General features: G+C 61.2%; 46 protein-coding genes, 1 other RNA gene and 1 pseudogene. 22 read left to right on the top strand and 26 right to left on the bottom strand.

Features of this window, described 5'->3' with window-relative positions; translation table 11 throughout:
- Positions 1–390: 390 nt before the first annotated feature.
- From ccoG to hemN, 6 genes are all read left to right on the top strand, one after another.
- Entirely contained in the window at positions 391–1,806 is a 1,416-nt protein-coding gene (gene ccoG, locus K0H47_RS09480; protein WP_177026882.1) for a cytochrome c oxidase accessory protein CcoG, read from the top strand.
- 14 nt (positions 1,807–1,820) lie between these two features.
- Positions 1,821–2,360 (top strand): FixH family protein, encoded by a 540-nt coding sequence (locus K0H47_RS09475; RefSeq protein ID WP_017477180.1) that lies wholly within the window; start codon positions 1,821–1,823, stop codon positions 2,358–2,360.
- Between the two features lie 135 nt (positions 2,361–2,495).
- Positions 2,496–4,946, top strand: a complete 2,451-nt coding sequence (locus K0H47_RS09470; RefSeq protein ID WP_219272437.1) for a heavy metal translocating P-type ATPase — start codon at positions 2,496–2,498, stop codon at positions 4,944–4,946.
- 22 nt (positions 4,947–4,968) lie between these two features.
- Entirely contained in the window at positions 4,969–5,187 is a 219-nt protein-coding gene (gene ccoS / locus K0H47_RS09465) for a cbb3-type cytochrome oxidase assembly protein CcoS (RefSeq protein ID WP_003219033.1), read from the top strand.
- Positions 5,180–5,863 (top strand): sulfite exporter TauE/SafE family protein, encoded by a 684-nt coding sequence (locus tag K0H47_RS09460; protein ID WP_219272435.1) that lies wholly within the window; start codon positions 5,180–5,182, stop codon positions 5,861–5,863. The genes ccoS and K0H47_RS09460 overlap by 8 nt, the downstream gene beginning before the upstream one ends.
- Before the next feature lie 103 nt (positions 5,864–5,966).
- Positions 5,967–7,349 (top strand): oxygen-independent coproporphyrinogen III oxidase, encoded by a 1,383-nt coding sequence (gene hemN / locus K0H47_RS09455; RefSeq protein WP_093200370.1) that lies wholly within the window; start codon positions 5,967–5,969, stop codon positions 7,347–7,349.
- 3 nt (positions 7,350–7,352) lie between these two features.
- Here hemN and K0H47_RS09450 read toward each other — a convergent pair whose 3' ends face one another.
- A complete protein-coding gene (locus tag K0H47_RS09450; RefSeq protein ID WP_063032296.1) occupies positions 7,353–7,841 on the bottom strand; it encodes a hypothetical protein in 489 nt (162 codons plus the stop codon).
- A gap of 153 nt (positions 7,842–7,994) precedes the next feature.
- Here K0H47_RS09450 and fnr point away from each other — a divergent pair, with 153 nt between their 5' ends.
- Positions 7,995–8,729 (top strand): fumarate/nitrate reduction transcriptional regulator Fnr, encoded by a 735-nt coding sequence (gene fnr, locus K0H47_RS09445; protein ID WP_003219044.1) that lies wholly within the window; start codon positions 7,995–7,997, stop codon positions 8,727–8,729.
- A gap of 80 nt (positions 8,730–8,809) precedes the next feature.
- Positions 8,810–9,358: an adenine phosphoribosyltransferase gene (locus tag K0H47_RS09440; protein ID WP_017477175.1), complete on the top strand. Its 549-nt coding sequence runs from the start codon at positions 8,810–8,812 to the stop codon at positions 9,356–9,358.
- Positions 9,359–9,421: 63 nt separating this feature from the next.
- Here K0H47_RS09440 and K0H47_RS09435 read toward each other — a convergent pair whose 3' ends face one another.
- The 5 genes from K0H47_RS09435 to dnaX form a co-directional block, all read right to left on the bottom strand.
- Positions 9,422–10,570 (bottom strand): acyl-CoA dehydrogenase family protein, encoded by a 1,149-nt coding sequence (locus tag K0H47_RS09435; protein ID WP_219272433.1) that lies wholly within the window; start codon positions 10,568–10,570, stop codon positions 9,422–9,424.
- 229 nt (positions 10,571–10,799) lie between these two features.
- Positions 10,800–11,402, bottom strand: coding sequence for a recombination mediator RecR (gene recR / locus K0H47_RS09430; RefSeq protein ID WP_003219049.1), 603 nt, complete (start codon positions 11,400–11,402; stop codon positions 10,800–10,802).
- 65 nt (positions 11,403–11,467) lie between these two features.
- Positions 11,468–12,502, bottom strand: coding sequence for an NADP-dependent oxidoreductase (locus tag K0H47_RS09425; RefSeq protein WP_219272431.1), 1,035 nt, complete (start codon positions 12,500–12,502; stop codon positions 11,468–11,470).
- Positions 12,503–12,773: 271 nt separating this feature from the next.
- Entirely contained in the window at positions 12,774–13,112 is a 339-nt protein-coding gene (locus K0H47_RS09420) for a YbaB/EbfC family nucleoid-associated protein (RefSeq protein ID WP_003193199.1), read from the bottom strand.
- A 43-nt stretch (positions 13,113–13,155) separates the two neighbouring features.
- Positions 13,156–15,210, bottom strand: coding sequence for a DNA polymerase III subunit gamma/tau (dnaX, locus tag K0H47_RS09415; RefSeq protein WP_177026885.1), 2,055 nt, complete (start codon positions 15,208–15,210; stop codon positions 13,156–13,158).
- A 133-nt stretch (positions 15,211–15,343) separates the two neighbouring features.
- Between dnaX and K0H47_RS09410 the strand changes: the two genes are divergently transcribed.
- Positions 15,344–16,093, top strand: a complete 750-nt coding sequence (locus K0H47_RS09410) for an ABC transporter substrate-binding protein (protein ID WP_063032304.1) — start codon at positions 15,344–15,346, stop codon at positions 16,091–16,093.
- Positions 16,094–16,143: 50 nt separating this feature from the next.
- On the opposite strand, the gene K0H47_RS09405 is transcribed toward K0H47_RS09410, so the two are convergent.
- Both K0H47_RS09405 and K0H47_RS09400 read right to left on the bottom strand, forming a co-directional pair.
- Positions 16,144–17,835: a bifunctional diguanylate cyclase/phosphodiesterase gene (locus tag K0H47_RS09405; protein ID WP_063032306.1), complete on the bottom strand. Its 1,692-nt coding sequence runs from the start codon at positions 17,833–17,835 to the stop codon at positions 16,144–16,146.
- Between the two features lie 18 nt (positions 17,836–17,853).
- A complete protein-coding gene (locus K0H47_RS09400; RefSeq protein ID WP_063032307.1) occupies positions 17,854–19,419 on the bottom strand; it encodes a PAS domain-containing methyl-accepting chemotaxis protein in 1,566 nt (521 codons plus the stop codon).
- 460 nt (positions 19,420–19,879) lie between these two features.
- Here K0H47_RS09400 and K0H47_RS09395 point away from each other — a divergent pair, with 460 nt between their 5' ends.
- Entirely contained in the window at positions 19,880–20,194 is a 315-nt protein-coding gene (locus tag K0H47_RS09395; protein WP_003219061.1) for a helix-turn-helix domain-containing protein, read from the top strand.
- Positions 20,195–20,342: 148 nt separating this feature from the next.
- Positions 20,343–20,714: a VOC family protein gene (locus K0H47_RS09390; RefSeq protein ID WP_081253206.1), complete on the top strand. Its 372-nt coding sequence runs from the start codon at positions 20,343–20,345 to the stop codon at positions 20,712–20,714.
- Here K0H47_RS09390 and K0H47_RS09385 read toward each other — a convergent pair.
- Entirely contained in the window at positions 20,628–21,596 is a 969-nt protein-coding gene (locus tag K0H47_RS09385; RefSeq protein WP_177026888.1) for a DMT family transporter, read from the bottom strand. The genes K0H47_RS09390 and K0H47_RS09385 overlap by 87 nt on opposite strands.
- 97 nt (positions 21,597–21,693) lie before the next feature.
- Here K0H47_RS09385 and K0H47_RS09380 point away from each other — a divergent pair, with 97 nt between their 5' ends.
- Positions 21,694–22,557 (top strand): LysR family transcriptional regulator, encoded by an 864-nt coding sequence (locus K0H47_RS09380; protein ID WP_003219067.1) that lies wholly within the window; start codon positions 21,694–21,696, stop codon positions 22,555–22,557.
- Positions 22,558–22,618: 61 nt separating this feature from the next.
- Entirely contained in the window at positions 22,619–23,530 is a 912-nt protein-coding gene (locus K0H47_RS09375) for a DUF2167 domain-containing protein (protein WP_219272429.1), read from the top strand.
- Positions 23,531–23,587: 57 nt separating this feature from the next.
- On the opposite strand, the gene K0H47_RS09370 is transcribed toward K0H47_RS09375, so the two are convergent.
- The 8 genes from K0H47_RS09370 to K0H47_RS09335 form a co-directional block, all read right to left on the bottom strand.
- A complete protein-coding gene (locus K0H47_RS09370) occupies positions 23,588–24,199 on the bottom strand; it encodes a hypothetical protein (RefSeq protein WP_219272427.1) in 612 nt (203 codons plus the stop codon).
- Between the two features lies 1 nt (position 24,200).
- Positions 24,201–25,247, bottom strand: a complete 1,047-nt coding sequence (locus K0H47_RS09365; RefSeq protein WP_063032315.1) for an N-acetylmuramidase family protein — start codon at positions 25,245–25,247, stop codon at positions 24,201–24,203.
- 310 nt (positions 25,248–25,557) lie between these two features.
- Positions 25,558–25,654: signal recognition particle sRNA small type (ffs, locus tag K0H47_RS09360), an RNA gene on the bottom strand.
- A 111-nt stretch (positions 25,655–25,765) separates the two neighbouring features.
- Positions 25,766–26,932 carry a putative zinc-binding metallopeptidase gene (locus tag K0H47_RS09355; protein ID WP_201142801.1) on the bottom strand — a complete coding sequence of 389 codons (1,167 nt, stop codon included), beginning with the start codon at positions 26,930–26,932 and terminating at the stop codon, positions 25,766–25,768.
- A gap of 160 nt (positions 26,933–27,092) precedes the next feature.
- A complete protein-coding gene (gene ligA / locus K0H47_RS09350) occupies positions 27,093–29,450 on the bottom strand; it encodes an NAD-dependent DNA ligase LigA (protein ID WP_063032319.1) in 2,358 nt (785 codons plus the stop codon).
- Between the two features lie 87 nt (positions 29,451–29,537).
- The gene (zipA, locus tag K0H47_RS09345; RefSeq protein ID WP_017477161.1) at positions 29,538–30,389 is read right to left on the bottom strand and encodes a cell division protein ZipA; all 852 of its coding nucleotides are present in this window, start codon (positions 30,387–30,389) and stop codon (positions 29,538–29,540) included.
- A 259-nt stretch (positions 30,390–30,648) separates the two neighbouring features.
- Positions 30,649–34,137: a chromosome segregation protein SMC gene (gene smc / locus K0H47_RS09340; RefSeq protein ID WP_219272425.1), complete on the bottom strand. Its 3,489-nt coding sequence runs from the start codon at positions 34,135–34,137 to the stop codon at positions 30,649–30,651.
- Positions 34,138–34,139: 2 nt separating this feature from the next.
- Positions 34,140–34,799: a GntR family transcriptional regulator gene (locus K0H47_RS09335; protein WP_219272423.1), complete on the bottom strand. Its 660-nt coding sequence runs from the start codon at positions 34,797–34,799 to the stop codon at positions 34,140–34,142.
- A gap of 280 nt (positions 34,800–35,079) precedes the next feature.
- Here K0H47_RS09335 and xdhA point away from each other — a divergent pair, with 280 nt between their 5' ends.
- The 4 genes from xdhA (at position 35,080) to guaD (ending at position 41,198) form a co-directional block, all read left to right on the top strand.
- On the top strand, positions 35,080–36,528 hold the full coding sequence (xdhA, locus tag K0H47_RS09330; RefSeq protein ID WP_219272422.1) for a xanthine dehydrogenase small subunit: 1,449 nt from the start codon (positions 35,080–35,082) through the stop codon (positions 36,526–36,528).
- Positions 36,521–38,920, top strand: coding sequence for a xanthine dehydrogenase molybdopterin binding subunit (xdhB, locus tag K0H47_RS09325; RefSeq protein WP_003219089.1), 2,400 nt, complete (start codon positions 36,521–36,523; stop codon positions 38,918–38,920). Before xdhA ends, xdhB begins: the two co-directional genes overlap by 8 nt.
- Before the next feature lie 123 nt (positions 38,921–39,043).
- Positions 39,044–39,886 (top strand): xanthine dehydrogenase accessory protein XdhC, encoded by an 843-nt coding sequence (xdhC, locus tag K0H47_RS09320; RefSeq protein ID WP_093200418.1) that lies wholly within the window; start codon positions 39,044–39,046, stop codon positions 39,884–39,886.
- 7 nt (positions 39,887–39,893) lie between these two features.
- Positions 39,894–41,198, top strand: coding sequence for a guanine deaminase (gene guaD / locus K0H47_RS09315; protein WP_093200421.1), 1,305 nt, complete (start codon positions 39,894–39,896; stop codon positions 41,196–41,198).
- Positions 41,199–41,321: 123 nt separating this feature from the next.
- On the opposite strand, the gene K0H47_RS09310 is transcribed toward guaD, so the two are convergent.
- On the bottom strand, positions 41,322–42,086 hold the full coding sequence (locus tag K0H47_RS09310) for a GntR family transcriptional regulator (RefSeq protein ID WP_017477154.1): 765 nt from the start codon (positions 42,084–42,086) through the stop codon (positions 41,322–41,324).
- A 329-nt stretch (positions 42,087–42,415) separates the two neighbouring features.
- On the opposite strand from K0H47_RS09310, the gene K0H47_RS09305 reads away from it, so the two are divergent.
- Complete coding sequence (locus tag K0H47_RS09305; protein WP_177026892.1) at positions 42,416–43,606, top strand: benzoate/H(+) symporter BenE family transporter; 1,191 nt, start codon at positions 42,416–42,418, stop codon at positions 43,604–43,606.
- 54 nt (positions 43,607–43,660) lie between these two features.
- Here K0H47_RS09305 and K0H47_RS09300 read toward each other — a convergent pair whose 3' ends face one another.
- The gene (locus tag K0H47_RS09300) at positions 43,661–44,005 is read right to left on the bottom strand and encodes a YggL family protein (RefSeq protein WP_003219101.1); all 345 of its coding nucleotides are present in this window, start codon (positions 44,003–44,005) and stop codon (positions 43,661–43,663) included.
- A 235-nt stretch (positions 44,006–44,240) separates the two neighbouring features.
- Here K0H47_RS09300 and dacB point away from each other — a divergent pair, with 235 nt between their 5' ends.
- Positions 44,241–45,701: a D-alanyl-D-alanine carboxypeptidase/D-alanyl-D-alanine-endopeptidase gene (gene dacB / locus K0H47_RS09295; RefSeq protein WP_003219103.1), complete on the top strand. Its 1,461-nt coding sequence runs from the start codon at positions 44,241–44,243 to the stop codon at positions 45,699–45,701.
- Between the two features lie 177 nt (positions 45,702–45,878).
- Here the strand turns inward: dacB and K0H47_RS09290 are convergent.
- The 3 genes and pseudogenes from K0H47_RS09290 to rlmKL form a co-directional block, all read right to left on the bottom strand.
- A pseudogene (locus K0H47_RS09290) lies at positions 45,879–46,091 on the bottom strand (hypothetical protein); the annotation flags it as partial.
- Positions 46,092–46,300: 209 nt separating this feature from the next.
- Complete coding sequence (locus tag K0H47_RS09285; protein ID WP_219272419.1) at positions 46,301–48,700, bottom strand: diguanylate cyclase; 2,400 nt, start codon at positions 48,698–48,700, stop codon at positions 46,301–46,303.
- Between the two features lie 140 nt (positions 48,701–48,840).
- A complete protein-coding gene (rlmKL, locus tag K0H47_RS09280) occupies positions 48,841–51,105 on the bottom strand; it encodes a bifunctional 23S rRNA (guanine(2069)-N(7))-methyltransferase RlmK/23S rRNA (guanine(2445)-N(2))-methyltransferase RlmL (RefSeq protein ID WP_063032336.1) in 2,265 nt (754 codons plus the stop codon).
- Between the two features lie 532 nt (positions 51,106–51,637).
- Between rlmKL and rmf the strand changes: the two genes are divergently transcribed.
- Complete coding sequence (gene rmf / locus K0H47_RS09275; RefSeq protein WP_002553055.1) at positions 51,638–51,853, top strand: ribosome modulation factor; 216 nt, start codon at positions 51,638–51,640, stop codon at positions 51,851–51,853.
- 121 nt (positions 51,854–51,974) lie between these two features.
- Here rmf and K0H47_RS09270 read toward each other — a convergent pair whose 3' ends face one another.
- From K0H47_RS09270 to sctC, 4 genes are all read right to left on the bottom strand, one after another.
- Positions 51,975–53,000: a quinone-dependent dihydroorotate dehydrogenase gene (locus K0H47_RS09270; RefSeq protein ID WP_093200434.1), complete on the bottom strand. Its 1,026-nt coding sequence runs from the start codon at positions 52,998–53,000 to the stop codon at positions 51,975–51,977.
- 86 nt (positions 53,001–53,086) lie between these two features.
- Positions 53,087–53,548: a transglycosylase SLT domain-containing protein gene (locus K0H47_RS09265; protein ID WP_093200437.1), complete on the bottom strand. Its 462-nt coding sequence runs from the start codon at positions 53,546–53,548 to the stop codon at positions 53,087–53,089.
- Positions 53,545–53,910 carry a winged helix-turn-helix domain-containing protein gene (locus tag K0H47_RS09260; RefSeq protein WP_218263337.1) on the bottom strand — a complete coding sequence of 122 codons (366 nt, stop codon included), beginning with the start codon at positions 53,908–53,910 and terminating at the stop codon, positions 53,545–53,547. The genes K0H47_RS09265 and K0H47_RS09260 overlap by 4 nt, the downstream gene beginning before the upstream one ends.
- A 174-nt stretch (positions 53,911–54,084) precedes the next feature.
- The gene (gene sctC / locus K0H47_RS09255) at positions 54,085–55,548 is read right to left on the bottom strand and encodes a type III secretion system outer membrane ring subunit SctC (protein WP_219272418.1); all 1,464 of its coding nucleotides are present in this window, start codon (positions 55,546–55,548) and stop codon (positions 54,085–54,087) included.
- Positions 55,549–55,785: 237 nt separating this feature from the next.
- Between sctC and K0H47_RS09250 the strand changes: the two genes are divergently transcribed.
- Both K0H47_RS09250 and K0H47_RS09245 read left to right on the top strand, forming a co-directional pair.
- On the top strand, positions 55,786–56,985 hold the full coding sequence (locus tag K0H47_RS09250; RefSeq protein WP_063032346.1) for a CmpA/NrtA family ABC transporter substrate-binding protein: 1,200 nt from the start codon (positions 55,786–55,788) through the stop codon (positions 56,983–56,985).
- Between the two features lie 12 nt (positions 56,986–56,997).
- Positions 56,998–57,573, top strand: coding sequence for an ANTAR domain-containing response regulator (locus K0H47_RS09245; RefSeq protein ID WP_017477143.1), 576 nt, complete (start codon positions 56,998–57,000; stop codon positions 57,571–57,573).
- The last annotated feature ends 98 nt before the right edge of the window (positions 57,574–57,671 follow it).

Genomic DNA, 57,671 nt, shown 5'->3' with positions numbered 1-57,671 from the left:
CAGAGCCGTTTTTGAAACCACCAAAGATCCAATGTGGGAGCGGGCTTGCTCGCGAATGCGGTGTATCAGTAACCAATAAGTTGACTGACACTGCGCATTCGCGAGCAAGCCCGCTCCCACATCAGACCTGCCTTGTTTTGAAGATCCGGGTCTCTTGGCTGACTGCATTGAGGACCTGCCCGCCCACCGCAACAGCAAAAACCGTCCATACTTCACAAGTCAATTGATCCAGATCACGTACACCATCAATTGACTTCCCCCAACGCGACCAAAGGTCGCACCCGTCAAAGGGTATCCGGGGCGTATCATTAGGCCACTGCAACACCCCTATTTTGACCCCGGTTGGCACGTACTGGCCGAGGCAAATCTCCACTGCCGTGGGATGCAATGATGAGCAACCAGATTCCGGTACATGACGTTACCCCGCCTGCCAAAAAATCAAGCAACACTGTCGATCTCTACGCATCACGGGAGAAAATCTACACCCGCGCCTTCACCGGTTTGTTCCGCAATTTGCGGATGCTCGGTGGCGCCGGTTTGTTCCTGCTCTACTTCGGCACCGTGTGGCTGAACTGGGGTGGCCACCAGGCCGTGTGGTGGAACCTGCCGGAGCGTAAATTCTTCATTTTTGGCGCGACCTTCTGGCCCCAGGATTTCATCCTGCTGTCAGGCATCCTGATCGTGGCGGCGTTTGGCCTGTTCTTCATCACCGTGTATGCCGGCCGCGTCTGGTGCGGCTACACCTGCCCGCAAAGCGTGTGGACCTGGATCTTCATGTGGTGCGAAAAAGTCACCGAAGGCGACCGCAACCAGCGCATCAAACTGGACAAGGCGCCGATGAGCGCCAACAAGTTCCTGCGCAAATTCAGCAAGCACAGCCTGTGGCTGATCATCGGCTTCGTCACCGGCATGACCTTCGTCGGCTACTTCTCGCCGATCCGTGAACTGGTGTTCGACTTCTTCACCGGCCAGGCCGATGGCTGGTCGTATTTCTGGGTCGGTTTCTTCACCCTCGCCACCTACGGCAACGCCGGTTGGCTGCGCGAGCAAGTGTGCATCTACATGTGCCCGTATGCGCGCTTCCAGAGCGTGATGTTCGACAAGGACACCCTGATTGTTTCCTACGACCCACGCCGTGGCGAAACCCGGGGCCCGCGCAAAAAAGGCATCGACTACAAGGCCGAGGGCCTGGGGGATTGCATCGATTGCACGATGTGCGTGCAGGTGTGCCCCACCGGCATCGACATCCGTGACGGCCTGCAGATCGAATGCATCGGCTGCGCGGCCTGTATCGATGCCTGCGACAACATCATGGACAAGATGGAATACCCCCGCGGCCTGATCAGCTACACCACCGAGCACAACCTGTCGGGGCAGAAAACCCATAAGCTGCGCCCGCGCCTGATCGGTTATGCCCTGGTGCTGCTGGCGATGATGGGCCTGTTGGCAGGCGCATTCTTCATGCGTTCGCTGGTGGGTTTCGACGTCAGCAAGGACCGAGTGCTGTACCGCGAAAACGCCGAAGGCCGGATCGAAAACGTCTACAGCCTGAAGATCATGAACAAGGACCAGCGCGACCACACTTACGTGCTGGAAGCCGCAGGCCTGCCGGACCTCAAGCTGCAAGGCCGGCGCGAGATCAAGGTGGCTGCCGGGGAAATCTTCAGCATGCCGGTGGAGCTGTCGAGCGCGCCGGAACAGCTGCCGTCGAGCACCAACGAGGTGAAATTCATCCTCAAGGATGCCGATGACGACAGCGTTCACATTGAAGCCAAGAGCCGATTCATCGGCCCACAAGTCCGTTAATAGAGAGCCGAACAATGCCCGCAGCTACTGCCGCAAGCCCCTGGTACAAGCACCTCTGGCCCTGGATCATCATCGGGATCCTGACCTGTTCGGTGACATTGACCTTGTCCATGGTGACCATCGCGGTGAAGAACCCCGACAACCTGGTCAACGACAACTACTATGAGGCGGGCAAAGGCATCAACCGTTCCCTGGACCGCGAACTGCTGGCCCAGACCCTGCAACTGCGGGCCAAGGTGCACCTGGACGAGCTGACCGGCGAAGTCGAGGTGCACCTGACCGGCAACAGCGGGCCCGGCACCCTGGAACTGAACCTGATTTCGCCGACCCAGCCAGAGAAGGACCGCAAGATCATCCTGACCCGCAGCGACAGCGAACCTGGCCGCTACATCGGCCAAGTGACCGACAAGGTCGAAGGCCGCCGCTTCGTCGAACTGCTGGGGGTGGAAGGCGACAGGACCTGGCGCATGTTTGAAGAAGAACAGGTCAGCCATGACAAGGACTTGCTGCTGGGTGACGAGCCGCTGCAGGGTGCTGAAGACCTGAAAAAATAGAGCGGCACCTGTTTGATCGTTCCCACGTTCTGCGTGGGCATGCATTCCGTGACGCTCCGCGTCACAAGAGCGGACGCGGAGCGTCCAACGAAGCGTTCCCACGCAGAGCGTGGGAACGATCATCGGAACTGAGCCATGACCACCCCAACCCCCTGCTACCACTGCGCCCTGCCCGTGCCGCCCGGCAGCCGGTTCACTGCGGTGATCCTCGGCGAGCCCCGCGAGCTGTGTTGCCCGGGCTGCCAGGCGGTGGCCGAGGCGATTGTCGCCGGTGGCCTGGAAAGCTATTACCAGCACCGCAGCGAAGCCTCGGCCAACCCCGAGGCACTGCCGGTGCAACTGGTGGACGAGCTGGCGCTGTATGACCGCGCGGATGTGCAAAAGCCTTTCGTCCGCCACGACGGCGGTCTGTCGGAAGCCACGCTGTTGATGGAAGGCATCAGCTGCGCCGCCTGCGGGTGGCTGATCGAAAAACACCTGCGCAGCCTGCCCGCCGTGGCCGAGGCGCGGCTGAACCTGTCCAACCACCGCCTGCACGTGCGCTGGGCTGACGGGCAATTGCCGTTGAGCCAACTGCTCGGCGAGTTGCGCCATATCGGCTACGCCGCCCACCCGTACCAAGCCGATCGCGCCGCCGAACAACTGGCCAGCGAAAACCGCCGGGCCTTGCGTCAATTGGGGGTGGCCGGGCTGCTGTGGTTCCAGGCGATGATGGCAACGATGGCCACCTGGCCGGAATTCAACATCGACCTGAGCCCGGAGCTGCATGTGATCCTGCGCTGGGTCGCGATGTTTCTTACAACGCCCATCGTGTTCTACAGCTGCGCCCCCTTCTTCAAAGGTGCGATGCGCGACCTGCGTACCCGCCACCTGACCATGGATGTCTCGGTGTCGCTGGCGATTGGCGGTGCATACCTGGCCGGGATCTGGACCGCCATCACCGGCACCGGTGAGCTGTACTTCGATGCCGTCGGCATGTTTGCCTTGTTCCTGCTGGCCGGGCGCTACCTGGAACGCCGCGCCCGGGAACGTACGGCGGCGGCGACCGCGCAGTTGGTCAATCTGTTGCCGGCTTCGTGCCTGCGCATGAGTGCCGATGGGCAAAGTGAGCGGATCCTGCTCAGCGAACTGGCCTTGGGGGATCGGGTGCTGGTGCATCCGGGTGCGGTTCTGCCGGCAGATGGCATCATCCTCGACGGCCAGTCGAGCATCGACGAGTCCCTGCTGACCGGCGAGTACCTGCCGCAACCGCGACAGGTCGGCGATGCGGTGACCGCCGGCACCCTCAACGTCGAAGGCGCGCTGACCGTCGAAGTCCGCGCCCTGGGCCACGACACACGCCTGTCGGCCATCGTGCGCCTGCTGGAGCGGGCCCAGGCGGAAAAACCCCGGCTGGCGGAGATCGCCGACCGCGCCGCCCAATGGTTCCTGTTGTGCTCGCTGATCGCGGCCGCAGTGATCGGCCTTGTATGGTGGGAGCTGGACTCTTCACGGGCCTTCTGGATTGTCCTGGCGATGCTGGTTGCGACCTGTCCTTGCGCCCTGTCCCTGGCGACGCCAACCGCCCTGACGGCGGCCACCGGCACCCTGCACAAGCTCGGCCTGCTGCTGACCCGGGGCCACGTGCTGGAAGGCCTGAACCAGATCGACACGGTGATTTTCGACAAGACCGGCACCCTCACCGAAGGTCGTCTGGCCTTGCGCGCGATCCGCCCGTTGAGCGTGCTGGGCAGCGACGAGTGCCTGAGCCTTGCCGCCGCGCTGGAACAACGCTCGGAACACCCGATTGCACGCGCATTCGGCCGCGCACCACTGGCGGCGGATGAAGTGCTCAGCATGCCGGGACTGGGGCTGGAAGGCATTGTCGGTAACCGCCGGTTGCGCATTGGCCAGCCGGGTTTTGTCTGCGAATTGAGCGGCTGCGCGCTTCCCACCCCGCCAACAGAAGCCGGGCAATGGTTGCTGCTGGGGGACACCGACGGCGCCCTGGCATGGTTTGTCCTGGATGATCGCCTGCGCAGCGACGCGCCCGCCTTGCTCGCCGCCTGCAATGCACGCGGCTGGCGCACCTTGCTGCTGTCGGGCGACAGCTCGCCAATGGTCGCCAGCGTCGCCCTTGAGCTGGGCATCGACGAAGCACACGGCGGCCTGCGCCCCGACGACAAGCTGCAAATGCTGCAGCAGTTGCACAAGGAAGGCCGCAAGGTGCTGATGCTCGGTGACGGCGTCAACGACGTGCCGGTGCTGGCCGCCGCCGATATCAGCGTGGCCATGGGCTCGGCCACCGACCTGGCCAAGACCAGTGCCGACGCGGTGCTGTTGTCGAACCGCCTCGACGCCCTGGTACAAGCCTTTACCCTGGCCCGGCGCACTCGCCGGGTAATCATTGAAAACCTGCTGTGGGCCGGGCTGTACAATGGCCTGATGTTGCCGTTTGCCGCCCTCGGCTGGATCACCCCCATCTGGGCAGCGATCGGCATGTCCCTCAGTTCGTTGACCGTGGTGCTCAACGCCCTGCGCCTGACTCGCATGCCGAGCACGCCAGCCGCGAGCGTCACCCCCGTTACCCGTCCGCTGCCGGCTTGAGCCGCGCGGGCATGGAGTGCAGATGCCAGCTCTTTACGTGATGATCCCGGCGGCGCTGTTGATTGTGGCCATCGCCATTTACATCTTCTTCTGGGCGGTGGACAGCGGCCAGTATGACGACCTCGATGGCCCGGCCCACAGTGTGCTGTTCGACGACCAGGACCCGAATCACCTGGCCGCCGTCGACGAAGCCAACGGCCCTGAGCAACCGCCCAAGCCCAAAGATCCGCCCCATGCTTGAACTGGCGCCCCTGCTGGTCTCGGCGGTGATCCTCGGCCTGCTGGGCGGCGGCCATTGCCTGGGCATGTGCGGCGGCCTGATGGGCGCGCTGACCCTGGCGATTCCCAAGGAGCAACGCAGTCGGCGCTTTCGCCTGCTGCTGGCCTATAACCTGGGGCGCATCCTCAGCTACGCCACCGCCGGCCTGTTGATCGGCTTGGCCGGCTGGGCCGTGGCCAACAGCCCGGCGGCGATGTTCATGCGCATCCTCGCCGGGCTGTTGCTGATTTGCATGGGTTTGTACCTGGCCGGCTGGTGGAGCGGCCTGACCCGTATAGAAAGCCTCGGGCGCGGCCTGTGGCGGCATATCCAGCCGGTTGCCAACCGTTTGCTGCCGGTGTCCAGCCTGCCCCGGGCGTTACTGCTGGGCGCGCTCTGGGGCTGGCTGCCGTGCGGGTTGGTCTACAGCACCCTGCTGTGGGCAGCCAGCCAGGGCAATGCGCTGGACAGTGCACTGCTGATGCTCGCCTTCGGCCTCGGCACCTGGCCGGTGCTGCTGGCCACGGGGTTAGCCGCTGATCGAGTAACAGCGTTATTGCGTAAACGTAGCGTGCGGATGACAGGAGGCCTGTTAGTCATCCTGTTCGGCATCTGGACCTTGCCCGGGCCGCACCAGCACTGGCTAATGGGCCATTAAAAGGCCATGTGGCATAGCGCCGCTCCCCGTTGATGCAAATCAAGATGGCCTCTGCACCCAGCCCCTAGACTCGGCCCACTAGCCTATCCGGGGGAACGCCCGCATGCTCGACGCCATTCGTTGGGACACTGATCTGATTCACCGCTACGACTTGGCGGGGCCGCGCTACACCTCGTACCCCACCGCCGTACAATTCGACAGCCAGGTCGGCACCTTCGACCTGCTCCACGCCCTGCGTGACAGTCGCAAGGCCACACGGCCATTGTCGCTGTATGTGCATGTGCCGTTCTGCGCGAATATTTGCTACTACTGCGCCTGCAACAAGGTCATCACCAAGGACCGTGGGCGGGCCCACGCCTATCTGCAACGCCTGGAGCAGGAAATCCAGCTGGTGGCCTGCCACCTCGACCCCAGGCAACCGGTGGAGCAGCTGCATTTCGGCGGCGGCACCCCGACCTTTCTCAGCCATGACGAGCTGCGTCAGGTCATGGGCCGGCTGCGCCAGCACTTCAACCTGCTGGACGATGACTCCGGCGACTACGGGATTGAAATCGACCCACGGGAAGCCGACTGGGCGACCATGGGCCTGCTGCGTGAGCTGGGGTTCAACCGCGTCAGTATTGGCGTGCAGGACCTGGACCCCGAAGTGCAGCGTGCGGTGAACCGCCTGCAAAGCCTGGAAGAAACCCGGGCAGTGATCGACGCAGCGCGCACCCTGCAGTTTCGTTCGATCAATATCGACCTGATCTACGGCCTGCCCAAGCAGACACCGCTGAATTTTGCGCGCACGGTGGAGGAAGTGATCAGCCTGCAACCGGACCGGCTCTCGGTGTTCAACTACGCACACCTGCCGGAACGTTTCATGCCCCAACGGCGGATCAACACCGCAGACCTGCCGACCCCGGCGGAAAAGCTGCTGATGCTGCAAACCACCATCGAGCAGTTGACCCAGGCCGGCTACCGTTACATCGGCATGGACCACTTCGCCCTGCCGGATGACGAACTGGCCATCGCCCAGGAGGAAGGCAGGCTGCAACGCAACTTCCAGGGCTACACCACCCATGGGCATTGCGACTTGATCGGGCTTGGGGTGTCGGCGATCAGCCAGATTGGCGACCTGTACTGCCAGAACAGCAGCGACCTGAACCACTACCAGAACGCCCTGGCCGGCGCGCAGCTGGCCACCAGTCGTGGGCTGTTGTGCACCACGGATGACCGGTTACGGCGGGAAGTGATTCAGCAGTTGATCTGCAATTTCAGCTTGGCATTCGAGAAAATCGAACAGGCCTTCAACATCGATTTTCGTGGTTACTTCGATGAGCTGTGGCCACAACTGGAGGCAATGGCCGAGGACGGGCTGATCGAACTCGACCCACTAGGCATCCGCGTATTGCCGGCTGGACGCCTGCTGGTGCGCTCGGTGTGCATGGTGTTCGATGCCTACCTCGAACACCAGAACCGGCAGCGCTTCTCCAGGGTTATCTGAGTGTTACTTCGCCATCAGGCTCATCGCTTCCATCTGAGCCTGAGGCGGCTCGTCTTTCAGGACTTTGGACAATTGCGTCTGGGCCGTCATCAAGCCGGACTGGATGGTCGCCACGTCGCCCTGCAAACCGGCCACCTTGGCCTGGCGCGCCTCGGGGCTCAGGGAGGTGTCAGCCATGGCCGCAGAGAGTTCGGCCATCTTCTCGGCCAGCTGCTTTCTCAATTCGCGGATCATCTTCAACAGCTGCTTGGCGCTGTCGCTCAGGCTGCTTTCATCAATATCGCTATTGGAGGATTTCGCTGCCGAGGCCATGCCCATCCCCGCACCGGAAATGACCACCTTCACGCCCTCAGTGACCGTAGGCTCGGCAGCCTTGGTTTCCAGAGCCGGCGCCTTGGCAGCGGCTTCTTTTTCCTTGGCTGCATCAGCAGCCTTCCAAACGGCCACTGCGGACACGTTGATAAGCGGGTTTTGGACAGTGCTGACTGACATGATCTGAGCTCCAGCTCCTAGAGAGACATCTATGTATCGACGCCGATACATAAACCTTTATATCGCTGCTGCTTTTTTGTACACGCTGGCCTGATCGTCCCCCAGTGCGGTACCCTTACGTCTTATGTGTGTTTTCCCACAAGGATTTAAGAAATGTCCGAGCCAGTTAAACTGCGCGCTCATAGCCAGGCTCATTGCAAGGATTGCAGCCTGGCCCCCCTCTGCCTGCCACTTTCGTTGAATCTGGAAGACATGGAAGCGCTGGACGAGATCGTTAAACGCGGTCGCCCACTGAAAAAAGGCGAGTTTCTGTTTCGCCAGGGCGATAAGTTTGATTCCGTTTATGCAGTACGTTCTGGCGCGTTGAAAACCTTCAGCCTGAGCGATGGCGGCGAAGAGCAGATCACCGGTTTCCACCTGCCCAGCGAATTGGTGGGACTCTCGGGCATGGACACTGAGATTCACCCGGTATCGGCCCAGGCCCTGGAAACCACGTCCGTCTGTGAAATTCCGTTCGAGCGCCTGGATGAACTGGCCCTGCAGCTACCGCAATTGCGTCGCCAGTTGATGCGCGTGATGAGCCGGGAAATCCGCGACGACCAGCAGATGATGCTGCTCTTGTCGAAGAAAACCGCCGACGAGCGGATCGCTACCTTCCTGGTCAACCTCTCCGCGCGTTTCCGTGCGCGGGGTTTCTCGGCCAATCAGTTCCGCCTGAGCATGTCGCGCAACGAAATCGGCAACTACCTGGGCTTGGCGGTGGAAACCGTGTCCCGGGTATTCACCCGCTTCCAGCAGAACGAGCTGATTGCCGCTGAAGGCAAGGAAGTGCATATCCTTGACCCGATCCAGCTCTGCGCCCTCGCTGGCGGTTCGCTCGACGGTTGATCCAGACGCTTGCGGCCGAGCCAATCGGCTGGGCCGCAGGTATACTTCGAGTCCGTTTTCCTCCCCAGGACTCCTCGACGATGGTCTTCGATTCGTTCGACATCAAATCCCTGATTCGCCCAGTCATCGACTTCCCCAAGCCTGGGGTGATCTTTCGTGATATCACGCCGCTGTTTCAGTCGCCCAAGGCTTTGCGCCTGGTGGCCGATACCTTTGTGCACCGCTACGTCGAAGCCGAGTTCACCCACATTGGCGCGATGGATGCCCGGGGCTTTTTGATCGGTTCGATCATTGCCTATCAGTTGAACAAACCGCTGATCCTGTTCCGCAAGCAAGGCAAATTGCCGGCTGACGTGCTGGCCGAGGGTTACCAGACCGAGTACGGCGAAGCCTTCCTGGAAGTGCACGCCGACAGCCTGTGTGAAGGTGATTCGGTGCTGATGTTCGATGACTTGATTGCCACCGGCGGCACGCTGATCGCGGCAGCCAACCTGGCCCGGCGCATGGGCGCACGGATTTTCGAAGCGGCGGCGATCATCGATCTGCCGGAGCTGGGTGGTTCCCAGCGCCTGGAAGACATGGGCATTCCTACCTTCTGCCTGACGCAGTTTGCGCTGACAGACCAATAACCCGGGATTCGTGTGGCGAGGGAGCTTGTGTGGCAGGGAGCTCCCTCGCCACAAAAGCGCTTTCTACAGGCCCATCTGCTTGCTGATGATTTCGTTCATCACTTCCCGAGTCCCGCCACCGATGGACAGGATGCGGTTGTCGCGATACAGCCGCTCCACCAGGTTGCCGCGCATGTACCCCTGGCCGCCGAGAATCTGCACGGCATCGTAGGTCGCGCGGTCGGCGGTATCAGTGGCGAGGTTCTTGGCCATGGAAATCTCCTTGATTACACTCTTGCCCGCGGCCATCTTGGCGGCCTGGCGGTAGGTGAACTCCCGAGAGACTTCCACCGCCGTGGCCATTTCCGCCAAGCGATGCTTGAGCACCTGGAACTTGCCGATGGGTTTGCCGAACGCTTCTCGCTGGGTGGCCCATTTCAGGCTTTCTTCCAGGGCCATTTGCGCCGTCATGTTGGCCATCAAGGCGAGGGCCAGCCGCTCGCTCTGGAAGTTGCCCATGATGCAGGCGAAGCCCATGTTCTCGACGCCGATCAGATTGCCTACGGGTACGCGGCAATCATCGAAAAACAATTCGGCAGTGTCCGACGCCCACCAGCCCATTTTCTTCAGCGGTGTACCGGTGGTAAAGCCAGGGGTGTCTTTCTCGATCAGCAACAGGCTGATACCGGCAAAGCCCGGCCCACCGGTGCGTACCGCGACGGTGTAGACGTCGGCGCGCTGGCCGCTGGTGATAAAGGTTTTGCTGCCGCTGACCCGATAATGATCACCGTCGCGCACGGCACGGGTTTGCAGGCTGGCGACATCGGAGCCGCCTCCGGGCTCGGTGACCGCCAGGGCGGCGATCTTCTCGCCGGACAAAACCTGCGGCGCGACACGATCGCGCACTTCAGGCCGGGCCCATTTGACGATGGGTGGCAAGCCGATATCCAGTGAGCCCAACCCCGCCACCACACCGCCGGAGCCGCAGCGCATCAGCTCTTCGCTGGCCGCGACCTTGGCGAACAGATCACCTTCGTGGCTGCCGCCGAGGGCTTCGGGGTAACCGATCCCCAGGATCCCCGCCGCGCCGGCCTTGAGATACAGCTCCCGGGGGAAGCTCTCGGCCTCCTCCCACTGCTCGATGTCCGGCAACATCTCGCGTTCGACGAAACGGCGCACGCTGTCGCGGACCAATTGGTGGCTGGGGTCGAAGTATTCCTGATAGGCAGACATCGGCAAGCTCCACGGGACGGTGGAGCGAACTTACCAAGCGCTTGCTTGGTTATCAAGGCACAAGGCAGAGCCTGACGAAGACTTAGATGAACAGTAAAGATCAAATGTGGGAGCTGGCTTGCCTGCGATAGCATCACCTCGGTTTAACTGAAAGACCGAGTTGTTTGCATCGCAGGCAAGCCAGCTCCCACATAAAGCCCAGCTCCCACATGTTGTCCTGCGGTGTTTGTTACAGGGCGATCGGCTTACGTCCGGCAAACGAATGCGCCAAGGTCCCGCCATCCACCAGTTCCAGCTCGCCACCCAACGGCACGCCGTGGGCGATGCGCGAGGTGATCAGGCCTTTGTTGGTCAGCAACTGCGCGATGTAATGGGCCGTCGCTTCGCCTTCCACCGTCGGGTTGGTGGCCAGGATCACCTCGACGAAGGTGCCCTGCTCCTCGATCCGCGTCACCAGTTGCGGAATACCGATGGCTTCCGGCCCCAGGCCGTCCAGCGGCGACAGATGGCCCTTGAGCACAAAGTAGCGCCCGCGGTAACCGGTCTGCTCCACCGCGTACACGTCCATCGGCCCTTCCACTACGCACAGCAGCGTGTCGTCGCGACGCGGGTCGGCGCATTGCGGGCAGAGTTCTTCCTCGGTCAGGGTGCGGCACTGGCGGCAGTGGCCTACCCCTTCCATGGCCTGGCTCAAGGCCTGGGCCAGTCGGGAGCCACCGCTGCGATCACGCTCCAGCAGTTGCAGCGCCATGCGCTGGGCGGTTTTCTGACCCACGCCTGGCAAAGTGCGCAGGGCGTCGATCAGTTGACGAATCAGGGGGCTGAAGCTCATGGGGAAAGGTCCGACAAAACAACGAGACGCGGTTTATACCCGCGCCCCGGATTAGCGTCAAATGCTCAATCTTGTGCGACGTGCACCACCAACTTGCCGAAGTTGCGCCCCTCCAGCAAACCGATAAAGGCTTCTGGTGCCTGCTCCAGGCCTTCCACCACGTCTTCGCGGAACTTGATCTTGCCATCCCGCACCCACGGCGCCATGGCGCTGAGGAATTCCGGCTGACGGTCGCCGTAGTCGTCGAACACGATAAAGCCCTGAATGCGCACACGCTTGGTCAGCAGGGTGCGCTGCAGCGCCGGCAGCCGGTCGGGGCCGCTGGGCGCTTCGTGGGCGTTGTAGCCGGCGATCAGGCCACACAACGGGATTCGGGCCTTGGCATTCAGCAACGGCACCACCGCGTCGAACACCTTGCCACCAACGTTTTCAAAGTAGATGTCGATGCCCTCGGGACACGCCTGGGCAAGTTCCTCGGCAAAGTTGTCGCTCTTGTGATCGACGCAGGCATCAAAGCCCAGCTCATCCACCACATAGCGGCACTTGTCGGCGCCACCCGCCACGCCGACCACCCTCAGGCCCTTGATCTTCGCCACCTGGCCGACCACCGAGCCCACCGCGCCGGAAGCCGCCGCCACTACCAGGGTTTCCCCGGACTTGGGTTGGCCGATATCCATAAGGCCCATGTAAGCGGTCATGCCGGGCATACCCAGCACACCCAACGCCATGGACGGACTGGCGAGGCCCTTGGGCACCGGCACCAGGTTGCGGCCATCGGAGATGCTGTGGCTCTGCCAGCCGGTGGAACCGACCACCAGGTCACCCACTTCGAACTTGGGGTTGCGGGACTGTTCGATACGGCTGACAGCGCCACCGGTCATCACCTCGTCGATTTCCACCGGCGCGGCGTAGGATGGCGCATCACTCATGCGCCCGCGCATGTAGGGATCCAGCGAAAGGTAAAGGGTTTTCAGCAGGACCTGGCCGTCGGCCAGTTCCGGCAGCGCGACGCGCTCCAGGCGAAAGTTTTCCGGCACCGGTGCGCCGTGGGGGCGTGAGACCAGCACGATGCGCTGGTTGAGGGTCAATGCTTCGGTCATCAGCGAGGCTCCTTCTATCGGTGATTGAATTCAACGGTATAGGGTGCAGACCCCAACACAGGGCCCAGGGTTCGACAAAACTCTCGCAGTAGCAGTTGTCAAGCGCCAGCGAGGCTACGTTAGCCGCACCGCTGCGTTCATGCCAGGCGTGGGACCGAGTCGCTGCCGACGCAGCCTCGCTGGCGCTCGACAGCTGCTACGGGTATGGAAAATAGCTGGCCAAAAAAATGCCAGGCACGGGGCCTGGCATTTTCGGTGCTGCGCTTGCCGATCAGAACGGCAGCTTCATACCCGGCGGCAGTTGCATGCCAGCGGTCACGCCGGACATTTTGTCCTGGCTGTTGGCCTCGATCTTGCGCACGGCGTCGTTGACGGCCGCGGCAAACAGCGCTTCGAGCATTTCCAGGTCGTCTTCGCCCACACCTGGCAATACGCTTGGGTCGATGCTCACGCGCTTGATGTCGTGACGACCGGTCATCACCACACTGACCATATCGCCACCGGCTTTACCGGTGACTTCGGCGTTGGCCAGTTCTTCCTGCATCTTGGCCATTTTTTCCTGCATCTGCTGTGCCTGCTTCATCAGGCCGGCCATGCCACCTTTCATCATGGGAATCACCTCAAAAGTACGTGGATCAATTATTGGCCCCGGCTTATGACGCCTGAACCGGGGCTTCTACAGGTTCAATAGTATCGTGCCGCACCACCGCGCCAAACTGCTCCATCATCTGCTGGATGAGCGGATCACCGTGGATCGACTCTTCAGCCTCGCGCTGGCGGTTGACCCGGCGGCGGGACGCCGCCTGGGCCGGGGTTTCCTGCTCGGGCTTGATCAGTTCGATGCTGATAGTCAGTGTGCGCCCGTGGAACTGGTTCAGGGCATCGTTGAGCCGACGTTGCTGGGTCGCGTTGAACAGCGCGCTGTGGGCCGGGTCCAGGTGCAACAACCAATGGTCGCCATCCACGGCAATCAGTGTGCAGTTGGCGGCGATGCTGCCGGTCATGCCGGAGATCGGCAGTTTCGGGAACAGCTCCAGCCATTGCAATGCCAGGCCGGTGGCCGGCATCGCGGCAGGTTCGGGTTCCGGCTCCGGGGCAGGCTCGGCGGTGTGTTCGCTGGCCAGGTCGTCCAGGTAGCTGTAGGCCGAATCCATGTCTGGCTCGATATAGTCTTCGTCCAGCGGCGGCTCGTCGTCGAGGTCGGTGCCCGGGGTGGCGGCGTCCACTTGCGCGACGGTCGGCTCCGGCACCGGGGCCGAAACCCACTCGGGGGCGTCCGGCACTACGCTGTCCGGGGTCGGCGCGGGCATGGGTGTCAGTTCAGGCTGCTCGCTGGTGGTTTCCAGCACCGGCTCGACGGCAGGCTGCAGCTCGACCTCGGCTTCTACCGGGTCGTTCCACGGCAGGTCGACTTCAGGCACGGGCGCAGGCTCGACCACCGGCTCAGGCACGACCACAGGCGCCACCGGCTCAGCGACAACCGGGGCTGGCGCGGGAGCAACAGCCGCAGGCGGCGCAACCACTGGCGCGACGACAGCCGGGCCAGCCACTGGTTTGGCGGAATCAACTGTGGCCTGGCTGATCCCCACTGGCTTTAGCGGCTGTCTCGGGGCATCCGCCGTGTCAGCGGGCCTGAAGGCCAGCATTCGCAGCAGGACCATTTCGAAGCCGCCGCGCGGGTCGGGTGCCAGCGGCAAGTCACGCCGGCCAATCAGGCCCATCTGGTAGTAGAACTGCACGTCTTCGGCCGGCAACGCCTGGGCCAGGGCCAACACGCGGTCGCGGTCGCCGTGGCCGTTGTCGACACCTTCAGGCAGGGCCTGGGCAATGGCGACGCGGTGCAGCACATTAAGGATTTCCGAGAGCACACCATTCCAGTCCGGGCCTTGCTCGGACAGATGGCGCACGGCCTCGAGCAACGCCTTGGCGTCGCCTTCGATCAGCGCGTGCAGCACATCGAACACTTGGCCGTGGTCGAGGGTGCCGAGCATCGCCCGTACGTCGGCGGCCATGACCTTGCCTTCACCAAAGGCGATGGCCTGGTCGGTGAGGCTCATGGCGTCGCGCATCGAGCCGTCGGCGGCGCGACCCAGCAACCACAGCGCGTCGTCTTCGAACGGTACGTTCTCGACGCCCAGCACGTGGGTCAAATGCTCGACCACGCGCTCCGGGGTCATGTTTTTCAGGGAGAACTGCAGGCACCGCGACAGAATCGTTGCAGGAAGTTTCTGCGGGTCGGTGGTGGCCAGGATGAATTTGACGTAGGGCGGCGGCTCTTCCAGGGTTTTCAACAGGGCGTTGAAGGAGTGGCTGGACAGCATGTGCACTTCGTCGATCAGGTAGACCTTGAAGCGGCCACGGCTCGGCGCGTACTGCACGTTATCGAGCAACTCGCGGGTGTCTTCGACCTTGGTGCGGCTCGCGGCGTCGATCTCGATCAGGTCGACAAAGCGCCCTTCGTCGATTTCCCGGCACACCGAGCAGGTACCGCACGGCGTCGAGGTGATGCCGGTTTCACAGTTCAGGCACTTGGCGATGATGCGGGCAATGGTGGTCTTGCCCACACCGCGGGTACCGGTGAACAGGTAGGCGTGGTGCAGCCGTTGGCTGTCCAAGGCATTGATCAGAGCCTTGAGCACATGGGTCTGGCCGACCATTTCGCGGAACGAGCGCGGACGCCATTTACGTGCAAGAACCTGATAACTCATCGAAAACCGTCGCAACTGGGAAGCGGAAGCGGGTAATGCTAGCGGAGCAAGGGGGAAATTGCATCCGGCACGCTCGTCTAATCTGACTAAGCTGGTCTAACCAAGCCTGTAGAAGGCTGAACCCGGAGAGTTTATGCGCGCAGTCCTGGGCGCCTTGTGGATGATTGCCACGGTCAGCCTGGCGGCACCCGCACCTCTGCGTTTCTCCATTTCCGACAGCTGGACCATGCCCATGGTGCAACTCGACCAGGGCCAGCCGACCCAAGGGATTTTGTATGACCTGATGTTGAGCCTGGCCACCCAGGTCGGCCGCCCTGCGAAATTCCATGTGCTGCCCCGTGCGCGCATCGATACCGCCATGGAACGCGGGGATGTGGATGTGCGCTGCTACGTGACGCCGGCGTGGCTGAACAACCTGTCCGGTGATTACACCTGGAGCATTCCACTGCTGGTGCAACGCAATGTGTTGGTCACCGCGCACGTGCCGCCGCTGTCAGTGGCGCTGGACAGCCTGGCCCCGCAACATATCGGCACGGTACTCGGCTATAGCTACCCGACCCTGGAGGCACGCTTCGCCAGCGGCCAGTTCAGCCGCGAAGACAGCCGCAGTGAAGAGCAGGTGCTGCAAAAGCTGGTGGCCGGACGCTTCAAGTATGCGGTGATCAACGAATGGATCCTCGACCGCTTCAATCAGCAATTACCGCCCACAGAGCGCCTGCACACGGTGGCCGTGATCGAGGAACAAAGCCTGGGGTGCTATGTGCGTAACGACCCGCAGGTGCCGGGGCAGCAGATCCTGCGCACATTGCTGCGGATGAAGATGTCCGGAGAGATTGATGAAATCATCCAGTTGTATATCGGGAACAGCGCACCCTCCCCTTAAGATCACCTGATTTACCTTGCGGCGAGGGAGCTCCCTCGCCACAGTAAACATCACTCAAGCTTTTGCCACTGCGCCGGCGGCCTGAACCCCTCCACCCAACCAGGGACCTCCCCCGCCGGCATCGGCCGGGCGATGAAATAGCCCTGGGCCACTTCGCAGCCCATGCGCATCAATAGCTGCCCGTGCTCCAGGGTTTCCAGGCCTTCGGCAATCACTTCGCGGCCAAACGCACGGGCCAGGCCGATCACCGCCTTGGTCAACGCCAGGTCATCCTTGTCGTGCAGGATGTCGCGCACAAACGACTTGTCGATCTTGATGGTCTGGGTCGGCAGGCGCTTGAGGTAACTCAGGGAGGAATAGCCAGTGCCAAAGTCATCCAGGGAGAACTGCACGCCCAGGGCCTGGCACGCTTCCAGGTGCTGGGTGACGCGCTGGATATTGTCAATGGCCACCGACTCGGCGATTTCCAGGTCCAGCCGGTGCGGCTCCACCTCGGGCCATTGCTCCAGCAACTCTTGCAGCCGCTCGACAAAATCCTCCCGCTGGAAATGCCGTGCCGCGATATTCACGCTCACCGACCACCCGTGCCCATGGGCCTGCCAGTGATGCATTTGCGCCAACACCTGGGCGATCACCCATTCCCCGATGTCGACAATCAGGTCGGTCTGCTCGATCAGCGGCAGGAAATCCCCCGGCGCCACCAACCCGCGCTCGGGGTGCTGCCAGCGCAACAACGCCTCGAACCCCACCACCGTGCCGCATCGCAGATTGACCTTGGGCTGGTAATGCAGGCACAACTGGCCCGCCGCCAACGCCTGGCGAATCTGCTGTACGGTCTGGTGGCTGGCCTTCACCTCCTGCTCCAGGGACACATCAAACAACTGGTAACGGTTGCGCCCGCTCTGCTTGGCCACATACATCGCCTGATCGGCATGGCGCAGCAGGGTGTCGGCGTCCTCGTCATCCAGGGGAAACAGCGTGACGCCGATGCTGGCGAACACGTTCAACTCGGCCCCCTGGATCGAGTACGGCTCGGAGATCGCCTTGAGAATGCGCAGCAAGGCGGCGTTCAGCTCGTCGATGTCACGCACGTAACGCAGGATCAGGACAAATTCGTCACCGGCCAGCCGGGCGACCACGTCCTCGCCGCGAATGATCTCCCGCAAGCGCGTGGCCACTTCCACCAACAACAAATCACCGCAGGCATGCCCATAGCCATCGTTGACCGCCTTGAAGCCGTCCAGGTCGAGCATGCACAGCGCCAGCGGGATGTCTTCGCTGCGGGAGAATTCCAGGGACTGGTTAAGCAACTCGGACAGATAGGCACGGTTCGGCAAGCCGGTCAGCACGTCGTGGCCGACCCGCCATTGCAGGGTGTGCAACAACTGGCGTTTTTCGCTGACATCAAAGCGGATCGACACGTACTTCTGCACCCGCCCCGTCTTCTCATCGATCAGCGGCACCATGGTGCTGTCTACCCAATACAGGGTTCCGTCCTTGGCCCGGTTGCAGATTTCCCCACGCCACACCCGGCCTTCGCTGATGGCTTGCCACATGCCCTGGAAGAACCCCACAGGGTGCAGTCCCGAGCTAAGAATACGGTGGTTTTGCCCCAGCAACTCGTCACGCCCGTAGCCGGACATGCCGCAGAACTGGTCATTGACGTAAGTGATGCGGCCCGCCAGGTCTGTCTCGGAGAAAATGGCGGCTGCATCCACGGCCCTGCGGTATTTCTCGTCCATGAGTCAGGCTCACTGTGGCTAGCGGTTGAACCGCTCGACCAGGGCGCGCAACCCGGAAGAGATGCTTTCGAGTTCCCTGCCACGGGTGACTGCAGCGTTGGCATTGCCCGCTGTCTTTTGCACCGTGGCGGCGACGTTATTGATCTGTTGTGAAACTTCCTCGGCGACGTGGGATTGTTCCTGGGAGGCAGCAGCCATTTGCTGACTCATGTTGGTAATACGTTCCACCGCATGGCGAATGCCCTGCAACGCCTGCTGGGCCTCAAGCACCTGCTGCACGCCCTGCTCGGCTTCGTGAATGCCCAGGCTCGCGATCTCGACCGCCTCATCGGCGCCGGCCCGCAGGTTCTGGATAATGCCCTGGATCTGCTGGGTCGACTCGCGGGTCTTGCCCGCCAGTGCACGCACCTCGTCGGCCACCACGGCAAAGCCGCGGCCCTGCTCACCGGCGCGTGCCGCTTCAATGGCCGCGTTGAGGGCCAGCAGGTTGGTCTGGTCGGCGATCGCCTGGATCATGCTCGCGGCTACCTGGATTTGCTGGGTCTGCCCGGCCAGGTTACCCACCGCCTGGTTGATCTGGGTGACGGTGCCGGCCAGCAACTGGATCGCCTCACGGGACGTGCCCGCCACCTGGCTGCCTTGCTCGGCGAGGGTGTTGGCGGTGTGGGCTTCACTGGCGGTTTGTTGAACGTGCACCGCCACTTCGGCGATGGACGCGGCCATTTCGGTCATGGCGGCGGCAGTCATGTCGGTCTCGGCGCGTTGCTCCAGCAGCGCCGATTCGGTGGTGCTCGACAGCACGCTGGAGTGGGCAGCGGCTTCGGCCATCTGGTTGGCCAGGTCACTGAGGCGCGTCAGGGCGGTTTTAAGCCGCGCTTCTTCGCTGATCAGGATCATTTCCAGCTGCGCGGTCGGCCCCAGCGCATCGCTGTAGGTCATGGCGCTGATGGGGTCGGAAAAGGTATTGGGCGTGTTCTGCACAATCCGTTTGAGCTGTAGTCCCAAGCGTTGATGGGCCCAGATACCTGCGCCGAGAAACAGGCCAACGGTCACCGCCTGCCCCCACACACCCGGAAGCCATTGAAAGGCGGCGACGCTGGCGGCGGCGGCCACCAATGGCAAAGCCAAGGCCTGGGCCACGGACGCCAGGCGCCGCACTGGCGCGACCGCCGCACCACCAGCCTGCAAGCGTGCGTACAGCGCTTCGGCGCGCCGTACCTGTTCGCGGGTGGGCTTGACCCGCACCGACTCGTAGCCCGTCAGCCGCCCGTCTTCGAGAATCGGCGTCACATAGGCGCTGACCCAATAATAGTTGCCGTTCTTGCAGCGGTTCTTCACCACGCCCATCCAGCTCTGCCCGGCCTTGAGGTAGCTCCACATCAGTTGGAAAACGGCGGGCGGCATGTCCGGGTGGCGCACCAGGTTGTGGGTGCTGCCGATCAGCTCGGCCTGGGTAAAGCCGCTCATGGCGGCAAACTCGGCGTTGCAGTAGGTAATGTGGCTGTTGACGTCAGTCGCGGAAATTAGCCGTTGCTGCTCCCCAAAAGTCTGTTCAACAGCAGTGACCGGCAAATTGAGACGCACGTTAAAGCTCCATGGACAGCATTCGATCGCCCTCTCGACCACCGGGTAGGCAGGACAGGCGGATTCGTATTTCCAGTCGGGCTGCGCCGTCGATCGGCTGGTTGGCCGCAAACGGGCGCAAACCCACGATTTTGCACAGCAATTCATCATCCATTCAGTGATGATCAACTAGGCTTGAATTCGGGTATCCGGCACGTGAGGCGCAATGAAGCGTGGCACTGACGAGCGACATTTCAGTCTCTGCCAAGCGTCCGTTTTATGGGCACATTTATGAGAGTAAGGAGAGAGCAATGATTTCCTGTTTCATAAACCTGCCTTCTGAAACGAGACCACCAAATACTTGTCCTAGATGCCGATTCTACGAATTACATCACATTTTGCAAGAAAAGGTGATGGTACATGCGGTTGTCTAATTTTAAGATTTATCGTTAAGTTCTTGATTCTAAATGGGAATTGAGCGATGCACATTTCAAGTTTGGGTCCAGCCATCAGACGTTACCGCAAGGTCGCAGGGCTTACTCAGGCTGAACTAGGTGAAAAAACCGGTTTTGACCCTAAAACCATCAGCCGCTTCGAAACCGGCACCTATACACCCAGCGTCGAGGCTCTGTTCTTGTTTGCAGAGGCGCTGGGAGTGAAGCTGAAAGTCTTTTTCGCAGACCTGGTCGACGAGGAGGAACAGCGCGCTTATCTGTTCGGTGTCATTCATAAAGCCACCCCGAAGGATCTGGGAAAGCTGATCGCAGCGGTAGACCAGGCCTTGTCCAAGCCTTAGAGCTCGCAACACACGTGCACGCAACAAAAAGAGCAGACAGCGAGACTGTCTGCTCTTTGCTTGATGACTCCTGACATGAACTGACAGGACAGCCCCTTAGACTAGGGACTGAGCCGCGCCATTGCCGCGCAATATCAGGGATATCATCATGAATAGCATTGCCCATTACTTTTTGTTGTACGTCGACAGCCCGGCCACCAGTGCCAACCTCTACAGCCGTTTGCTGGACAAGCCCCCGGTGGAACTGGGGCCGACGTTCGCGCTGTTCATTCTCGACAACGGGGTGAAACTCGGCCTGTGGTCGCGCCACACCGTGGAGCCTGCGGCCCAAGCCACGGTCGGCGGTAGCGAGGTGGGTTTCTGCGTCGCGGATATCGCAGCGGTCGACGAGCTGCACACGCGCTGGGTGCAACTCGGGATGAGCATCATCCAGTCACCGGTCGAGGCGGACTTCGGCTACACCTTTGTCGCCCAGGACCCCGACGGTCACCGCTTGCGGGTGTTCACCGTGAACCCGTGACGGCTTGCGGCGCCAGCGTCCTTCCAGGCTGATGGCGCCGACACTGGCCAGCACGATCAGGCCACCCAGCACGACCCGCATCGAAACCTGCTCGCCCAGCAGCGTGGCAGCCATCACCATTGCCACCGGCGGCACCAGGTACAACGCCACTGAAGCGCGGCTGACCTCGACATGCCGCAACACATAGGCCCAGGCCAGGTAGGCCATGGCGCTGGGGAACACGCCGAGCAACAACACCGCCCAATTGGCCTGGGTTGATGAGTGCGCCACCACCGCCGGCAAACCCGGCAAATAGACACACAGCAGCAAGGTGCCCGACCACACCGTGTAGCACACCGTGGTCAGCGGGCTGTAGCGCCGGGAATAGTGTTTCTGGAGGGTGAAGTAAAGGCTCCATGACAGCGCCGCCACCAGGATCATCAAGCCACGGGGATCAATCTTGCCCAGGCCATGCTCGCCCCAGATCACTACCAGCACCCCGCTCAAACCCAGCAACACGCAACCCCAGCGCCAGCCGGTCACCCGCTCCTTCAAGCCGAAAAACGCCACCAGCACCGTAAACAGCGGGACGGACTGCGCCAGCACACTGGACGCGGCAGCCGTGACAAATTGCTGACCGAAATTGATGGTGAGGTGGTGCAGGAAAATCCCGAAGAACCCCAGCACCAGCAGCCACGGCAGGTCCCGCAGCCGTGGGCGCTCGATCTTCGCCGTCAGCGCGACTCCAGCCATCAACACCGAAGCAATCAGAAACCGCCCCAAGGCCAATTGGCCCGGACTGTAACTGTGCAAGGCCATGTGCACACCAATCGGCGAATACGCCCAACAGAGGATGACGCTGGCAGTGACTAGCGTAAGCTTTACGGGTGACGGGGCATTCATGAACGGCGTCCAGCAGTGGGAATGCCGTCAGTCTTGGCCCCGGCAAGGCGCAGGACAATTAACCGTTTCTGACTTCTGTAATCACTGGAACTGAGCGATGGAACTGGCCCAACTGAAAATGGTGAAAGCCGTGGCGCAAACCGGCAGCGTGGCCCAGGCCGCCCTGCAACTGCACTGCGTGCCGTCCAACATCACCACGCGCATCAAGCAACTGGAAAGCGAGTTGGGTACCCCGCTGTTCATTCGTGCCGGGCGCGGGTTGGCGATCAGTGCCGCCGGCGAAGTGTTTCTCGACTACTGCGAGCGCATCCTGGCGCTGGTGGAAGAGTCCAAGCGCGCCGTCGACAGCAACGCGATTCCCCGCGGCAAGCTGCGCATCGGCGCAGTGGAATCCAGTGCCAGTGGCCGCCTGCCGCCGTTGTTGGCTGAATACCATCGGCGCTATCCACAGGTGGAATTGGAACTGGTGACCGGCGCCTGGGCGCAATTACTCGATGACTTGCAACATCACCGCATCGATGCGGCGCTGGTGGCCGCCGGCGGCAAACGCCCGAAGCTCGAACAAAGCGTGGTCTACAGCGAGCGCCTGGTGCTGATCACCAGCGCCTCCAGCGCGCCCATTGAGGACGCGCGGGACCTGGCCGGCCGCACCTTGCTGGTCTGGCCGCCAGGCTGCCCGTACCGCGCCGCCCTGGAAAACTGGCTCAAGCCCCACGACATCAAGCCCGCCATCGCCAGCTACGCCAGCTGGGGCACGATCATTGGCTGCGTCAGCGCGGGGATTGGCGTGGCACTGGCGCCAGAAGGCATCCTGGCGCGCTACGAGCAAGCCAACCAATTAACGTCCTACCGCTTCGACGAATTGGCTGCGGTGGATAACCTGCTGTTCTGGCACAAAGACACCCAACGCCACCTGGCGCGGGATGCCTTTGCGGGGCTGCTGCGGGAGACATTCGGCTAACCCGTTGCAACATGTTTCAGTTATCCTCCCGCGAAATTAATTCAAATTGTAAGGGACTACCATGAATTACTTCCGCCTGTTGCTGGCGGCGGCCGCCCTGAGCCTGCCTGTCGCCCCCGCCGTTGCTGCCGCCAAGCCGGCCCCCGTTGAAGCCGCTGCACCCGCCGAAGCGCCCGAAACCGCCGAGCACTTTCTGGGCTCTCTCAAACAGAAGACCGGCACCGTCACCCTGCCCGGCGGCATTGCAACTCTCAAGCTGAACGACGAGTTCTACTACCTCGACCCCACCGACACCGAGCGCCTGCTGACCGATGGCTGGGGCAACCCACCGGGCTTCAAGACCTTGGGCATGATCGTGCCGAAATCCGTCAGCCCGCTGTCGGAGCGCGGTTGGGGCGTGATCGTCAGCTACAAGGCCGACGGGCACATTTCTGACGAAGACGCCGCGAAAATCGACTACACCGAACTGCTCAAGCAAATGCAGGAAGAAGACGTCGAAGACAACAAGGAGCGCCAGAAACAAGGGTACGCCGGCCTGCACCTGCTGGGCTGGGCCGAGCCACCGCACTACGACGACACCACCCACAAGATGTACTGGGCCCGAGAGCTGAAAGCCGACGACGCCAAGCAGACCACCCTCAACTACAGCATCCGCGTGCTGGGCCGTGAAGGCGTGCTGGAACTCAACGCCGTCGCCGCCATGGCCGACCTGGCCACCATCAAACAGGAGTTGCCCAAGGTTCTGGCCTTTACCAACTTCACCGATGGCAACCTGTACACCGACTTCAACCCGAAGACCGACAAACTCGCGACCTACGGCCTTGCCGCACTGGTTGCCGGCGGGATCGCGGCCAAGGCCGGGCTGTTCGCCAAGATCGGCATCTTCCTGCTGGCGGCGAAGAAATTCCTGGTGGTGGGCGTCGTCGCGCTGTTTGCCGTTATCCGCAAGCTGTTCAACCGTAACAAGGCCTGAGTTGCGGGCGTAAAAAAGCCGCGGCGTGCCTGGCACACCGCGGCGCGGGGAACAGCTTCAGCCTTTAGGGGCCAGCCTGGCGTACTGGTCCTGGCTGATCCAGCCCTTGGAAGAGCGGCCTTCGCCATTGATGTACTCGACCTGGGCCCAGCCTTCCTTGAAGGCCAGCACCGCGACCACATCGTCCTTGACCACGTAGGCACGATGACTGGCCTTGGCGTCCGGGGTCTTCTGCAGGAAAGCCTTGTCGGCCGAAACGGTCACCAGGCCAATCCACTTCTTGGCAGCGGTGTGGGTCAGGTCCAGGCCGGTGGCTATTTCCGGCATCAGCACGCTGATGCAGCCGGGATGTTCGCGACCCTTCTCCACCGTCAACGTCACGCCGTCCGAGGAAGCCGCAACGGTTCCCGGATAGGCCGCATCCAGCCACGTGGACACCGACGCCTTCGCGCCGTCGACCTTGCCCTGCAGGAAGAACGTACACGTGCGAGTCACGCCCTCGCCCATCTCCTCAGCATAAAAACCTTCTACCTGATGCTCAGGCGTCACGGCCAGCATCAGCCCTTCGTACTTGCCAGAATGCAACGTAGCGGCAAAGGCCGGCGATCCCGCCGCAACACACACGAAAGAGGCAACCAACAATCGGGACAGGCAACGTTTGAACGGCATTCTATTTTTTCCCTTCAAGTGCTTCGTAGGCTTTTTTGATTCGATGGTCATAGTCGCCATAATCCTTGCCGTTATAGTTCAGCGCCATGGCGGCGTAATCCTTGTTCTTCATGGCCTTGACCAAAGCAGGGCTCTGGCTGCAAAAACCGAGGAAGGCCTTGAGTTGATGCCCGGCGTTTATCTTCATGGCCACGACAAACTCAAACACCGTTTTATAACCACATGCCGTGAAGTTGGAGCCCATTATCTGAAACATCCCCCAGGAAGCCGACTTCAAGGCCGCTTCCTGATCCAGCGCAAAGGCCGTGGCCATGGTTTCCCAGGCTTTGGTCTGGTCCTTGTTGTTGGCCTTCCACTGGGGGCCGGCTTTTTGCACGTAGGGGTACGACAACAGCGGGTGGGTCTGATCGTATTTCTGGTGGGTGTACTTGCGAAAGTGATGCCCTTCAAAAGCGATCACCGGCAACTTGGCCGGCCCGAACCCGGAGCGCCCGCCCGACTCCACCGTGGCAAACGCCTTGATGATATTGACCGAAATTCCGCTGCCTAACTGTGTGGCGGCGTTCTGGAAGTCGGTGTCCGTCAGCGTCGTACCGCCGTCGCACGTGGCCTGGAGCATCATCTGCCGGTTGCGCCGCTCGGCCTCGATCATCGCCCGCATGCGGTCAAGGTAATGGTTGACCGTCGCCTGGACCATATCGGAACTGGTGTTGCCGAACACATTCAGGAAGGTCGGAATGCGCAGGGCCGGATTCGACTTGACCGGCACCTTCACCGCCTCTTCGATCAGGCTATTGAAGGTACGCCCGGTGGGGTCGATCACCCCATCGGGATGGGCGTACTTGAGATAGCGGAACTGATACTGGCTGATGCACTGCACCAACTGGCCGTCGCACTTGCCGTTTTCGGCCAAGGGGAAACCCAACTTGGGAGTGATCAAGTTGAACAAATACTGGATGCACTGAACGTCGGCGGGCAAGTTGCGGGCTTTGCCGGGGGCACCGACGGAAGCGCTGATAAGCGTGGGCAACCCTTGCAGGCTTTTCATGACCGACATCCTTGTTAGTTGAGGTGAATGAGCCATAAAGCGCCATCACTTTAATATCATCCATGTGCCATCGACATATTTTGAAATATGTGACTGGCGCAAACTAGCAAGGTGGTTTTGGGTTGTCCAGAGTGGAAGCTTGAAGTTGTGAAAGAGCCCTCACAGTCTTTTGCCGGTAACGATTGCTTTCGGGCTTGTGAGCACTGTGCTGAAGGACGAACAGCAGAAATCGCTTCGCAGATGACGATTGTCAGCGAAGGGCTTCATAAAAGTATTTTTTTGAATCAAGGAGGTGGCGTTATGGAGGCAACCCCACCAGCCACACCCCGGCACACAATGTTCCCGCTGTGGCTGCTGCCTTCCGGCTCTGACCAGGTTCACGGGTAATCGTTGCGGGGGGACCGATGGGATCACCATAACGACGCTCGCCTCTCGGCAAGCGGGGCCATTGTACCGATCTCATCGGAAGTTACAACCGTTCCTGCGGGATTAAAATATGAAGGGCTTCAAGCACTTGCCTACTGGGCCTGCAACACCTCGTCCGCCCTGCCGCCCTCTTGCTGGATCACCAGGTGAATGAAGTGCAGCTTGGCAATCACCGCCGGCGGCAGGACGAACGGATAGAAATCCGGCTGGCCCATGCTGCGGGACAGTTCGTTGAGCATGCCGGCCAGTTCGATCCATGCGTTGACGAATGACAGGAACGCCGTGCCACCGGGATGTTCAGGGTCATAGAGGGTGCTCAGGGGGAACGGCTGGTAATCCAGGTCCATCTCCCGAGCACTCATGCCGAATCCCAGCGCGGTGTCGACGGCGTCCATCATGTGCAGGTAATGCGCCCAGGTTTCCGCCCAATCTTCCCACGGGTGCATGGTGGCGTAGGCACTGACGCAGGTTTGCTGCCAGTCCGGGCGCGGGCCGTTCTGGTAGTGCTGGTCGAGGGCATCAGCGTAGCTGGCGCGCTCGTCGCCGAACAGCGTGCGGAACGGTTCCAGCCAGTGGCTGTTGGCGATCAGGCGGTCCCAGTAGTAGTGGCCGACCTCATGACGAAAATGGCCGAGCAAGGTGCGGTAAGGCTCGCGCATCTGCACACGGATTTTTTCCCGGTGGGCGTCGTCGGCTTCCTTGATATCAAGGGTGACCAGGCCATTGGCGTGGCCGGTGGTGGGCGCGTTGCCTTCCAGGTCGATGCCGACGAAATCGAAGGCCAGGCCAGTGTCTTCATCGACGGTCTTGGGAATGACCTGCAAGCCCAGGCTGATGAGTTGCGCCACCAGGCGGCGCTTGGCGGTCTCGACCTTGCGCCAGCGTTCGGGGTTTTCAGGAATCGACAGGTCGGGGATGGTTCGGTTCAGGCTGCAGGCCACGCACAAGGTCTGGCCATTGTCGGCGGGCAGCAACCAGTTGCAGGCGGCCGGCGTGTCGAGGTTGGCGCAGCGGCGAAAGGCACCGGCTTGAGGGTCGGCGTCCAGCAGCCAGGTATCGGCGTACGGGCCGGGCTGCAGGGATGACAGGCGACTCTGCTCCGGCTGATAGCCCAGCAGCGCCGAACAGGCCAGGCACTGGCTGTTGCGAAAGAACAGGGACTGCCCACAGCGACACTGCCAGACCTTGCTGTTGCGCGAGGTCTCGGCCATGAACGGTGCGGCAATACGCGAACTGAGTTGCTCGAAGAAGCGGTACATGGCGATCTCTCCCGGAAGCTTGCCAATACTAGAGCATTGCCCGGGAGAGATCGTTCCCACGCTCTGCGTGGGAATGCATCCAGTGACGCTCCGCGTCGCAACTTTGAGCGGACGCAGAGCGTCCAGGGCGGAGTTCCCACGCAGAGTGCAGGAACGATCATCAGACCGTGATGTTGTGCTTGGCCAAAAATGCCACGAACGCTTCTTCATCCAGCACTTTCAAGCCCAGCTCACTGGCCTTGGCCAACTTCGAACCGGCACCCGGCCCGGCCACCACGCAATGGGTTTTCGCCGACACCGAGCCCGCCACCTTGGCACCGAGGCTTTCAAGTTTTTCCTTGGCGACATCGCGGCTCATCAGTTCCAGGGAGCCGGTGAGCACCCAGGTGTGACCCGCCTCGGGCAAGCCTTCGACGACCTTCTTCTCGCTCTGCCAATGCATGCCGAAGTCCTTGAGCTGTTGCTCGATGGCCAGCGCACGATTGGCGTTTTCTTCGATGTCGAAGAAATCCCGGACGGCCTTGGCCTGCTTCTCCGGCAACGCCTGGCGCATGTCGAGCCAGTCGGCCTTGATCACACCTTCGAGGGAGCCAAACTTGTCCGCCAGTTTCTGCGCAGCACCTGGGCCTACGGACGGCACGTGCAGTTTGTCGAGCAAGCCGCCCAACGTGGTGCTGGCCGCAAACTCGGCGCTCAGTTCACCCTGCTCCTGCAACTCCAGTCCGCACTCGTCCTTGGAGATCAAGGCACCGATCACGTCCTGGTTATGGCTGTCTTCAAAGAAACTGTGAATCTCGTGGGCCACTTCCAGACCGACATCCGGCAAGTACGTCAGCACTTCCGGCAACGCCTGCTGCACGCGCTCCAGGGACGCCAGGGAGCGCGCCAGCACCTTGGCGGTCTCCTCGCCCACATCGGGAATGCCGAGGGCGTAGATAAACCGTGCAAGGGTTGGCGTCTTGCTGTTTTCGATGGCGGTGATCAGCTTCTTGCTGGAGACATCGGCAAAGCCTTCCAGGTCGATGATCTGTTCGTACTTGAGCTTGTAGAGGTCAGCCGGCGAGCCGATCAGTTTCTCGTCCACCAGTTGCTCGATGGTCTTGTCGCCCAGGCCATCGATGTCCATGGCCCGGCGCGAGACGAAATGAATGATCGCCTGCTTGAGCTGCGCACCGCAGGCCAGGCGCCCAACGCAACGGTATACCGCGCCTTCGCTGACGGTTTCCTTGCCCTTGCTGCGCTTGACCAGTTGCGTACGCTCAACGTGGGAACCGCACACCGGGCAGCTTTCGGGGATCTGCACCGCGCGGGCGTTTTCCGGGCGACGCTCGGTGACCACCGACACCACCTGGGGAATCACGTCACCGGCACGGCGGATGATCACGGTGTCGCCGATCATCAGGCCCAGGCGCGCCACTTCGTCCATGTTGTGCAAGGTGGCGTTGGACACGGTCACACCCGCAACCTTGACCGGTTTCAAGCGTGCAACGGGCGTCACAGCGCCGGTACGACCCACCTGGAACTCAACGTCCAGCAGTTCGGTCAGTTCCTCCATCGCCGGGAACTTGTGGGCGATTGCCCAACGCGGTTCGCGGGCACGGAAGCCCAGTTCACGTTGGTAGGCAATGCTATTGACCTTGAACACCACACCGTCGATTTCATAGGGCAAGGCATTCCGTCGCTCACCGATATCGCGGTAGTAGTCGAGGCAATCCTGAATCCCTTTGGCCAGTTTCAACTCATGGCTGATGGGCATGCCCCATTTCTTCAGCTGTTGCAGATTGCCAATGTGGGTGTCGCTGATATCCGTGGTCACGCCGTAGCAGCAGAATTCCAGCGGACGGCTGGCGGTAATCTTCGAATCCAGCTGGCGCAGGCTGCCCGCAGCCGCGTTGCGCGGGTTGGCGAAGGTCTTGCCACCGACCTCCAACTGCGTGGCGTTCAGCCGCTCGAAGCCGGCCTTGGACATGAACACTTCGCCGCGCACTTCGAGGGTCGCCGGCCAGCCGGTGCCGTGCAGTTTCAAAGGAATATTGCGCACGGTGCGCACGTTGACGCTGATGTCTTCGCCGGTGGTGCCATCGCCGCGCGTGGCGCCACGCACCAGTTCACCGTCCTGATACAGCAGGCTGACCGCCAGGCCATCGAGCTTCGGCTCGCAGCTGTATTCCACCGCCGCGCCGCCGCCAAACAGGTCACCCACCGGCAGGTCCAGGCCCTCAGTGACCCGGCGATCGAATTCAAGCATGGTGCTTTCATCGAAGGCGTTGCCGAGGCTGAGCATCGGGATTTCGTGACGCACTTGAGTGAACGCCGACAATGCCGCACTGCCGACCCGCTGCGTCGGTGAATCACGGGTTACCAGATCCGGGTGCTCGGCTTCCAGGGCCTTGAGCTCATGGAACAGCCGGTCGTACTCGGCGTCCGGGATGCTCGGCTCGTCGAGGACGTGGTAACGGTAGTTATGCTGATCCAGTTCAGCGCGCAGTTCGAGGATACGGGTGTGGGCGGCGGTCATGGGTGTTCTCTCATAAAGCAAAAGAGCAGCCGAAGCTGCTCAATATGTTAGTGCATGAATTCTACAGGCAACGCTTAAGCTTGGACCTCAGCGCTTCTGTGTCAGGGCGCGACGCTCGAACTCGACGATGCGCTGACGGTAATGCTCGATGGTCTGGGCGGTCAGGACGCTGCGTTGGTCGTCCTTGAGCTCGCCGTTGAGTTCCTGGGACAGCTTGCGGGCAGCGGCCACCATCACGTCGAAGGCTTGTTTCGGGTGACGCGGGCCTGGCAAACCGAGGAAGAAGCTCACGGCCGGAGTGCTGAAATGGTCGATGTCGTCCAGATCAAAGATGCCCGGCTTGACCGCGTTGGCCATGGAGAACAGGACTTCGCCGTTACCGGCCATGCTTTCGTGGCGGTGGAAAATATCCATCTCGCCAAAACGCAGGCCGCTTTCCAGAATGTTTTGCAGCAAGGCCGGGCCCTTGAAGCCGGCGGCGTCGCGGCAGATCACGCTGATCACCAGCACCTCTTCGGCAGCCGGTTGATCCTTGACGGATTCTTTATGGGCGCTCTTGACCGGGGTTTCATCCGGGAAGTCACCGTCACGGCTGCTGAAGCTCGGACCTTCTTCCAGGTCCAGGTTCAGGTCACCCTGGGATGGCTCGCTGGCCGCACTGCGCTTGCCGCGCTTGGGTTCACGGGCTTCACGCACGGGTGCGCTCATCGACGGCAGGTCGTGCTCGTCCAGGTGCGGCTCTTTATGGTTATCCAGGACACGTGGTGGCCCCAGCAGCTCGGCGCTGCCGTCGTCGTCCGGCAAATTGGACAGGTTGCGGTCCAGGCGAAATTTCAACTTGCCCTTGCCGCCACGCATCCGGCGCCAGCCATCAAAAAGAATACCGGCAATGACAATAATGCCGATGACGATCAGCCACTCGCGCAGACCGATTTCCATGTAATCCCGTGCCTCTAATAAAAAATGCTGAAAAATAAGGGGTTTAGCACCGTGCAAACCGCTTTAAAACGTGGCGCCAACTCTATGTTCTGAATGACGTTTTGCCCACGCATACGAAAATTTGACATTAAACTAGCACGACCAAAGATAACTTTACACCGTCTGTCAAAATGCCTTGAACAAATATGTCCATTTGCCACTTTTCCCAGACCGGTAAATCACCTTACATCCTGCTGAAAATCCTCCTGCGAAGTGCGCCTCAGGATTCCACCAGCGCCATCGCCTCTTCGACATCCACCGCCACCAAACGCGAACAGCCCGGCTCGTGCATCGTCACACCCATCAATTGATCAGCCATTTCCATGGCGATCTTGTTGTGGGTGATATAGATGAACTGCACCGTCTGGGACATCTCTTTAACCAGTCGGGCGTACCGTCCAACGTTAGCGTCATCCAGCGGAGCGTCAACTTCGTCGAGCATGCAAAACGGTGCCGGGTTCAACTTGAAGATCGCAAATACCAGGGCCAATGCCGTCAGTGCCTTCTCGCCACCGGACAGCAAATGGATGGTGCTGTTCTTCTTGCCCGGAGGCCGCGCCATGATCGTTACCCCTGTATCGAGTAGATCTTCGCCCGTCAGTTCCAAGTAAGCGCTGCCACCACCGAAAACTTTCGGGAATAACGCCTGTAAACCGCCATTAATCTGATCAAAGGTATCTTTGAAGCGATTACGGGTTTCCTTGTCGATCTTGCGGATCACGTTTTCCAGGGTGTCCAGGGCTTCGACAAGATCGGCGTTCTGCGCGTCCAGATAACGTTTGCGCTCGGACTGCTGCTGGTACTCGTCGATAGCCGCGAGGTTGATCGCGCCGAGTCGTTGAATGCGTGCGGCAATCCGTTCAAGTTCTTCTTCGGCTTCTTTCTCGTTGGCCTCGGCGGTCAGGGTATTGAGCACGCCGTGCAGGTCGTAGCCGTCTTCCAGCAACTGGTCTTGCAGGGTTTTGCGTCGAACCGTCAGGGCCTGCCATTCCATGCGCTGCTGTTCGAGTTGGCCACGGATCAGCTGCGATTGCTGCTCGGCCTGGGTCCGGCGCTTTTCGGCGTCGCGCAGTTCGCGATCGGCATCTTCCAGGGCGATTTGTGCGGTCTTGAGCTCTTCGTCGACGGTCATGCGCTTGTCGAGCAACTCTTCAAGTTTCAGGCGCAGCTCTTCCAGCGGGGCTTCGCCCTCCTCCAGGTTGAGGCTCAGTTGCTCGCGCTTTTCGGTCAGGCGTTCGGACTGCATTTCCAGACGTTCAAGGGCCTGGCGCGTGGAGTCGTGTTGCGCCCGCAGGGAGCCAAGGCGCACGGCCAGTTGATGGGCATGGTCCTTGTGCTGGCGGGCTTCTTGACGCACCCGGTCGAGGCGCTCGCGCAAGCTGTCGCGCTGGGCCAGCAGCAACTCGCGCTGCTCGGTGTCCAGGGCCATGCTGTCGAGGGCTTCCTGCAGTTGCAGGCGCGCTTCGCCGACTTGTTCGTGTTCGAGGGCGCGTTGCTCGCCCATCTCCGCCACTTCTTCGTCGAGCCGGGTGCAGCGCAAGGTCAGTTGCTCGACCTTGGCCTTGCTCGCCGAGAGCTGGGCTTTCAATTCGCCTTGCTGGCGCGCTTCGTCCTGCAACAGCCGGCGCAGGTGTTCGCGGCCGGTCTCTTGCTGGCGCTGGGTGGCGCGCAAGGTTTGCAGCTGGTTTTCCAGGGATTCAAGGGTGGCTTCGCGCTCTTCCCGTTCGGCGGTCAGGTTGACGATTTCCTGGCCACGGGCCAATACGCCGCTTTCCGCTTCGCTGGCACGACGCACCCGCAGGAAGTGCCGGCCGATCCAAAAGCCGTCACGGCTGATCAGGCTTTGCCCGGCCGCCAATTGGCCACGCTGGGCCAAGGCCTGCTCAAGACTGTCCACCGGTTTGACCTGACCCAGCCAAGGCGACAGATCAATCGCCGCCTCGACCTTGTCCAGCAGGCTGCCCGGTACGCGTGTGCCGTCTGCCGCGGGGCTAAGCAATCGCAAATCACCCTGGGTAAAGCCCGCCAGATCGAAACCGCCAAAATCATCCACCAACACGGCTTGCAGGTCGGCACCGAGGACGGTTTCCACCGCCAGCTCCCAACCGGCTTCAACCTTCAAGCCTTCGGCCAGGCGCGGACGCTCGGCCAGGTGTTGATCACGCAACCATTCGGCAGTGCCGGTGCCCGGGTCGAGCGCCGCTTGCTGCAAGGCTTCAAGGGAGGCCAATCGACCGTTAAGCCGCTGCAAATCCCCCTGGGCGGTTTGCTGCGCCTGGGTCGCCTGCTGCAGTTGCTGACGCAATTGCTCCAGGCGCTCCACTTGTTGTTCTTCGCTGGCTTCCAGCTCTTCCAGGGTCATTTCGCTTTCGGCGAGTTTCTCGCTCAGCTCGAGGATCGCCGCGTCTTCCGGGTCGGCCGCGAGCAGCACGCGCTCTTCCAGCAAGCGCCGCTGACGCTCGGCCAGACGCTCCATGCTGGTTTCCAGTTGCTGGATGCGCGATTGCTGCACCTCAGCCTGGCGGCGCGGCTCGGCGGATTGCAGGTTGAACGTGTCCCACTGCTCCTGCCAGGCGTGCATGGTGGTTTCGGATTCTTCCAGGGCCACAGCGGCTTCCTCGGCGGCGGCGCTGGTGACTTCCTGCTCCGGGGTGAGCATGTCCAGCTCCTCCCCGAGGGTCAGCAACAAGGTGCGGTCGTGGCCCAGGTGCGATTCGGTTTCCAGGCGCGCGCGTTCGGCCTCCTTCAGGTCGTCCTGCAACTGGCGCAAGCGTTGCTGGCCGTGCTGGATGCTCTGCTCGACCCGGGCGATGTCACCGCCCACCGAATAGAAGCGCCCCTGCACCAGATTGAAGCGCTCGGACAGGTCATGGTGACCGTCCCGCAGGCGCTCGATGCTGGCGTCGGCATTGCGCTGTTCAGCCACTAACGCTTCGAAGCTGATTTCCTGGGTGCCGATGATCGCTTCGCGCTGGCCCACTTGATCATTCAATGCCTGCCAGCGCAGGGCTGACAGTTGCGCTTTGAGCTGACGCTCCTCGCCCTTGTATTCCTGATACTTCTCGGCCGCCTGGGCCTGACGGTGCAGGCGCTCCAACTGGCGCTCCAACTCTTCACGCAGGTCGGTCAGACGGGCAAGGTTTTCATGGGTGCGACGGATACGGTTTTCGGTCTCGCGCCGGCGCTCCTTGTACTTGGAGATGCCGGCCGCTTCCTCGATAAAGTTACGCAGGTCTTCGGGCTTGGCTTCGATCAGCTTGGAGATCATGCCCTGCTCGATGATCGAGTAGCTGCGCGGGCCCAGGCCAGTGCCGAGGAAGATGTCGGTAATGTCCCGCCGGCGGCACTTGGTGCCGTTGAGGAAATAGCTGTTCTGGCTGTCGCGGGTGACTTTGCGGCGGATGGAAATTTCCGCGTAGGCCGCGTACTCGCCCACCAGGGTGCCGTCGGAGTTATCAAACACCAGTTCAATGCTGGCCTGGCTCACTGGCTTGCGGCTGGTGGAGCCGTTGAAGATGACGTCGGTCATCGACTCGCCACGCAGGTTTTTCGCGGAGCTCTCGCCCATCACCCAGCGTACGGCGTCGATGATGTTCGACTTGCCGCAGCCATTGGGCCCGACCACTGCCGCCATATTACTGGGGAAGTTCACCGTGGTCGGGTCGACGAAGGATTTGAACCCCGCCAGTTTGATGCACTTGAGCCGCACGCTTAGGCTTCCGCCAACGCAGCAATAACCAGCGAGCAACTGCGCTCGCCGTAGGCCGAGAGCACCTGGCGAATCTGTGGCAGGTCACGGGCCAGCACGGCGGCTAGCAACTGCTCGAACAGCACCAGGTACTCGCTCATGGACGCCTTGCGTTGATCCAGCGCCAGATAATAGGCACGGTTCATCGCCGGCTGCAGGTTCTCGACGGTTTCCTGCAGATACGGGTTGTTGGCGAACGGATAGGCGGCACGCATCACGTTGAAGCTTTCTTCGACGAAGGCGCGGATGTCCTGGCGTTCGAAGCTGGCGACCAGACGCTGCTGGATCTGCACAAACGGCGCCATGTCGGCCTGGGTCTGCCAGCCGGCGGCGACCGCGTCGCCCAGCAGGATGTACAGCTCACCCATCAGCGTGCACAGGCTCTGCACCTTGTGGGCAGTCAGCTCGGTGACATGGGCGCCGCGGCGCGGCAGGATTGCGATCAGGTGCCGACGCTCAAGGATCAGCAAGGCTTCGCGCACGGAACCACGGCTGACATTGAGCGCCAGTGTGACCTTCTGCTCCTGGATCCGCTCCCCAGGCTTGAGGTCGCCGCGAATGATACGTTCGGCGAGGTGGTGAGCGATTTGCTCGGCAAGACTATCCGGCGCCTTGAACGTCATGTTTTCCCTTCAAAATCTTCTATCGGTACGAGCGCGGCAGTGTAGCGCACTTGCCCATTGATGGCGTACGGCCCACAAGCACGAATTTGGCATGAAATAAGCAACCGTTAAAGTCCAGAAGCCCCTAAAAACGGCGGTTCCAGAGAACTGGACCATAATTAAGGATGTTGAGATCGCATTTTCTTGACCTTTAGGTCAGAAAATCGTTGACCGAAAAGTCAGACATGACTAGATTCGGCGCAAAGCGGTTAACAACAATAATGAGTCTGCGAGGCCTTCCGTGATCCAGTTTTTACTAAACCAGGAGCTCCGTAGCGAGCACGCCCTGGACCCGAACCTGACCGTGCTCAACTATTTGCGTGAGCACCTGGGCAAATCCGGCACCAAGGAAGGCTGCGCCAGCGGCGACTGTGGCGCCTGTACCGTGGTGGTCGGCGAGCTGCACACCGACGATCAAGGCGCGGAGCAGATTCGCTATCGCAGCCTCAACTCGTGCCTGACCTTTGTCTCATCCCTGCACGGCAAGCAACTGATCAGCGTCGAAGACCTCAAGCACCAGGGCCAACTCCACAGCGTGCAACAGGCCATGGTGGAGTGCCACGGTTCGCAATGCGGCTTCTGCACCCCGGGCTTTGTGATGTCGCTGTTCGCCCTGCAAAAAAACAGTGATGCACCCGACAGCCAGAAAGCCCATGAAGCCCTGGCCGGCAATCTCTGCCGCTGCACCGGTTATCGCCCGATTCTCGCCGCCGCCGAACAGGCCTGCTGCAACAAGCCCCAGGACCAGTTCGACAGCCGCCAGACCGACACCATCACCCGCCTGAAATCCATCGCCCCGACGCAAACCGGTGAATTGAACAGCGGTGATAAACGCTGCCTGGTACCGTTGACCGTCGCCGACTTGGCGGACCTGTACGACGCTTACCCACAAGCCCGGCTGTTGGCCGGCGGCACCGACCTGGCGCTGGAAGTCACCCAGTTCCACCGCACGCTGCCGGTGATGATCTACGTTGGCAATATCGAAGAAATGAAGCGCATCGAAAGCTTCGACGACCGCCTGGAAATCGGCGCCGCCACTTCCCTGTCCGACTGCTACACCGCACTCAACAACGAATACCCGGACTTCGGCGAATTGCTCCACCGCTTCGCTTCGTTGCAGATCCGCAACCAGGGCACCCTGGGCGGCAATATCGGCAACGCCTCGCCCATCGGTGATTCACCGCCACTGCTGATCGCCCTAGGCGCGCAGATCGTACTGTGCAAAGGCAACACCCGTCGCACTCTGGCCCTGGAAGACTACTTCATCGACTACCGTGTCACTGCCCGCCAGGACAGCGAATTCATCGAAAAAATCATCGTGCCCAAAGGCGTGCCGCTGTTCCGTGCCTATAAGGTTTCCAAGCGTCTGGACGATGACATTTCCGCCGTCTGCGCCGCCTTCAACCTCAAGATTGATAACGGCGTGATCACGGATGCCCGCGTGGCGTTCGGTGGCATGGCCGCCACCCCAAAACGTGCGAAAAGCTGCGAAGCCGCGCTGAACGGCGCCACCTGGAATTCCGCCACCGTGGAAAAAGCCTGCGCCGCGCTGGCCGAAGATTTCACCCCGCTGTCGGACTTCCGCGCCAGCAAGGAATACCGCCTGCTCAGCGCACAAAACCTGCTGCGCAAATACTTCATCGAACTGCAAACGCCGCACATCGAGACTCGGGTGACCGCTTATGTCTAACCATCATGCCGTGGAAAAATCCCAAGCCGAACTCGCCGAACTGTTCGCCAAGGACCTGACCAGCGGAGTCGGTCGCAGCGTCAAGCACGACAGCGCCGCCAAGCACGTCTCGGGCGAGGCGCAGTACATCGATGACCGCCTGGAATTTCCAAACCAGTTGCACCTGTACGCACGCATGTCGGACCGCGCCCACGCAAAAATCCTCAGCATCGACACCGCGCCCTGCTACGCCTTTGAGGGTGTGCGCATCGTCATCACCCACGAAGACGTGCCGGGCCTGAAAGACATCGGCCCGCTGATGCCCGGCGACCCGTTGCTGGCCATCGACACCGTGCAGTTCGTCGGCCAGGTGGTGCTGGCCGTCGCCGCCCGCGACTTGGAAACCGCGCGCAAAGCCGCCATGGCTGCCGTAATCGAATACGAAGACCTGGAGCCGGTGCTGGACGTGGTCGAGGCGTTTCGCAAAAAACACTTCGTGCTGGACAGCCACACCCATCAACGCGGTGATTCGGCGGGGGCGCTGGCGACCGCCAAAAACCGTATCCAGGGCACCCTGCACATCGGCGGCCAGGAACACTTCTACCTGGAAACCCAGATCTCTTCAGTGATGCCCACTGAAGACGGCGGCATGATTGTCTATTGCTCCACGCAAAACCCCACCGAAGTGCAGAAGCTGGTGGCCGAAGTACTCGACGTGTCGATGAACAAAATCGTGGTCGACATGCGCCGCATGGGCGGTGGTTTTGGCGGCAAGGAAACCCAGGCCGCCAGTCCGGCATGCCTGTGCGCCGTGGTCGCACGCCTCACCGGCCAGCCAACCAAGATGCGCCTGCCACGGGTCGAAGACATGCTGATGACCGGCAAGCGCCACCCGTTCTATATCGAATACGACGTGGGCTTCGACGACAGCGGCCGGCTGCACGGTATCAACCTGGATCTGGCGGGCAACTGCGGCTGCTCGCCGGACCTGTCGAACTCGATTGTCGACCGCGCAATGTTCCACTCCGACAACTCGTATTACCTGGGCGACGCCACCGTCAACGGCCACCGCTGCAAGACCAACACCGCGTCCAACACGGCTTATCGTGGCTTCGGCGGCCCCCAAGGCATGGTCGCCATCGAGGAAGTGATGGACGCGATTGCCCGGCACCTGGCCCTCGACCCGCTGGCCGTGCGCAAGGCCAACTACTATGGCAAGACCGAGCGCAACGTCACCCACTACTACCAGACCGTCGAGCACAACATGCTCGAAGAAATGACCGCCGAACTGGAACAAAGCAGCCAGTATTTCGAGCGCCGCGAAGCGATCCGTCGCTACAACGCCAACAGCCCGATCCTGAAAAAAGGCCTGGCGCTGACGCCGGTGAAATTCGGGATATCCTTTACCGCCAGCTTCCTCAACCAGGCCGGTGCGCTGATCCACATCTACACCGACGGCAGCATCCACCTGAACCACGGCGGCACCGAGATGGGCCAGGGCTTGAACATCAAGGTCGCGCAGGTGGTGGCCGAGATCTTCCAGGTGGAAATCGACCGCGTACAAATCACCGCCACCAACACCGACAAGGTGCCCAACACCTCACCGACCGCCGCGTCCAGCGGTGCCGACTTGAACGGCAAGGCTGCACAGAACGCCGCCGAAACCATCAAGCAGCGCCTGGTGGAATTTGCCGCGCGCAAGTATGAAGTCAGCGAGGCCGACGTTGAATTCCACAACGGGCATGTGCGGGTTCGCGATCACATCCTGACCTTTGAAGCGTTGATCCAGCAGGCGTATTTCGCCCAGGTGTCGCTGTCGAGCACCGGTTTCTACAAGACCCCGAAAATTTTCTACGACCGCAGCCAGGCGCGTGGCCGACCGTTCTACTACTTCGCGTTCGGCGCGGCCTGTTGCGAAGTGATCGTCGACACGCTGACCGGCGAATACAAAATGCTGCGCACCGACATCCTGCACGACGTGGGCGCCTCGCTGAACCCGGCCATCGACATCGGCCAGGTCGAAGGCGGCTTCATCCAGGGCATGGGCTGGCTGACCATGGAAGAGCTGGTCTGGAATAACAAAGGCAAGCTGATGACCAATGGCCCGGCCAGCTACAAGATCCCGGCGGTCGCCGACATGCCGCTGGACCTGCGGGTGAAGCTGGTGGAAAACCGCAAGAACCCGGAAGACACGGTGTTCCATTCCAAGGCCGTGGGCGAGCCACCGTTCATGCTCGGTATTGCCTCGTGGTGTGCGATCAAGGATGCGGTGGCGAGCCTGGGTGACTATCGCCATCAGCCGAAGATTGATGCACCGGCAACCCCGGAGCGGGTGTTGTGGGGGTGTGAGCAGATGCGCCAGTTGACCGCCGCAAAAGCTGTGGAAACGGAAACCGAGTTGGCTTCGCTTTAGACCGAGGCGCTGCCATCGCGGGCAAGCCCGGCTCCCACATTCTGATGTGTGAACCCAATCAAATGTGGGAGCTGGCTTGCCTGCGATAGCGGTCGAACTGACAACAGAGATGCTGAGGTAAACATGAACAACTGGATCAGCGCCCTCGCCGACCTGCAGAACCAGGGTGAACCCTGCGTGCTGGTGACCATCATCGAAGAGCTCGGCTCCACACCGCGCAATGCCGGCTCGAAGATGGTGATCAGCGCCGCCCACACCTTCGACACCATCGGTGGCGGGCACCTGGAATACAAGGCGATGCAGATCGCCCGGGACATGCTCGTGCGGGGCCAGCAGAACACCCACCTGGAGCGCTTCAGCCTCGGCGCAAGCCTGGGCCAGTGCTGCGGCGGCGTGACGGTGCTGTTGTTCGAACCCATGGGCCAGGTGCAGGCGCACATCGCGGTGTTCGGCGCCGGCCATGTCGGCCGTGCGCTGGTGCCGTTGCTGGCCAGCCTGCCATGCCGGGTGCGCTGGATCGATTCCCGGGAACAGGAATTCCCGGAACACATCCCCCAAGGCGTGCGTAAAATCGTCAGCGAAGAGCCGGTGGATGAAATCGACCACTTGCCCGCAGGCAGTTACTGCATCGTCATGACCCACAACCACGCACTGGACCTGGAACTGACCGCCGCCCTGCTCAAGCGCAATGACTTTACCTACTTCGGCCTGATCGGTTCGAAGACCAAGCGCGTCAAGTTTGAACACCGCCTGCGGGATCGCGGTTTCGACACAGCGCACCTGCAACGCATGCATTGCCCGATGGGGTTGACTGAGGTCAAAGGCAAACTGCCTGTGGAAATTGCCATCTCCATCGCCGGCGAAATCATCGCCACCTATAACGCCAATTTCGGCCAGCACACTGCGAGCGCCGAACCCATTGCCAAACTGCTGCCGGTATCCCGCCGCAGCCAAGCGACTAACTGAGACGACCATGCCTTTGACACGCAAAGCCTACCGTGCCGCCATTTTGCACAGCATCGCCGACCCTGCCGAAGTGGGGATCGAAGCCTCCTATGAGTATTTCGAAGACGGCCTGCTGGTGATCGACAACGGCCAGATCAGCACCCTGGGTCACGCCAGCGAATTGCTCGCTACCCTGCCCGCCGACATCGAAGTCACCCATTACCAGGACGCGCTGATCACCCCCGGCCTGATCGACACCCACATTCACCTGCCGCAAACCGGCATGGTCGGTGCCTATGGCGAGCAGTTGCTGGACTGGCTCAATACCTACACCTTCCCGTGTGAAAGCCAGTTCGCCGACAAGGCCCACGCCGAAGAAGTCGCGGACATTTTCATCAAGGAATTGCTGCGCAACGGCACCACCACCGCCCTGGTATTCGGCAGCGTGCACCCGCAGTCAGTGAACTCGTTTTTTGAAGCGGCCGAGAAGCTCGACCTGCGGATGATCGCCGGCAAGGTGATGATGGACCGCAACGCGCCGGACTATCTGACCGACACCGCCGAATCCGGCTACGCGGAAAGCAAGGCGCTGATCGAGCGCTGGCATGGCAAGGGCCGTTTGCACTACGCGGTAACGCCACGTTTCGCACCGACCAGTACGCCCGAACAGCTGACCCTCGCCGGACAGTTGCTGGGGGAGTACCCGGACCTGTACATGCAGACCCACATCAGTGAAAACCTGCAGGAAGTGGAGTGGGTGAAAGAACTGTTCCCGGAGCGTAAGGGCTACCTGGACGTGTACGACCATTACAAACTGCTGGGTGAGCGCTCGGTGTTCGCCCACGGTGTGCACCTGTGCGATGACGAGTGCGCGCGACTGGCAGAAGCAGGCTCGGCAGTCGCATTCTGCCCGACGTCGAACTTCTTCCTGGGCAGCGGGTTGTTCAACCTGCCGATGGCCGAGAAGCACAAGCTGAATGTCGGCCTGGGTACGGATGTCGGCGGTGGCACCAGCTTCTCGCTGCTGCAGACACTGAACGAAGCGTACAAGGTGATGCAGCTGCAAGGGGCGCGGTTGAGCCCGTTCAAGTCGTTGTACCTGGCGACCCTGGGCGGTGCGCGAGCACTGCGGTTGGAAGACAAGATCGGCACCCTGCAACCGGGTACTGATGCCGACTTCCTGGTGCTGGATTACAACGCCACCCCGCTGCTCAGCTATCGCCTGAAGCAGGCCAACAACATTGCCGAGACGTTGTTTGTATTGATGACACTGGGGGATGACCGGGCGGTGTTGCAGACGTATGCGGCGGGGCAATTGGTGCACCAACGCTGATTTAACCAGCACCACAAACCAAATGTGGGAGCTGGCTTGCCTGCGATGCAGACACCTCGGTGTATCAGTGATACCGAGGTGATGCTATCGCAGGCAAGCCAGCTCCCACATGTTTGATCGGGTTTACAACTTTACAGACGAGCGCCCCGGCTTCTTGGTCTGCAACAAATGCGAGAACACCGCATGCAGATCATCGGAAGCGCTCTCCTCATCGAGGTTGAGCTTGCTGTCGATGTGATCCATGTGATGCATCATCAGGTTCACCGCCAGACCCGCATCCCGCGCTTCGATCGCGTCGATCAGCTGGGTGTGTTCATCGTAGGAACAGTGGGAGCGGTTGCCGCTTTCATACTGGGCGATGATCAACGAGGTCTGGGACACCAGGCTGCGCTGGAAGCTGATCAACGGGGCATTCTTCGCCGCCTCGGCCAGTTTCAGGTGGAACTCGCCGGAAAGCCGGATACCCGCACCGCGATCGCCCCGGGAGAAGCTGTCGCGCTCGTCGTTGACCATCTGCCGCAGCTCGGCCAGTTGCTCGGCCGTGGCATGCTGTACCGCCAACTCAGTGATCGCACGCTCCACCAGACGCCGGGCGAGGAACACCTGGCGGGCTTCCTCGACACTTGGGCTGGCCACTACCGCACCCCGATTGGGCCGCAGCAGTACCACGCCTTCATGGGCCAGGCGCGACAGTGCGCGACGGATGATGGTGCGGCTGACGCCAAAGATTTCGCCCAGCGCTTCTTCACTCAATTTGGTACCGGGCGCCAGGCGTTGTTCGAGGATCGCCTCGAAGATATGCGCGTAGACGATATCGTCCTGGGTTCCACTGCGACCGGCCTTACCGGCTCGCGGTTGTTTCTTGAGGGGCTGCAACTGTTCGTTCATGGGCACTCGGGTCGGGAGAACGGCGGCGAATTGACGTTGACTGTAATACGGCACAGAGGGTCGCTGGCAAGTATCGCGTAAAATCAGCGCACATTGTACACAACCCACTGCGCCAACACACTGTACGGCTGTTTGCGGCGCCGGCTGTATTGCAATGAATCGTTACGTTTGAGTTTAGGCTTGATTCCGCACTTTCTCCTTTGTAGGAGCGAGCTTGCTCGCGAAAAACGTATAAGCACCGCATTCAGTCAGGATGCCAGCATCATCGTTAACGACCTTCGCGAGCAAGCTCGCTCCTACAGACAGCCCGGTAAAAGGAACACCGCCCCATGTCCGACGCCCCCCAAGCGCGATTACGCCCACTGGCCGACACTTCGCCTTCGGCCATCGTCGCCGGTTTCATCGCCATGATGACCGGCTACACCAGCTCCCTGGTGCTGATGTTTCAAGCTGGCCAAGCCGCCGGCCTGACCACGGCGCAAATTTCCTCGTGGATCTGGGCGATTTCCATCGGCATGGCGGTGTGCAGCATTGGTCTGTCCCTGCGCTATCGCACGCCGATCACCATTGCCTGGTCCACCCCGGGGGCGGCGCTGTTGATCACCAGCCTGGGCGGTGTGAGTTACGGCGAAGCCATCGGCGCCTACATCACCTGTGCGGTGCTGGTGACAATCTGCGGGTTGACCGGCAGCTTCGAAAAACTCGTCAAGCGCATCCCGGCGTCCCTGGCGGCGGCCTTGCTGGCGGGCATTCTGTTCAAGATCGGCAGCGAGATTTTTGTCGCCGCGCAGCACCGTACCGGGCTGGTGCTGGGGATGTTCTTCACTTACCTGGTCATCAAGCGCCTGTCGCCGCGTTATGCCGTGCTCGCGGCATTGCTGATCGGCACGGCGCTGTCCGGGCTGATGGGACTGCTGGATTTCAGCGGCTTCCACCTCGAAGTAGCAACCCCGGTGTGGACCACGCCGCATTTCTCCCTGGCGGCGACCATCAGCATCGGCATCCCGCTGTTCGTGGTGGCCATGACCTCGCAAAACATGCCGGGGGTCGCCGTGTTGCGGGCCGACGGCTATAACGTGCCGGCTTCACCCTTGATCACCACCACCGGCCTGGCCTCGCTGGTGCTGGCGCCGTTTGGCTCACATGGCATCAACCTGGCAGCCATCAGCGCGGCGATCTGCACCGGACCCCATGCCCATGAGGATCGCAACAAGCGCTATACCGCCGCGGTCTGGTGCGGGATTTTCTATGGGATTGCCGGGGTGTTTGGCGCGACGTTGGCCGCGTTGTTCGCTGCGTTACCCAAGGAACTGGTGCTGTCGATTGCGGCATTGGCGTTGTTTGGCTCGATCATCAATGGCCTGAGCATCGCCATGAATGAGCCCAAGGAACGGGAGGCAGCGTTGATCACCTTCATGGTCACAGCGTCGGGGTTGACGTTGTTTTCCATCGGTTCGGCGTTCTGGGGGATTGTCGCGGGGGTGTTGACGCTGGTGATTCTGAACTGGCGCAAGGCCTGATTCTTTAGACCCAGTAACGAAAAAGCGACCCGGGCGGGTCGCTTTTTCATGACATCAGACTGCCGGGTTGATCGGCTTTTCTGGATGCCAAGCGTCCAACAGGGCGCTGACTTCAACGCGGGTCAGCTCTGGACGAGCCTTCAGCCACGCTTCAACAGCGGCACGCTGTTCTTCGTTGACCGAACCACGGGTGGCTTTGCAAACCAGACCGAAGTCATCACCGCCGACGTAGTCCAGGCCGTTGCCGTCCATTGCTTCAGTCAGGAATGCTTCGAGGAAAGCGTCAACCGCTTCATCGTCCAAACCTTCTTTGAAGTCCAGGTTCAGTTCGAAACCCAGCTCTTGAAATTCATCAACGCACAGTTTTTTGCGCAGACGCCGGGAACGGTTAGTCGCCATTGGAACAATCCTCTTAAGTAATAACGGGCGGCACTTTAGCAGTTTAAGCAGGCCTTTGCCCGATTCTCTGGGACAGGCGGCACAGTGCCAGTAAAAAAAACCGCCAATTGCAGCTATCGTTCAGCCACAAGTGCGACAGCCTTGGGGCATAATGCCGACACTTTCATGACCATTGAGGGATTTTTCGTACATACCCCTCACCTTTTTACCCCTCAGCAGTAGGGTTTTAATTCTTATGATCAAATCTTTGCGTCCACTGTTACTCGCCAGTTTTCTTCTCCCCCTGGCTTTTTCCGTTACCGCTGCCCCGATCAACACTTCCCTGCCGCCCAAGGTCCAGGAAGCCCTCCAGAAAGCCAAGCTGCAAAACAATGCCCTGTCCCTGGTGATGATTCCCCTCAATGGCCCGGGCACCCCTACCGTGTTCAACGCCGACGTATCGGTCAACCCGGCCTCCACCATGAAGCTGGTCACCACCTACGCGGCCCTGGAAATGCTCGGCCCCAACCATCAGTGGAAAACCGAGTTCTACACCGACGGCACCCTCAGCGGCGGCATCCTGAACGGCAACCTGTACCTCAAGGGCGGCGGCGACCCCAAGCTGAACATGGAAAAACTCTGGCTGCTGATGCGCGACCTGCGGGCCAATGGCGTGCAGCAAGTGACCGGCGACCTGGTACTCGACCGTGGCTTCTTCATCCCGCCGCAACTGCCGGAGTTCAATGACGACGGCAACGACGAGAACAAGCCGTTCCTGGTCAAGCCCGATGCCCTGATGGTCAACCTCAAGGCGCTGCGCTTCGTCACCCGCAATGACTCGGGCAAGGTACTGGTGTCGGTCGAGCCGCCGATTGCGAGCATTCGCATCGACAACCAGGTCAAGGTCTCCAACGCTAAACAGTGCACCGGTGACGTGCGCTACAGCCCGATGACTGCCGCCGATGGCAGCGTCACCGTGACCGTCAGCGGCCAGTTGGCGGATGGCTGCAGCTCGCAGACGTATCTGTCACTGCTGGACCACGCCACCTACACCGCCGGCGCCGTTCGGGCGATCTGGAAGGAACTGGGTGGCAGCATCCAGGGCCGTGACATCCAGGCGCCGGTACCGAAGAACGCCAAAGTGCTGGCTCGTGCGTTCTCGCCGGACTTGGCGGAAATCATCCGCGACATCAACAAATACAGTAACAACACCATGGCCCAGCAGCTGTTCCTGAGCCTGGGCGCGCAGTACCGCACCGATGCCGATGGCGACGACGCCAAGGCGGCCCAGCGCGTGGTGCGCCAATGGCTGGCGAAAAAAGGCATCACCGCACCGCACCTGGTGATGGAGAACGGTTCCGGCCTGTCCCGTGCCGAACGGGTCAGCGCCCGCGAGATGGCAACCATGCTGCAAGCAGCGTGGAGAAGCCCGTACGCGGCGGAATACATCAGCTCGCTGCCGATTGCCGGCACCGACGGCACCATGCGTAAACGCCTGAAGACCACGGCCATGCGCGGCGAGGCCCACGTCAAGACCGGCACCCTGAACACCGTGCGCGCGATCGCCGGGTTCAGCCGCGACAACAATGGCAATACCTGGGCCGTGGTGGCAATTCTCAACGATCCGAAACCGTGGGGGGCTTCTTCAGTGCTGGACCAGGTGCTGCTGGACCTGTATCGCCAGCCGAAGCTGGCGGCGGCTGCCCCGGTCCTCTAACAGCAGCAAATATCAAATGTGGGAGCTGTCGAGCTTTAGCGAGACTGCGATAGGATCACCGCGGTGTACCTGGTGCAACGCGGCGCCTGCATCGCAGCCTCGCTAAAGCTCGACAGCTCCCACGCTCCGATACCTGGCTTCAGGCAAGCTCGTCAGCTCCCACACTCCGATCTGGCTTCAGGCGAGCACCCGCTCTGCCTCAACTCTATCCCTGCCCGCCTGCTTCGCCGCGTACACCCCTGAATCCGCCCGCAGCAACAAGCCATCAACGCCCTCTTCGACTCGCCAGCTGGCGATCCCGAAACTGGCAGTCACGATACCCACATCCTCCATCGGCTCACTGCGCAACGCCTGCCACAACTCCAGGGCAACACTGAATGCCTGGCTGCCTCTTCGGTACTGGACCAGGTGCTGCTGGACCTGTACCGCCAGCCGAAACTGGCGGCGGCCCCGGTTCTCTAACAGCAACAAAGATCAAATGTGGGAGCTGTCGAGCTTTAGCGAGGCTGCGATAGGATCACCACGGTGTACCTGGTGCACCGCGGCGCCTGCATCGCAGCCTCGCTAAAGCTCGACAGCTCCCACACTCCAATCTGGCTTCAGGCAAGCGCCCGCTCTGCCTCAACTCTATCCCTGCCCGCCTGCTTCGCCGCATACACCCCTGAATCCGCCCGCAGCAACAGGCCATCAACCCCCTCTTCGACCCGCCAACTGGCGATCCCGAAGCTGGCAGTCACGATCCCCACATCCTCCATCGGTTCACTGCGCAACGCCTGCCACAACTCCAGGGCAACGCTGAGCGCCTGGCTGCCGTCGGTATTGGGGCACAGCACCACGAACTCCTCGCCCCCCAGCCGGCAAAACACATCCGTACGCCGCAATCGTTGGCTGATGCGCCGGCACAATTCCTTGAGTACTTCATCGCCGACCGCGTGGCCGTGCTGGTCGTTGATACGCTTGAAGTGGTCGATGTCGAACATGATCACCGACAACACTCCAGAGGCGCGCTTGACTCGAATCATCTCGGCCTTCAGCCGGTCCTGGAAGTAGCGTCGGTTATGAATGCCGGTCAGGGAATCGGTAATCGACAGCGCCCGCAGCTCTTCCTCGACCCGCTTGAGGTCGGAAATATCCGACACATAGCCATGCCATAAGGTACCGCCGCCAGGGAGTTCTTCCGGCGTCGCTTCACCGCGAATCCAGCGCAGCCCACGCTGGGGCAATTGCACCCGGTACTCTTCACGCCAATGGCTCAGTTGCAGGGTGGACAAACGAATGGAATCCCGTACCCGCTCGACGTCCAGCGGATGAATGCGCTCGAAGACCTTTCGTGCATCCTGCTGCAACACCCCCGGCTCGATCTCGTAGATATCGCGAATGCCGTCGCTGGCATAGATGAAACGCGAGTCGCCGTTCGGTTCCAGGATGAACTGGAAAATACCGCCGGGCACATGGGCACTGAGTTTCTTCAGCAGGCGGTCCCGCGCGGCCAGTGCCTCATAGGCACGCTTTTGTTCGGTGACATCCAGGCAGATCGCCAGGTGTCCGACCCACAGGCCATGCTCATCCAGCAACACGGTGGCGAGCATGTTCACCGTCAGATGGCTGCCGTCCTTGCGCACCAGCGTCCACTCACGGGTCTCGTGCACCGCATCGGCGCCGTCCACCAGCATCGCCTGGCCTGGCGCGATACGCTTGCCCAGCGCCGCGCTCAACTGCACCGCGCGGGCTTCCAGCTCGGGCGCCAGATGCAGGCTTTCGAGGGTCAGGTGACCCAGGACCTCGTCCACCTCAAAGCCCAGCATTCGCTCGGCGCCGGCGTTGAAGGTGGTGATCACACCGCGCAGGTCAGTGGCAATGATCGCCACCTGGGTCGCCGCATTCAGCACGCTGCGCAGTTGGCCGTGGGTACCCCGCAACTCCTGTTCACGCTGACGCAATTGGGCCGTGCGTTGCTCCACCAGTTTCAACGCGCGCTGGCGTTGGCTGACCAACACGTAGAGCAGCGCACTGAGCAGCAGGCTCAGCAGGCTGCCCATGACCAGGATAGTGACCTGCGAAGAATGATTACCCTGCAGGAACACCTGGCTGGGGCGCAGGCTCAAGGCGTAGACGTGGTCGCCAAGCGTCAGCCGGCGTACGGCCATCAGATCGCTGTCCGCCACCGCGTTGCTGGATTCATACAGCACGCGCTTTTCTGCGTCGGAAGTATCGACGATCTGCGTCACCAGATTGTCCCGGTCCGCCTTGGGCAAGCCGTCGGCCACCAGCTGGCGCATGCTGATTACCGCCATTACGTAGCCGTAAGGTTCGCTGATGGGCGCTTGTGGCGTCGGTGCCCGACTGACGGGTGCCACCAACAGCACGCCCATGGCGTAGGCCGGCTCCACCCCCACCAGTTGCATGGGCTGGGACACCGCCATTTTGCCGGACTGTCGCGCACGCTCCACCGTCGAGCGTCGCAGTGGCTGGGCCAACAGGTCAAACCCCAGCGGCGAGCCAAGCAGGCTCTGGGTCTGGCTGTACAGCACCGGCACATACTCATCGTGCTGAGCGGCCGGGGCCAGTTCGCCCGCTGCGTTCAATTCGCGAATGGAAAAACTCACCCCGCGCTCAGCCGTAATTTCTTGTTCAAACGCGCTGCGCTGGTCCCGTAACACCCGGGGCGCCCAGGCATAAGCGCGGGTGCGCAACAGCAAGGGCTGCGCAAAACCGTCGAACTCTTCGCGGGAGACCGTAGTGGAATTGACGAAAAACCGCCGCAGGCTGCCCAGGCGTTGTTCCTGGTCCTCAAAGCGTTCCTGGAGGCGGCTGTAGCGCTCGTTGACCAGCAACTGGAAGCGTTGGCGCACCTGCTGTTGATAGAGATCGGAGGCCGCCCAGGCGACGACGATCGTCAGCGCACTACCGGCCAGAAACACCACCACCGCCACCAGCCACGCCGATACTTGCTCACTGATAAAGCCTAGGATTTTCGGGCGGACGGCATGCAGCGGCATAGACAAGACTCGGAACGCCAGCGTGCAGGTGCGTCACTTTGGCAAGGCCTTAAGTTATAGCCACAGGACTTGCATTTGACCAGCGCAAAAAAAACCGCAAGGCCGGAATGATCCGGGCTTGCGGCTTCAGAACGCAGTGATCAGCGAGCGGTGATTTTCCACGCCCGATGGATCTTGGCGTTGCGCGCAAAATCCGGGTCGATGGTCTTGTCACTGATCTCCTCGACGGCGTAACGCTCGACGAGGTTGTCTTCCAGCTGGAACTTGCGGAAGTTGTTGGAGAAGTACAAAACGCCGCCCGGCGCCAGGCGTGCCATGGCCAGGTCCAGCAACTGCACGTGGTCACGTTGCACGTCGAAGATGCCTTCCATGCGCTTGGAGTTGGAGAAGGTCGGCGGGTCGATGAAGATCATGTCGAACTCATCACGACTGGCTTCCAGCCAGGCCATCACGTCGCCCTGCTCCAGGCGGTTCTTGTCGGAGAAACCGTTGAGGGAGAAGTTGCGGCGCGCCCAGTCCAGGTAGGTCTTCGACAGGTCAACGCTGGTGGTGCTGCGCGCGCCACCCTTGGCCGCGTGCACACTGGCGGTGGCGGTGTAGCAATACAGGTTGAGGAAGCGTTTTCCGGCCGCCTCTTTCTGGATGCGCATGCGCATCGGGCGGTGGTCAAGGAACAGGCCGGTGTCCAGGTAATCGGTCAGGTTGACCAACAACTTGACGCCGCCCTCGCTGACCTCGGTGAACTTGCCCTGCGCACTTTGGCGCTCGTACTGCTTGGTGCCGCTCTGGCGTTCGCGACGCTTGACCACCACGCGGTTCTTGTCGATGCCCAGCGCCTGGGGAATGGCCGCCAGGGCATCGAACATGCGGGCCGAGGCTTTTTCCGGGTCGATCGACTTGGGCGCCACGTACTCCTGGACGTGAACCCAGTCGTGGTACAGGTCGATGGCCATGGAGTATTCCGGCATGTCGGCATCGTATACACGGTAACAATCGACGCCTTCGCGCTTGGCCCACTTGCCCAGCAGCTTCAGGTTCTTTTGCAGGCGGTTGGCAAACATCTGCCCGCCTTCGCTCAAGCGCGCTTGCTCGACCACCGGGGCCGGGGCTGGTTTGATCGGGTTACCGTTCTTGTTGTACTGACGCTCTTGCGGCTCGGTCGGCGCCTGGTCGTAGGCCGCTTGCTCGCGCTCGGCCTGGCGCTGTTCCGGGGTGCGACGTTCGCCGGTGACGAACTGGTCCGGGGTGACCTTGATCAGCAGCAGCTTGCACGGCAAGGCGCCGTTCCAGAACGAATACTGTTTGTGACTGCGGATACCCATGCGCTTACCCAGGTCCGGAGCACCGGTGAACACCGCCGCTTCCCAGCCCAGGCACGCCTGGCGCAGACGCTCGCCGAGGTTCTGGTAGAGGTACAACAGGCTGGCTTCATCACCCAGACGCTCACCGTAAGGCGGGTTGCAGATCACCAGGCCTTTCTGGTTCTGGTCCGGCCGCGGCTCGAAGGTGCCGACTTCGCCCTGGTAGATCTTGATCCAGTGGCTCAGGCCGGCGCGTTCGATGTTGTTACGCGCGGGTTGGATCAGGCGTGGGTCAGCTTCGTAACCCCGAACCCACAGCGGCGGCTTGGCCATGCCGATGGCCGCGCGCTCGCTGGCCTCTGTATGAAGTTTCTTCCACAGCGCCGGAACGTGACCGAGCCAGGCGGTGAAGCCCCACAGCTCACGGTTCAGGTTGGGGGCCATGTCGGCGGCAATCATCGCGCCTTCCACCAGGAAGGTACCGACGCCGCACATTGGGTCCGTCAGCGCGCCGCCTTCGGCAGCGATGCGCGGCCAGCCGGAGCGAATCAGGATCGCCGCCGCCAGGTTCTCTTTCAACGGTGCGGCGCCCTGCTGCAGGCGGTAGCCGCGCTGGTGCAGGCTGTGGCCGGACAGGTCAAGGGAGAGGATCGCTTCGCCACGGTCCAGGCGCAGGTGAATGCGCAGGTCCGGGTTGATCTTGTCGATGGACGGACGTTCGCCGGTCGGGGTGCGCAGTTTGTCGACAATCGCATCCTTGACCTTCAGCGCGCCGAAGTGGGTATTGTCGATGCCCGAGCCGTGGCCGCTGAATTCAACGGCCAGGGTGCCGTCGGCGAGCATGTGGTCTTCCCACTCGATGTCCAGCACGCCGTGGTACAGGTCTTCGGCGTCCTTCATCGGGAAGCGCTTGAGCACCAGCAACACGCGGTTGGCCAGGCGCGACCAGAGGCACAGGCGGTAGGCGGTCTCCATGTCGGCCATGCCGCGCACGGCTGAGGTGTGCTCGCGGGCTTCCTCAAGGCCAAGCCCGACGGCTTCCTCGATCAGCAGGCCTTCGAGGCCCTTGGGGCAAGTGAGGAAGAGTTCAAAACGGTCCGACATGGGGCATTCCAGGCTTTTCAGCAATAAGTGAACGGGCGACGCATCGCGCGTTCGGTTTTCAATCAAGCGCTTTTCTTGAAGAGCGCTCGTGTGGCACGAATGTGCCGTTCCACCTCGGCTACAGGCCTTTTGGGCCTTTATCGACGGGGCAGTTCAAGTATTTGAAGCAACAAAAAGAAATATTCTGACCCTTCGTCGAATAATAACCGACTGCAACAGGTGGGCATTCTCACTAAAGGATTAAACCCATCCTCTTTGAAGGGCACATCATAGCTGGGTTTGCCCAAGAAAAGGGGCGAAAAGCCATCCCAGCTTATGGCCATAGCATCATTATCGTTACGTGCTTATGACAAAACGATCATTGAATCCATGTGACCTATTGGTTAGAACTCAACACAGGTTGGCGCCGTAACGACGCCGACACATTGGCTCGCCACGCCGGCAGCGAGCCCACCAACGGCAGAAAAACTCTGCCCGGCCTCGGACGAGGCCGAAGGATATCAAGACAGTCAACAAGTGAGGGAAACACCCTATGAGAAGACTTAAGCGTGATCCGTTGGAAAGAGCATTTTTACGCGGATATCAATATGGCGTTCATGGCAAATCCCGTGAGCTTTGCCCATTTACTCTACCGTCGGTACGCCAAGCCTGGATCAACGGCTGGCGAGAAGGACGCGGCGACAACTGGGACGGTATGACTGGCACTGCGGGAATCCACAGACTCAACGAACTTCACGCCGTCGGCTAATCAAGGGCATTTAATTCCGACACCAGCACGAATACGCAACCACTTAACCACGCACGCCCCATCCGGGCGGCGGGCTTCGGCCCAGGGGCTCCTTCGAGGAGCCCTTTTTAATGGGCCTCGATTAACCTTTTGGCAACGCCGCGATCGCATCCACCGACTGGCGAATCAACGCCGGGCCCTTGTAGATAAAACCGGAATACAACTGCACCAGGCTCGCGCCAGCGGCGATTTTCTCGGCCGCGTGCTTGCCTTCCGTGATGCCGCCCACCGCAATGATCGGCAAGCGACCGGCCAGTTCGGCCGCCAGCACCTTGACGATGTGGGTGCTCTGGTCGCGTACCGGCGCACCGGACAGGCCACCCGCCTCGTCACCAAAGGCCAAGCCTTCGACGCCAACGCGGCTCAGGGTGGTGTTGGTGGCAATCACCGCGTCCATTCCGGAGTCCACCAAGGCCTGGGCCACCAGTATGGTCTCTTCGTCGCTCATGTCCGGGGCAATCTTGATCGCCAACGGCACGCGCTTGCCGTGGCGCACAGCCAGGTCTTCCTGGCGCTGGCGCAAGGCTTCGAGCAGTTGCTTGAGGGAGTCGCCAAACTGCAGGCTGCGCAGGCCCGGGGTGTTCGGCGAGCTGACGTTGACGGTGACGTAGCTGGCGTGGGCATAGACCTTGTCCAGGCAAATCAGGTAGTCATCCACCGCACGCTCCACCGGCGTGTCGAAGTTCTTGCCAATGTTGATCCCCAGGATGCCTGTGTACTTCGCTGCCTGAACCCGCGACAGCAAGTTATCCACACCCAGGTTGTTGAAGCCCATGCGATTGATGATCGCCTCGGCTTCCGGCAGGCGGAAGATCCGCGGCTTCGGGTTGCCCGGCTGCGGCCGTGGGGTCACGGTGCCGATTTCGACAAAGCCAAAACCCAACTGCGCAAAACCGTCGATGGCTGCGCCATTCTTGTCCAGGCCGGCAGCCAGGCCCACCGGGTTGGGGAAATCGAGCCCCATCACCGACACCGGCATTTTCGCCGGGGCCTTGCACACCAGACCATTGAGCCCCAGGCGGCCACCGGCACCGATCAAATCCAGGGACAGATCGTGGGAGGTTTCCGGAGAGAGTTTGAACAACAGCTGGCGGGCCAGGGTATACATGGGCGGGATTGACTCGGATGGCGGCGAAAGGTGGCGGCGATTATAGCCGGGGTGAAGGGCTGCATGCGAGGCGTGCTGTCCAATCGTCAGTTGCGGTACGCCATCAGTTCCTCGTAGCGAACCCAGATCTTTTGCGCATAGCGAAGACGCAGGGCCTCGCGCTCAGTCCCGGGGCCACCGCCCACATTGTAGGAGCCGATCGCCGTCCAGTTGTAGCCGAACTGTTTGACAAAGTCGGCAAGGATCGACGCCCCGACCTCCACCGACAGGCATGGCTCATCCAGCAAGCGTTGTTCGGTAATGCCCAACTTGAGCAGGCGCGGCAGGTGAATGCTGTTGATCTGCATTAGCCCGATATCCCGGGTGCCATTGCTGTTGGCGTAATTCATGGCCTCGGCGCGATAACCCGACTCCACCGCGGCGATGGCTTGCAGCAGCTCCGGTTCGATGTCATAGCGGCTGGCGGCCTCGGCCCAGCAATACGCGCGGGCCTCATTGCTGAAACCAAGGGCGAGCAGCAGCACTCCCTTGCGCCAGGCGCGTCTCATGCCTGGCTTCGACCGCAGGTAGAACAGACATGGCTCGCAACCGTGACGGCACAGGTCACTCGGTACCCTTTGCCGTACACCGTCTTGATCAGCCCCCTACCGTCCTTCAAAATTTTACGCAGCGAACAGATGCAACGGGTCAGGGACTCTTCGGTGGCCTCGTTATGGGGCCATGCCTGTTCCAGCAAGTGATCCTTGGTCACCAACACACCGGCCGACGCCAGCAGCACGCGCAGCACCTGCCCCTCCTTGGGCGGTAGTTGAATATCCGAATCTTCGCCGGTCAGCCTGCCGTCGCCATGCAATGTCCAGCGATCAAAGACCATGGGGGCAGCCAGTACCCCGTTATTCATCACGGCCATTCGTACCTCTGCACCCAACTCACCCTCATTTCCAACACTGGTTATCCCGAAAAATCGCGACTATAAAAAGCTCACCCGCGGTATAGGAGAGGCAAAAGCCCCCGTGCACTGTTTTTTCCAGACAGGCTGCGTAGGACTTTTCGGCACCACCCCATACAGGAACAACGGCGGTTTTTATCCCTCGCCCCGACGGCTAAATGCACGTTTCACCTGCTCATACTGGGAGGGTGTCAGCGGCGGTGCCTGCCCCGGCTCTGCACGGGTACGCACAGCATCCTCAAGCGCCGCCGCCTGAATGACAAACAGCCGGACACTGTTGGCCATAGGCCCGTAATAGCGTCCGGACGAGGCCGGCCCGGCATCACGCTGAAAATCCCCCACCAGCAGCCGTCTGCCCGGCGCCACACGTACCACGCTGCTGATTCCCACGCGCTCCACCGCCGCCGAGCGCTTGTCGCGACTGCCAGCCTTGCTCCGCTGGCGGCCATCCTCAATGGTGAGCAGCATCTCGATTTCACCCGCCTCGGCGAAGCGCGACAAAACACTGACCTGCGTGCCGTAGACCACCGGTTGCCACTCATCACCGTCCTCACCCGGCCGGGGCAGATAGAACGTCTGGTGATCGTTGAACACCGCCGGCACATTCTCCTGGGTAAGAATCACCGGCAACGCCGTGACCTTCGCTCGCCGACGCGGCTCCAGTGCCATGATCCGCTTCATGAAGGCGTCGTCCACGACGGGCGCCATGACCCGGGTTGCGGAAGGCTCGCCGGAGCCTTCATGCATGGCCACGCCCAGCTTCTTGAGCTCATCACGGTCCACATCCACCAGCCACAATGAAACCTCCACTGCACGCTTCGGCACATCCAACTCCGCCACCAGGCTTTCGATAAAGCTCACCTGCTCAGGCTTGCCCTTGATCAACAGGCTGTTGGTGTCCGGGTAGGCCAGCACCGAAATATCGGTGTCACCCAGTAATCCGGATTGCCCCCGTGAGGCACTCTCCTGTTCGACAGCCAGCAGTTTTTCGATCATGGATGCCATGCCCGGCACCGTGATGGTTCTGTCGCCCATCTCGTACTCGCGGTCTGCAACGTGGGTGTTGAGTACCTGCACCACCCCGATCCGCTGCGGCCCCATGCGCAGTTCCGCACGCTGGCGGTCCATCAGTTGCGCCAGGCACAACACATGGTCGACATAGCTCGGCGGCCCAGACACATAGAACATCCGCGCCCCACTCGCCCGCAGTGGGTAGCGCGCCTCGTCGAGCCCCGAGCGGCGCATGAACCCGCGTAGGATATCCACTGAAATGTGCCGCAAGGTCACCACCGAGCTTTTCGCCTCGTCGGCGTCATAGAGGTAAAGCACCAGGCCGTCGCTGTGCCAGATCAAGCCGTGCTGCCGAGCGACCGACTCCAGCAGCGGTTGCGCCGAATCGAAATCGAACGCCCCGCTGATGCGCTTGCGCGCCGCCGCCTGACTGACAACGATCGGTTGCCCCAGCGGCAATGACAGCGCGGTAAAAAAAGTGTGCAGGCTTTCATCATGAGCCTGGTACGACTCCCCGAACGCGCAGGGGCTGCCCAACAGCACCAGGCAGAAAAGCAGCGTCGAAAAACGGGAAAGGTTGATGAACATGCCTGCATGGCCCGGGCTGAAAGAGCGGCCATACTGCGAGTCAGGCCATTTTCAATCCTGATGGAAAGCTGACGCTCCGCCCATCCTGTGCGCTTCGTGGCATGTGCCTTGCTTTGCCTTGTCTATCACAGCCCGCGCCAACGGCGGAACGGGCTCAAGGACACAGACGTCGTTACCCCGGGCCTTCATTGTGAGTGGCCCGACGGAACGGCGTTTTTTTATGAAAGGTAGCTATTGATGAGTGATCCCCTGGCTTGGGTCAACGGCAGCGATGCCCCGGAAAAGAGCAGCCTCAACCTGGGCTTCATGGCCCTGAGCGATTGCGCCTCGGTGGTGGTCGCCGCCACCCAGGGCTTCGCGCAGCCCTATGGCCTGACCTTGAACCTCAGGCGCCAGTCATCATGGGCCAGCCTGCGCGACAACCTGGTCAGCGGCGAACTGGACGCCGCCCACAGTCTGTACGGCCTGATCTACGCGGTGCACCTGGGCATCGGCGGCGTGGCGCCCACCGACATGGCCGTGCTGATGGGCCTGAACCAGAATGGCCAGAGCATCAACCTGTCCCGTGGTCTGCAACAGTTAGGGGTGACCAGTCCTGAGGCACTGGATCGTCGCGTGCACCAAAGCCGAACAAAACTCACCTTCGCCCAGACCTTTCCCACAGGCACTCACGCCATGTGGTTGTATTACTGGCTGGCGAGCCAAGGCATTCATCCGCTGCAGGACGTGGACAGTGTGGTGGTGCCACCGCCACAAATGGTTGCGCACCTGCAAGCCGGGCGTATCGATGGGTTCTGCGTTGGCGAGCCCTGGTGCGCGAGTGCAGTGAAGCAAAATCAAGGCTTCACCCTGGCGACAACCCAGGCGATCTGGCCGGATCATCCTGAGAAGGTCCTCGGTTGCACCCAGGCGTTTGTCGAGCAATACCCTAATACCGCCCGGGTGCTGGTGATGGCCATTCTGCAAGCCAGCCGATTTATCGAGGAGAGCGTTGAAAACCGCCGCTCCACCGCGCAACTGCTGAGCGCCCCGCAATACCTCGACGCGCCGCTGGACTGCATCGAACCGCGGCTGCTGGGCAACTACGACGATGGCCTCGGCAATCACTGGCAGGATCCTCATGCCCTGCGTTTTTTTGGCAATGGCGAAGTCAATCTGCCGTACCTGTCCGATGGCATGTGGTTCATGACGCAGTTCCGCCGCTGGGGGTTGCTGCGGGAAGACCCGGATTACCTCGGTACTGCCCGCCGCGTACAGCAACTGGACATCTATCGCCAGGCGGCCAGCGCCGTGGGGGTGCCCGCCGGAGGCGAGGCCATGCGCAGCGGTCAGTTGATCGACGGCAAAGTCTGGGACGGTTCGGACCCGGCCGGGTATGCCCGCAGCTTTCGCCTGCACGCCATGGCAGACGTTTCCAGCCGCCAGGCCTTGCGCTGACAGGAGGATCTTATGTTGCGAATCCTGTTGATCAACGACACGCCACGCAAGGTTGGGCGGCTCAAGGCCGCGTTGACCGAGGCCGGGTTTGAAGTGATCGATGAGTCTGGGATGACGATTGACCTGCCGGCGCGCGTTGAAGCGGTGCGTCCGGATGTGATTTTGATCGATACCGAGTCGCCGGGGCGTGATGTGATGGAACAGGTGGTACTGGTCAGCCGCGACCAGCCGCGGCCGATTGTGATGTTTACCGATGAGCATGATCCGGGGGTGATGCGTCAGGCGATCAAGTCTGGGGTCAGTGCCTATATCGTCGAAGGGATTCAGGCGCAGCGGCTGCAGCCGATTCTGGATGTGGCCATGGCACGGTTCGAGAGTGACCAGGCGCTGCGCGCGCAGTTGCAGGCGCGGGATCAGCAGTTGGCGGAGCGTAAGCGGATTGAGACGGCCAAGGGGCTGTTGATGAAAATGAAGGGGTGTAATGAGGAAGAGGCCTACACGCTGATGCGGCGTCAGGCGATGAGTCGGCAGCAGAAGCTGATTCAGGTGGCGGAGCAGATTATTGCGATGAGTGAGTTGTTGGGGTGAGGGGTGGGTCGGGGTGTATATCCGTTATTTAGGTAACGGCGACTATTGGTTCCGCTCTTACAGCGGCTCACTTTTGAAAAGCGCAAAAGTAAGCAAAA

It is taken from the genome of Pseudomonas sp. Xaverov 83 (assembly GCF_019352905.1).
Lineage (GTDB): Bacteria > Pseudomonadota > Gammaproteobacteria > Pseudomonadales > Pseudomonadaceae > Aquipseudomonas > Aquipseudomonas yamanorum.
This window is presented reverse-complemented; position numbering and strand designations above follow the sequence as displayed.

Coding starts and splice junctions, on each gene's coding strand:
- ccoG (WP_177026882.1), top strand. CDS start 391: ATGAGCAACCAGATTCCGGTACATGACGTTACCCCGCCTGCCAAAAAA.
- K0H47_RS09475 (WP_017477180.1), top strand. CDS start 1,821: ATGCCCGCAGCTACTGCCGCAAGCCCCTGGTACAAGCACCTCTGGCCC.
- K0H47_RS09470 (WP_219272437.1), top strand. CDS start 2,496: ATGACCACCCCAACCCCCTGCTACCACTGCGCCCTGCCCGTGCCGCCC.
- ccoS (WP_003219033.1), top strand. CDS start 4,969: ATGCCAGCTCTTTACGTGATGATCCCGGCGGCGCTGTTGATTGTGGCC.
- K0H47_RS09460 (WP_219272435.1), top strand. CDS start 5,180: ATGCTTGAACTGGCGCCCCTGCTGGTCTCGGCGGTGATCCTCGGCCTG.
- hemN (WP_093200370.1), top strand. CDS start 5,967: ATGCTCGACGCCATTCGTTGGGACACTGATCTGATTCACCGCTACGAC.
- K0H47_RS09450 (WP_063032296.1), bottom strand. CDS start 7,841: ATGTCAGTCAGCACTGTCCAAAACCCGCTTATCAACGTGTCCGCAGTG.
- fnr (WP_003219044.1), top strand. CDS start 7,995: ATGTCCGAGCCAGTTAAACTGCGCGCTCATAGCCAGGCTCATTGCAAG.
- K0H47_RS09440 (WP_017477175.1), top strand. CDS start 8,810: ATGGTCTTCGATTCGTTCGACATCAAATCCCTGATTCGCCCAGTCATC.
- K0H47_RS09435 (WP_219272433.1), bottom strand. CDS start 10,570: ATGTCTGCCTATCAGGAATACTTCGACCCCAGCCACCAATTGGTCCGC.
- recR (WP_003219049.1), bottom strand. CDS start 11,402: ATGAGCTTCAGCCCCCTGATTCGTCAACTGATCGACGCCCTGCGCACT.
- K0H47_RS09425 (WP_219272431.1), bottom strand. CDS start 12,502: ATGACCGAAGCATTGACCCTCAACCAGCGCATCGTGCTGGTCTCACGC.
- K0H47_RS09420 (WP_003193199.1), bottom strand. CDS start 13,112: ATGATGAAAGGTGGCATGGCCGGCCTGATGAAGCAGGCACAGCAGATG.
- dnaX (WP_177026885.1), bottom strand. CDS start 15,210: ATGAGTTATCAGGTTCTTGCACGTAAATGGCGTCCGCGCTCGTTCCGC.
- K0H47_RS09410 (WP_063032304.1), top strand. CDS start 15,344: ATGCGCGCAGTCCTGGGCGCCTTGTGGATGATTGCCACGGTCAGCCTG.
- K0H47_RS09405 (WP_063032306.1), bottom strand. CDS start 17,835: ATGGACGAGAAATACCGCAGGGCCGTGGATGCAGCCGCCATTTTCTCC.
- K0H47_RS09395 (WP_003219061.1), top strand. CDS start 19,880: ATGCACATTTCAAGTTTGGGTCCAGCCATCAGACGTTACCGCAAGGTC.
- K0H47_RS09390 (WP_081253206.1), top strand. CDS start 20,343: ATGAATAGCATTGCCCATTACTTTTTGTTGTACGTCGACAGCCCGGCC.
- K0H47_RS09385 (WP_177026888.1), bottom strand. CDS start 21,596: ATGAATGCCCCGTCACCCGTAAAGCTTACGCTAGTCACTGCCAGCGTC.
- K0H47_RS09380 (WP_003219067.1), top strand. CDS start 21,694: ATGGAACTGGCCCAACTGAAAATGGTGAAAGCCGTGGCGCAAACCGGC.
- K0H47_RS09375 (WP_219272429.1), top strand. CDS start 22,619: ATGAATTACTTCCGCCTGTTGCTGGCGGCGGCCGCCCTGAGCCTGCCT.
- K0H47_RS09370 (WP_219272427.1), bottom strand. CDS start 24,199: ATGCCGTTCAAACGTTGCCTGTCCCGATTGTTGGTTGCCTCTTTCGTG.
- K0H47_RS09365 (WP_063032315.1), bottom strand. CDS start 25,247: ATGAAAAGCCTGCAAGGGTTGCCCACGCTTATCAGCGCTTCCGTCGGT.
- K0H47_RS09355 (WP_201142801.1), bottom strand. CDS start 26,932: ATGTACCGCTTCTTCGAGCAACTCAGTTCGCGTATTGCCGCACCGTTC.
- ligA (WP_063032319.1), bottom strand. CDS start 29,450: ATGACCGCCGCCCACACCCGTATCCTCGAACTGCGCGCTGAACTGGAT.
- zipA (WP_017477161.1), bottom strand. CDS start 30,389: ATGGAAATCGGTCTGCGCGAGTGGCTGATCGTCATCGGCATTATTGTC.
- K0H47_RS09335 (WP_219272423.1), bottom strand. CDS start 34,799: ATGACGTTCAAGGCGCCGGATAGTCTTGCCGAGCAAATCGCTCACCAC.
- xdhB (WP_003219089.1), top strand. CDS start 36,521: ATGTCTAACCATCATGCCGTGGAAAAATCCCAAGCCGAACTCGCCGAA.
- xdhC (WP_093200418.1), top strand. CDS start 39,044: ATGAACAACTGGATCAGCGCCCTCGCCGACCTGCAGAACCAGGGTGAA.
- guaD (WP_093200421.1), top strand. CDS start 39,894: ATGCCTTTGACACGCAAAGCCTACCGTGCCGCCATTTTGCACAGCATC.
- K0H47_RS09310 (WP_017477154.1), bottom strand. CDS start 42,086: ATGAACGAACAGTTGCAGCCCCTCAAGAAACAACCGCGAGCCGGTAAG.
- K0H47_RS09305 (WP_177026892.1), top strand. CDS start 42,416: ATGTCCGACGCCCCCCAAGCGCGATTACGCCCACTGGCCGACACTTCG.
- K0H47_RS09300 (WP_003219101.1), bottom strand. CDS start 44,005: ATGGCGACTAACCGTTCCCGGCGTCTGCGCAAAAAACTGTGCGTTGAT.
- dacB (WP_003219103.1), top strand. CDS start 44,241: ATGATCAAATCTTTGCGTCCACTGTTACTCGCCAGTTTTCTTCTCCCC.
- K0H47_RS09285 (WP_219272419.1), bottom strand. CDS start 48,700: ATGCCGCTGCATGCCGTCCGCCCGAAAATCCTAGGCTTTATCAGTGAG.
- rlmKL (WP_063032336.1), bottom strand. CDS start 51,105: ATGTCGGACCGTTTTGAACTCTTCCTCACTTGCCCCAAGGGCCTCGAA.
- rmf (WP_002553055.1), top strand. CDS start 51,638: ATGAGAAGACTTAAGCGTGATCCGTTGGAAAGAGCATTTTTACGCGGA.
- K0H47_RS09270 (WP_093200434.1), bottom strand. CDS start 53,000: ATGTATACCCTGGCCCGCCAGCTGTTGTTCAAACTCTCTCCGGAAACC.
- K0H47_RS09265 (WP_093200437.1), bottom strand. CDS start 53,548: ATGAGACGCGCCTGGCGCAAGGGAGTGCTGCTGCTCGCCCTTGGTTTC.
- K0H47_RS09260 (WP_218263337.1), bottom strand. CDS start 53,910: ATGGCCGTGATGAATAACGGGGTACTGGCTGCCCCCATGGTCTTTGAT.
- sctC (WP_219272418.1), bottom strand. CDS start 55,548: ATGTTCATCAACCTTTCCCGTTTTTCGACGCTGCTTTTCTGCCTGGTG.
- K0H47_RS09250 (WP_063032346.1), top strand. CDS start 55,786: ATGAGTGATCCCCTGGCTTGGGTCAACGGCAGCGATGCCCCGGAAAAG.
- K0H47_RS09245 (WP_017477143.1), top strand. CDS start 56,998: ATGTTGCGAATCCTGTTGATCAACGACACGCCACGCAAGGTTGGGCGG.